The sequence below is a fragment of the Rhizobium sp. 18065 genome (assembly GCF_902706095.1).
Classification (GTDB): Bacteria; Pseudomonadota; Alphaproteobacteria; order Rhizobiales; family Rhizobiaceae; genus Allorhizobium.
The window spans coordinates 1-56,655 of record NZ_CACSJP010000011.1; the positions used below are offsets into that span (position 1 = coordinate 1).

Consider the following 56,655-nt stretch of genomic DNA (forward strand, 5'->3'; position numbering starts at 1 on the left):
CCTCCCTCCCGATCCTGAAATCGTCGGGCTTTATATTACCGCCTGCGCATCAGGGGCCGCCGAACGCGGCATGAAACCCAACTCAGTTTCCACGATCGAGCGACGATTGTCTGCGATCAGCTGGAACTGCACTCAACGCGGGATGGCGCTCGACCGCAAGAATCGCGCCATTGCCACGGTTCTGGCCGGCATCCGCAATTCGCATGCCCGGCCCCCACTGCAGAAGGAGGCAGTCCTCGCCGATGACATCATCGCCATGCTGGAAACGCTTGATCGCGGCACCCTGCGCGGCATGCGTGATCGTGCCATGCTGCTCGTAGGCTTTGCCGGTGGTCTGCGGCGCTCCGAGATCGTCGGTCTCGATCTGAAGGCAGACCAGACCGAAGACAGCCGCGGGTGGATCGAGATCCTCGACAAGGGCATGCTTGTCACTCTGCGCGGCAAAACCGGTTGGAGAGAGGTCGAGGTGGGACGCGGCTCGTCAGACGCCACTTGCCCGGTTGCCGCGGTCGAAACCTGGGTCAAGTTCGCCAGGATCGCGCACGGTCCCCTCTTCCGCCGCGTGACGGGTCAGGGCAAATCTATCGTCGCGGAGCGTCTGAACGACAAGGAGGTGGCCCGGCTTGTGAAACGAGCTGCAATGGCTGCAGGGGTTCGCGAGGATCTTAGTGAGATCGAGCGTGCCTTCAGGTTCTCCGGTCATTCCCTTCGCGCTGGCCTTGCCTCCTCTGCCGAAGTCGACGAACGTCACGTCCAGAAACAGCTTGGCCATGCTTCCTCGGAGATGACCCGCAGATATCAGCGACGACGGGATCGCTTTCGGATCAATCTGACAAAGGCTTCAGGGCTTTAGCTAGATCTCCCGTTTCAAATCAGTCATCCCCCTCGCCGCGCATGCCATTCCGCAGACCCAGACCCAGCGTGGCAAAAGCGCCAAGCCGTTACGATCACCGTGCTGGCAAGGGTCTTGGTGCATGAGCCACCAAGAATATCCGAGATCGACACGACCGGCGCGATCTTGGCGGTTGTCTTAGAAGGTCCGGGGGCCATCGCCGCCACGAGATCTTGCGATCAGCGCGAAGTTTTCTAGCCTCAAGCAAATCATCGAATGACGCGGCAAGGCATCGAAAGCTAGGAGGATATTCCACTTTCACGCTCCTCTCAGACATTTCCTGCGGACTGGGCGAATTTGAACACTACTGCGCACGGATTAGGCCGCGCGCGTTGAGGAGAGCAATTCGCTTTTCCATTTGGTCAAGGCTCGAACGACCTTTTCGGACTTTTCCTTGAACTCCCCATCGAGCAGAGCCTGCGCATCCCTGCCATTGCCCTTCAGCGCCATTTCAAGCACGCGAGCTGCGCATTCATGGAATTCCGCATGAACCCTTTTGTTGACCTTGTAAGGCATGCCCAGCTTGGTCTGCGGATCGATCTTTGATCCGTGCAGCCATTTCCCGAGGGCGCATTGATCGTCGCAGCGGACAACGCTCGGCTTGAAATCGCTGGAACTGGTCGTGATCGCCGTTTTCAGCTTCATTTTCCATGTGCCATGGGCGCCGATGCCAGCGGTGATTTCTTCGACATAATAGGACGAATTCATTTACACGATTCTCTGATCTTGTTGAGGAACCGCTCGGAAAGGAGGGGCAGTGTGAAATATACGCCACAGCGGTTAAAAATATTTCGCGTGGTTGCGTAGAATTTTCAATTTAACATCGGTGGATCGAGCCTAAACCGCGCAGATTCTGGTGTTCTTTATTGCCTCCTCGTCGTTCTCGGTATCCGCATACCGTGGCCAACTGCCGGGAAAATGAGGGGCATCTGAGAACCTGAAAGGTCATTGGCCGGCAAGCAGGCGAAGCCGCAATGGCTGACCATGGCCGAGGCGGAAGTCCATTGCAAAGCCGAGGATGGACCCCGACATCATCTGGCCTGTGCCGGCAACGTGCCGACGCTCTAAACGCTTGCCGCCGTCAATCATCTGCGCCAGATCCTGCCACATCTGCGCATTCGGTTAGTCAATGTCGTCAACCTGCTTCAGCTGCAATCCCCGCAACAGCATCCGCACGGTATTTCCGACGAATTCTTCGACACATCTTCTCCCGCGATCGGCCGGTGATCTTCGCCTATCACGGCTATCCCTATCTGATCCACCGGCTGGTTTATAAGCGCGCCAACCACCCGAACTTCAATGTTCGACAAGGCGCCGCTGTTCGTCGCCCAGTAGGCAGTCACCCGCCCGGGAGAACGCGGAACGATCATCATATATGGTGGCGAGCAAGGCCTATGGCGGCTCGGTCATCGCCCATGGCCCCGCCCGCCTACCGGTCCATACCGTCGCGGTCACTGCCGTGTTGCCGATCCTGCTCGGCGCGTTTCAACGCCTGCTGGCGCAGATCCTCCTGCACGCCCTTGGCTGCCACCGCTTGGTCTCTCGATGCCCGTGATGCTCTTCCTTGCGCAATCGCCTGCTGCTGCGCGGTAATTGCCGGATCGACATTGGCGAGCCGCGGATGGTGGTTTTCGCGCGTGCCACCCGTGGCCGAAGCGGCCGTCGACGAACCCGCAGAAGGCGATCCTGCTGAACGCATCTGATCTAGCTCTATCTGCTGGCGCTGCTCGGAAAAAAGTGCAGCGATTTCGCGACGCATTTCTTCAACCGCCTGACGCTCCGACGAACTGTCAACGATGGTTTCGAGCCTATCCATTGACTTGTTGGCGCGGGCGACACGCTCGTCGAACTGCTCGAGGGAAAGTGCCATTTTCTGCTCCTTCTGCTTCTTGAGTGAATTGATCAGGCCGGCAAACTCACCGACAGCCTCTCGTCCGCTTTTTTCCGGGACGGCTGTTTCGTTGAAACGAGCCTTCAGCCAAGGCGTAGGCTTGCCGTCTGGAGCGGACCCGGCCGCCTCGATCGTGACGGATGCTTGGAGGCCTTGAGCAGCGAGAAGTTGGCCCAACTCGCGGCTCACGCGCCGGGACTCGCCACCGGGGCCGAACTTATAGTCCTGCTTCGAAAGCTCCCGCTCGATGTTGCTGATCCCTGCCCCGGTCGGAACCAGAACCCTCGCGATGCGTCCATCGCTCGAAACCGCATCCGGCGATACCGCCAACGCTGACGCGATTGTCCCCGCCTGCATGATCTCACGGGCGGAGGTCGTTTCGATCTGGACAATGAGAAAGCCTTTGGGATCGGCGGCATTCAGCGTACTCGAAGCGAGTGTCGCAAAGCGTTGCGCCGCCTGGATGACGCCTGGTGCAGCTTGAGCTGATTGCAGGACTGATGCCGTTGCCTTCCATTTTGGCGCAAGCGCCAAGGCGCTGTTGCTCAAGGCCGCATTATCCATTCGGCCTTCCCGTTTCAGCTCCACACGTTGAATAACCGTGGCGCTCTTTAGATAGCGCGGATCAGAACGTCCTCGCGCATAGGCACCGGCCTGCGCCTGGCTGAACGGGCGCGTCGCCGCCAGATCCGACCTCAGCGTAGCGACCATCGGAATTCCATGCTGACGAGCTTTTTCCGCGAACGCCTCTCGCCATTGGTACAGTTCGGGCTTGGTCAGCCGCAAGGCTTTTCCTATGTCATCCCTTGCCGAGATCATCGCATGGACATGCACGTGCCCCGTCTCCGGATGATGAGCCGTGATCCAGCGATGACCGGCTACCTGTTCTGCGAGGAAGTCCCGAACTGTTCGGTTGAAAGCGTCCGCGTCCGTCCCGCTTCGCGCTGAAAACACCACATGAAACGCATTCCTGGGTTGGACAGTCCGGATTTGCGAACGCCAGGTGTCCCACGTTGTCGTCGCCATTGATCGAGCCTTTCCCTCTGCATCAATCCGCTGGCCGCCGGACGTCGTAAATGCCGTATGCTGACGAATGAATTTCTCGAGAAAATATTTTCCGGACTTGTCTGAAATCGCCGCGCCTTCGATGCGCACCACGGTTTCGATCCCAGCGTCTTTCATAACCTTGGCGAACGTGCGTTCCGCGGCGCCCGCCCTCCCGTCGCCGTTTGCACGCATCTTCAGTGCTGCCGCCAGTTTCCTGGCATTGATGTCCCTGACCCCGTAGATGGCGACGGAATCATCATACCTCGTGTAGACGAATGGCTTCGACCCGAACGCCATGTTGAGGGCGTTATGCAGGGCTGCATCCGAAACGTTTTCAGTGAGGGTGAGCGAGATCGTGACGATGGCATCGACCGCATATTCCTCACGGAATTCAGCGACCCACTTTGCCAGCAATTCCCGGCGATCCTCGGCGTTGCCCACCAGTCGACCCTCCTGATCGTAGACCGGAATATTGGTTTTTTCACCCTTGCCGTCCGCGCCTTTGACCTCGCGTGTGCCGAGATACGATATGAGGCTTGCCGCCGATGCCCGACTGGAAACCGTCGATGTGATTTTGATGACAACTGGCTGTGCGCCGGACGCGACCGCCGCCCGCGTCACATCTTCGGAGGTCGCACCACGGCTTAGGGCCACCGATAAAGAGGCACTTTCTCTCGCTTTGGTCCATTTGCCTCCACCACCACCCCCGCCGCCGCGACGCGGCTCTTCGTCGAGTGCAGGCTGTACGCCGAGGGTCAGGAGGTTCGAAATATGCGCCGGATCGATATTGCGCGGCGCCTGAAGAACACTGTCGATCGTCAAGCTGTGACGATCAACCTCCAACGACCTGCGCGCCGGCTTTTCGGAGGATGACCTGGAGTTTGACCCTGCATGTCCAACAGGTGGCGCGGTATGCGGATCGCGTTGCGCTCTGCGGCGACGACGTTCTTGCTCCTCGTCGTCACCGACACGTTGGGCCGCATCTGCCCCCACAAGACCTTTGGTTTGAGCGGCCAACGAACCCCAATCAAATGCCACCGCCAGCTCCTTTGCCCGAACCACCGATTTTGAGCAGCCGGTCGATATCAATGCGCAGATTGTACAGACCCGCGAGAAGATTGTGCAGCGACGCGGCGAGCTGCGGTTCATACTCAACACGGCCTTCGTTCATCGCGCGGACCGCTTGGTTGAGATTGACGCCGATCCTTCGCAGTGCCTCTGAATTGGCATTGAGCGCGACGGATACGGACGGTCCGACAGGCAGAGGCAGACCGGCGCGATCCCTCAAAAGACGCCGAACGACGTCGCTTTGGGATTGGTCATCGCTGCAGAGCGCAAGCAACGCGCCCTTTTCCTCTTCCGATAGCCTTACCCTGACAATCTCGCTTCGAGACATGAAATAGTCCCCTGGTCGCGCCACGTGCGCCTCAGAGTGCCGGAGGCGCGAACCGAGCCCTTGGCTGGCAGCCGGGCGGCGTCGAGTTTGTACCACAAACTTGACTATCCTGCCAACAATTAAATTTGTTATATCTAATTCTTTCTTACAGACACTCACGGACTTTACGAGGTGTTCTGTACCGCTCCGGGCGATCAACCAACTCATACCCACGTAATTGCCCACGTAAGCACGGGCAATTAACAGCCCTAAACCAATGCAAACGAGCGCTTTTTCGCAATTAATTATGGGTAACAGACAATCGGCAATTGTCGGTGGGCAATTGCCGATTGTCTTTTGCTAGCAGGCAACGGGAAATTACCAGTTGATTGCTCACCGCTTGATGTTAGTTATATAGAATTTCTGGCGACGACGGAGGCTAAGCATGATCGTCACTATCGCCAATCCGAAAGGCGGGACAGGAAAGACAACCTTGGTCAGAGCTCTGTCCGGAACCGCGGCCTACGCCGGCAATCCGGTTTACCTGATCGATGCTGATAGCCGGGCCAATACGATGAGGTGGGTCGATATTTCAAAACAGATGAATGTCTGGCCTGAGCGCCTTGATGCCAGCAGTTGCGTGGACGCCGACAAGATCTATGACCTTGCCTTGAGCCAGCAAAAAGCAGGCAAGATCGTTTTCATCGACATTGAGGGGACGACAAGCGAAAATCTTTTCGCCGGTCTCTATGCTGCGGACATTGTGATTATCCCGATGCAGACTACCCAGGATGACGTCGTCGCTGGTCTGCAGCTGGCTCTCAATCACCTGCCCGTAATCGAGGAGGAACAAGGACGAAAGGTTCCAGCCCTTATTGTCATCAACCAGCATGACTTCGTTTCAGGACGCGCAAAGGTACACGAGCCTTTGCGCGAAGTCCTCCGAGAAAGTGGCGTCCGTTTGGCCAGTCAACCCATCGCGCGGCGTTCGTCCTATCAGTCGATCGGAGCTGCCGGCACTCTTCAGTCGATTTCAAAAAGGGATGACAAGGCGATCGATGAGATGGAGACTTTGCTGGCTGAGATCATCGCAATCCACACTGCGAACTCGAAGGGTCAACACGCATGAGCCAGTCTGAGAGGAAAAACCTCGTCCTCGGTCTGATTTCAACGAAACGTCAGACTGTTCGTCCGACGCCGGCAAAGCCCGGTCCACAATCGACCTCCGATCCTGACGATGAAGCAGCGCCAGAAAAAACGGTATCTTCGGCGAAACTCCGGTCAATGATGATAAAAGCTGAAAGTCAGGATCCGATTGCAGGCAGACGCTACAGAGACAAGTCAAAGGTGACGACCGGTATCTACATACGCCAGGAGGTCCACCGGAAACTGAAGCTTCTCGCCGCCATCGAGCGCAAAAAGTTCAACAGCTACATTGAAGACGCGATCGACGAATATCTGGAAAAGATCGCCGATCGAATTCCGGACATATCGTGACAATCGCGACATCGCCAGTTTTCCACTTGGCTCCGGCAAACCCTACGGCGCTATGGGGAGCGCGGGTTGCCTTCGCCAGCTCCGCTCGCCCATAGAGGCTCGCTTCGGTCGCTAAGCGCCGTCCAACGGCGCGCGGCTGGAAAACCAGATTTCGATGATCATGCAGCCTCAACAACCGAATGAGGATCCGAGCTGTACCCTCTCATCAAGCCCTCCGGGCCGTTTGTAACTCCGCGTTACGCAACAAGGCCATCAACATAGGCCCAAGGGAAAATTCCCCACGGGCGGTTTTCCGCGTAAGATCTCTCAGATAGCCTCCAGGGGAATTGATATGGGGAGCCCTTTCCAGCAAGCAGGCCATGGCCACTGCCGCGTTCTCTGGTCCCATGACTTCGCAAGCCTCCTCGTAAGCCGAGGGGCTAACGGCCAGCATCGAGCGAACCACAACAGCCGCTGACATAAGGTCGCGCCATCGCGAAATTGTTCCGTCACGGCCATAATCGATGATTTGCGGACACGCCCTCAGCACCAATTCAAGCGGGAAAGTTTTTAACGGTTGCGGCTGGCGTATAGGCTCCGACTTTTCGTCCTGCTCTTTTTCTGAGGCAGGTTCAAGTTCATTGATAGATTCGGTGTTTGAATTCTGTATGTGGTCGCCACATAGGTCGGCATTGCCGTCCATTTTTTCAGAATTGAACTGCTTTTCCAACATGTTGACCACTTCATCGCGCAATACAGCCATGTCGGACGCAATATTTTCGATTTCTTCGCGACCTGCATGGCGTTTGATCGTTGCGACCAAGGCGACATAGCGTGCCTCGATGCTTTCCCAATTGCCGGCAGCACCTTCTTCGATTGCTGCCGAGAGAAGCTTCCGGACATCGCGGCGGCAAAGCGTCAAGCTCTCCTTTGCCCGCTTGAACCGTTGGTTCTCCGCTGCGACCTGCTGGGCATGATGCGCTATCTCGCCTGCGCGAGCGAGCAGCGGAGCGAGATCGAAGCCAAAAGCGTCCTGGATCACCCCTGCCCTGTCCCTGTGAGCATATCGCTTTCCATTCGGGCTGTCGCGACGGACAATAAGTCCAGCTTCAATCAAAGCCGTCAGGCTTCTTCGTAGCGTCGTTCCTGCGATCCCGTGCGCTCGCAGGGAGAGCTGTGCATTTGACGGGAAGACTATCAGATCGCGGTCTCCTGCCAGTTCGCTCTCGGGAAAAAAGCTCAATAATGCGTTGAGAACCGCCAAGGCGCGGTCATGCAGTTTGAAAATCGTTTTGGCCTCGCACGTATCGCGAAACACGCTCCATTTATTAACGCATGCTGTCTTTTCAACTTGAGCGGCATCGAGCTGGCCCTTTACCAGGGCGAGCGTCATCCCTCGCCGCCCGAAGGGCGTCGTTACATTTCCACTTTGCATTTGCCTTCACCCTTCTTCAGGTAAAAGAAATCCGCCCACCAAAAAGGTGCCAAAGACTCTTGACTAGGATTCGTGGAAATGCGATTCTTGATCTTGCTAGAAATCAGGAGAAGGCTTCCACGACTTGTTCGCTTGGGGGCCTTTTTCTTTTACGCTTCAAGCTCCTTGTTTGCTTCTAGAAATTCGTCATAAAGCCGGTCCAGCCGCGTTTCCACGAAGGCTCCAAAGCCTGGCACAGCAATCTTGTTGAAATTCAAATTCAGACGAGCGTCGGTTTCGGTGATTTTCACCGCCTTCGCATCCCCTGCCTTCCATTGTTGTGTTCGCGTTTTCGATTTTGTCGCACGCACGCCTTCCAGCACACGTTCGAAGCGTTCGTCCGACGTCTTGGCCGCGAAATCGTCTGAGCGCACCAACGCGCGGGCTTCTTGCATTTTCGCGCTTTCGGCGACCAGATCAGCCAGTTCAGCCCAGCGCGTGCGACCGTAAGACGGAGCGGGACCGATGGCTTCAATCAACTCGTCAGAAAGGCCCGCAGCCAATGCAATCATCCGTGATAACGCGGCTTTATCGACGCCGAGAGACGCCATGATAATATCTCGCGAAAATCCCTTTCTCTCTAAACGCAGAGCGAAAAACGTTTTTTCGATGTAAGAAAGATCGGTACGTTCGTTATTTTCCTGGCCCTGGCTTACGACAAGTTGCTCGTCGGTAAGCTGACGAATCACCGCTTTGATCGTTCCGCCGATTTGCTTGACTGCGGCCAAGCGACGGTGACCATAGGCGGCTTGGTACCGTCCATCTGTTTGCGGATGAGGGCGCACCAGGATCGGGACCTGCTGCCCATGTTCCCTGATCTGCGCGATGAGGCTGCTCAATCCGCCAAGATCGACTGTCAGCCTGTCGGGCACAAAGGAGCTGTCGATTAGAAGCGGATCCAACTCCACGATGGTTTGGCCGTGTGCGAGTTGTTTTTCAAGTTCGGCGGCACGCTGTGCTTTCTCGGAAATCCCTCCAAGTGATTGGGAAAACGCTCCAACTGCCCCTGATCGGCGTAGCGGCCTTTCCAAATTCGCCAGCGGGCGAATGTCATCTGACGGCCCACCATCAGAGGGAGCGCCAGATGGCGTCTCTGTTTCGGCATCGCCAAAGAGGTTCTTCCTGGCCATCGCTTACTTGCGCCCCCAGGTTTGCTTGACGAGATCCTCGATTTCCGTGTTGACAGCAGTCAGGGATTCAAGAGCTCGGTCATAGGTACCGCGCGTGAATTGGCTCCGATCGACTTCGTAAATGGTTTGCTTGGTTAGGCCAGCATCGGAAATAGCGGTCGACTTCAACATCGCGTTGGTCAGAACACGATTCCCAAATATTGATCGCATGAACCCGGACATCTGGGCCTGCGGTCCATCGTTTGGCTCAAACCGGGTAATGAGATATCTCATCCAGTCATAGTTCATTGAACCCCCGGCATCTTCAACGATTTGAAGCAGATCCCCGGTCATCTGCAGGAACTGGCTCATCGACATGACATCGAGCATTTGCGGGTGGACTGTGATCAACACCGCCGTCGCAGCACAGAGCGCCGATAAGGTGAGGAAGCCGAGTTGCGGCGGGCAGTCGATGACCACGATGTCGTAAGCGCTCTCGATCTCGGCAAGGCATTCACCGATGCGAGCGAAAAACATTGAGTTCATATCCTTACGTGCCATGAGCGCCTTTGGCGTTTCATGCTCAAACTCCATGAGTTCGAGATTGCCCGGAATGATATGGAGATTGGGGGTGTAGGTGGCACGCACGATGTCAGCAACATCACGACGAGCGTCGTCGTAACGGATAGCGCCGTAAAGCGTCTCATTCTCCCCGACGTCAAGTTCCGGCTGGTGTCCGAACAACGCAGACAACGAGGCCTGCGGGTCAAGGTCGATGGCAAGCGTCCTGTATCCCCGAAGGGCTAGGTATTGCGCGAGATGGGCGGAGGTCGTTGTCTTGCCGCTCCCCCCCTTGAAGTTCATGACAGAGATGACCTGAAGCTTTTCGCCGTCACGGCGGTGGCGAACGTATTTCCCTGGTCCCTTCCCCCCTTCATCGAGAAGTTTACGCAGCGCCTCGATATCATCGACCGAATAGGTACGACGGCCGGTGGGGCTTGGCTCAGGACCGTGCCCTTCGGCCACGATTTGACGAAGATAACCTTGATGGATGCCGATGAAATCGGCGGCCTCAGCGGAGGTGAACTGTCGGATGCTTTTGCGTGACGTTGGTGGAAAGGTGCGCTGCTGGTGCGCTTGAAGTTGGCGCATCAACTCGTCCGCGTCGGAGGAGATCAAGGAACGCAAGTTTGCGCTGTGAGCGGGCGCGGCTGGTTTCAACATCGTGGCCTCAGGTTTCGTTTCTGCGCTTTTTCAACGAATTCTTACTAATATGCGCTGATGAAGCTAATCCGATTCCGCGAGTCGGGCAAACCATTTTTAGTTAATGGAAAGTTAACACAAGTTTTTCGTTGTACATGTACAACTGGATTTCAATCTCGGGCGAGCCACAGCAAAGTCGACAGGCATCGGCTCCGCGAGCCAGCGTTTCGACAATCACACAGGTGATCCCAGTTGTACATGTACAACTAGGAAGCCCTCCCTAGCTCGCCGCCCCGGATCGGCGACGTCATCGATGCTTTGCGAGGGGATCGATGCGAGGATAGACGAGGCATTCAATTTCGCAACCGCGTTCGACCCGATCTAATCGACCAACTCGCGGCCAATCCCCGGGGTCATCGATTTCGACCCAGGCCAGATGGAGTGTGACAACGCACTGTTCTGGACCAGCGGATCGAGATCTAGCCGTCCTGGAGCGGCTAACGAAGCCCGGCGCCATCATCCGACCCCTGTCCGATCGCTCCGACACGATTGCGCGGGGCCGCGCAATACCGGCCATATCCCAGTAGATCGTTGAGTGCCGTTGTGGTCGCGCCACAACGCAACACGAAGCAGGAGAAGGACGACATCAAAGCCCGCCGCAAATCGAAAACATGGAAGCCAGGCCAGCTGAAGTCCGGCATCTGAATCGCGGCCCCCGCTGGACGGTGATGCTTTCCAAGGCAGAGACCCGGGCGAGCGGCACTCCCCGCCGCTCGCCATCGCCATCCCGGCGTTCAGTTGCCAGAACCACGTCTCGATCGAATGCAAGCGTGTGCGGATCCCAAAAAGGCTGGCGACGATGCCGCCGCCTATGAAAGAGCCCCTGTTAGGGGCTTCTCGACCAGCCCAATACGGCAGGCGCCGTGTGGGCGAACACCCGGCCCGGGCTTATGTCGGACGTGACATGTCATGCCCATAATCGGAAGTCGCAGGTCAACTCGCATGTCAATCACGTCTTTGCCGAGGAGTGGGCGGGATTGACAAGTTCATCAGGACCGTCAGTAAGAAGAGCGGGCGCCCTAGCAATCACTTCAGCATGAAGCGGGCGACGCTCCAGAAACGCCGACCGCTGGCGACAGAGATCGTCTGCCGGGGCCGAAAATAGAGCCAAGGTGAAATCATCGCACTGGCTTGAAATCCCCCTCTAACCGGCACACAACAAGCCCGCCAATCGAATTTGGTCGACAGAACCGTCCAAGGGCGTCGTCGTGCTCAGTGCGCTGACGACATTGTTCACGCCATCTCTATTGAGTTACCTCTTGCCATGTCTTCAGCTACGTCTCTCGGTTCGAATAATAGAAGGTGATTGTTGATCAACCGCGGCGGAAAGCGGCGCTGGGTTCAGTTGGATAACCGGATGTCGAACCGCCGTGATGCGGGTAGTCGATGCCGAGAGAGCAGTTGTACACGTACAACAGACCCCATTCATTCTTTCAAACAGAACCAAGAGGATGGAAAGTTGACGGCGGAACCCGTCCGATTTTCAGAAATCCCGTCGGCTTGTACTCGTCCTCGTCTGAACTATGTCATCCTGCCAATGGCCGATCCAAACTTGTCGTTTGTTGAAGAAGGCGCACAACCATTGACACGGCAAGATCGCCATATCGCATTAGGTTGTCATCCGACATCAGCGCATGAACTTGAGCGCCCAATGCGTGCCTGGACCGAGCTTTACGTCATCGATTGCAGGAGGAGCAGCCAATCATCGCAATCCAGCTGATTGTATTCATCGACCGCCAAGCCGCACAGATATGTGCACCGCAGCCTGACCTCTTCCATGGAGGCTGGACGCTTTGTCATCATTTCGCGGCATGCGTTACGCTCTTCGTGTCGGGCGCGGCTCCACATGGAAACCGTCTCGTCATGCCCGGGATCGCCAATCTCTAACGCAAGGCGACGCCTTGTAAGATAGGCGACTTCCATTTGATACTGGCGATGTCTCTCTACGGCCGTCTTCATTCCCGGGCTTTGACGTAGGATCTTGTTACCGCCTTCTGCTTTGTTCATATCCGCTCCCCCTGCGTCAGTCGACCTGGTTGACCTGGTCTGGCCTCGCTCCTTTCCGGAGAAACGGAGGACTATCTGGGGAAATGAAAAGACGATCTTCGTCTTCCAAATGAGATGACAGGCGCGGAGCCGCAATCGCCTGTAGACCTAGCTCATTGACGAGGGAGAAGCGGGCTGTCCAAACCGTTTGGGTATACAGTCCATCACTATTGAACGTTATTATTGGGTAGTGCGTCTTCCATGGTCCTAAGATCATTAACTCGCTTCCTCATGTAGCCGCCACTGTGTCGCAACGCGAAATGGCAAGTCGCTCGGCCTCTTGGGATCGACCGAGCGGAATACAACAGAATTGATAGGGACCTTGATCCCGACGGAGCAAAGGTCTTGACCGAGCCTTGATCCAGCTCAACCCCCATAGCCGCGAATTTAGGCAAATACAGCCACGACGGGAACAACCTTGAGTATTGAAATTTGTTCATCTTGGGGCAAACGCCCACAATTCTTTCTTCGTCCACGCCACCTGCCAACACCTTAGAAAGGTTCAAGAGAATGCTTGGTGGCGGAAGAGGGAAGGGCAAATCTTTTGCTTCGTAGCCGGCAAAATCCGGCCATGTTTCTGTCTGATCCAGGTGCCGATGGATCCCGGGCAGTGAGACACGAACCGAAATCGGGTGCCGCTGCCCGTTTGTGGGCTTCAACAATGACGCAATCGACAATTGCCTGGTGCTGAGGAGCACCCATCTCTTTGGAGTCCTAAATCACTAATCGCTCGACTTCTTGGAAACAAGATTAAACAACAGCGCTATCACATCCGTGCTATAAACCTGTTCGCCGTCCCGCTCGTAGCTGGTGTTGGCAACGCGCGACTCGACGTAGACCACATCCCCGGCAACGACATTATTGGAAATCCAGTCTGCTTGCGCTTTGTCCAAGACTGTAATTTGAACCCAGTCCGTAGCGGTCTTCCGCTCGCCATCGGACAGCCAGTCCCGGTTGGCGGCAACGTTGACTTTAAGGACATTCTTCAGGGGGATAATCTGGCCCACATGACCGAGGATGGTATGGCGATTGATTGCGCGCATGGATATGCACCTTTCTTTTCGTTAAAAAGCCAGCTATCTGTTCAACTCGAACCAGTGGCGTTCGCTCTGGCCGGATGTGTCATTCTTAATGTCGAAAAAGTAGGGTTCCTGGCGATGCGGTCGAGGGAGAGTGATGGTCTGTATGCATTGTCGATCGCTCTCACGGCCGAAGTGATTGAACCCGTCATTGCAAGTGTCGATTGTCTTGACGCAGAGATCCGGGTCGCGGTTGATACCGCTGTCGCCGCGATTACTGTAACCGACGCGAAAATCAGCCGGGCACTCCCCGTATTGCTCATAACCGGGAACATCCGTGCCCCCCTCCGGGCAGGTGGGCCAGGAAAATCCCGGTCGGCGCATTGCGGCTATAAGCTTTGTCATCGGTGGGTGGCAGGCAGGCACACCTCTCCAGGAGGGATTGGATGAAGCCGCGCATAGCAGGACCTCGCAGCCCCATTCGCTTGCCATTCCGTGGTGAGCGTGCATGATCAATGATATGGAGGAAACGAAGATGAACATTGGAAATCGTGGGATCTGTCGCATTGGCAACTCCGATATGAAATGCTCTGCCGTTAGTTATAAATAATTCCATGATGACAAACAAGAAGAGACGCGTCGAAACAGAGCTAGGTGTTTTGATGATCCGCAACATGGCAACCGTCATGGAGCGGCAACGCGAAGCGCGTGGCATGGGAAAGGTTGAATTCGCAAAATTTTGCGGCATTACCGCCCCCAGTTACCTGACTTTCCTCGATGGCACTGCCAATCCGACGCTCTACATGATTACCCGCATTTCTGATGCATTGAGCGTCACTGTTCACGAGCTTCTCTTCGGCCACTCCCGTGAAGGCAGCAAGAAAACCAGGGTTGCGCCTGAATCTGATTAGTTATACCTAATTCCCAATGCAAGGAGGCTGCATATGGGTAGGCGAGCCGATGATGAGCGCTCGATCAGACAGGCGCAGGCGTTGCTGAAGCAACTTGCCGAAGCTCTGGAAGAAGAGCGCATCAGAAAAGGCCTGACCAAGACAGCCTTTGCGAAATTCCTTGGGATTTCGCCACCGTCATACATGGCATGGAGAACAGGCGCGGCAAATCCAACACTTCTTACAATCGCGCGCGTCGTCGATCGCCTTGGATCGGACGATGTTTGCCTCAAGACCCTCGTGGGCAATTATAATCACGATGGGCAGCATGTTACCGCCTCCGCCTGCAGGGAGAGTACGCCATGAAGCGCGCAAGCTCATCGATCGTCTGCGCGTCTCTGTTCTTGTTCCTGAACGCACCTCAGGCACAATCTCAATCTGGCAATCCGATGTGGACATCGGGATACACATGGGAGTGCCGAGCTGTCTCGCGAATGCTTTGCGAGCGCGACGGGAAGTGTTCAGCCGCTGCCATCGAAACCGCATCCGTTCTATTGGACTACCAGAAGAGTGTCGTCTCAATAGCTGGGAAAACGATCAAGATCCGCAGACATTTCGCTCAAACCATTGCAGGCAGTCCGCTACAGGCCGAGGTCAAAATCGAACTGGAAGATAACACCGTTATCTGGCTGACTGCGGTAGATGCCAGCAGGGTGTATTCCATGGCGTGGATCGGCGCACTGATTGAACAGAAGTCGGGGGTAGTCCTGACGGAAACAGAGAGTCTTGCCTGCCTTCCGTCATGAAATGAGTGTTACGCACGGTGGCTTCCCCCAGACGTGACAGATCATCCCAAGGAACGCGGACCCGATCAGCACCCCGGAATTCTGGCTTTGGCGTTACGCCGAGGAGGCCTTAGGTCGCGATGATTCGTCGAAACGCTTCTTTCTCAGGATAATCCTTGATCATTGGCCGCGGTCGTTCATCAAGAACGCCGCTTCTCGAAGCGGAGGCTGTGACTATTGTATATGTATCATTCGTGGGGCGCAGATTTTTGAGGGGGTCCGCCGGGGGAGGGGAAGAGATCGCCTCACCTCGTTGCGACCTGGTTTTTTTAAAGACTGCCAGCCATTTGCACCAGGCGCTGGAGATGATGCGGATCGTATTCGGCAAATTTCGTTGGCCGCGCCGCCGATTTTCGACGACGGTGATCAGTCCCAACTCAGCGGCTTCCCGCAATGCATATCTGGCAATCGTGCAGCCCACGCCCGCACGCCCAGCGAGTTCCGCAAGTGACAGGTTGGATCTGCCAAACCTCAAAACAGTCTCAGCGACAATCGCCAACACCGCCAATTTGCTGACCGTAAAATCTCGGGCGATGCAAGACGGGATCGGGCATGATTTCGCAAGCATTCGCCGACGCGCCCAGCTCGCCGCCCGGCATCGGTCGGGGATGACGGGCCGTTGGCGCGGCGCAAAGCGCGTTGTCTGACGCGCAGACTGCAACGCCGCGATGTATTTGCAGGCGTTGGATGCGAGGCTACGCCTGCAATTTTCAATTACCGGCGCAAGATAGGCCATCTCCTGATCAAGAAGCAAGCCTTCACCGTGAAGCACCCAGGCGGACTTGGCGTATTCGTCTATTTGTCCCTGACTGCTGGCGTTGAGAAGGCGCGCCAATAGGTTCGGCCCCAGCGCCGCAATTTCGCTTGTAAGCATCCAATTCTCTCCGATCAAATTGAGTGGCTGGAGAGGGGCGGGGGCAAAGACATACGTCTCCCGTGGCAAGAATTGACTTGCGACTGGATCATTTTTGTGCGATGAAAAACTTGCTACGGTTTTTTCATTGCATCGAACTTCGGTTCGCCACCCGCCTCTCGAGGCGGGTTTTTGGTTTTAGGGCATATGATTCTCCTTCACTTTGAGTTGCGGAGTAAAGACCGATCGGTAATTAGATACAACTAATTTCTTCGGCGCGAACTTCCCGTTGCAAACCTGCGCTTAACGGGAATTGAGAAGCATCTGGACAGGGTGCTGGAAACGCCCCGACCACAGCCCGGCCTTACCGGAGCGGGCGGTCATCTCTGCGACGAGATAGGCTTTGCTGACGGGCTCCCCGGTCGGATAAACCGCCGCGAAAGAGCTGCCGGTCGAAATCAGCGCTGTTCCAACATCGATGTTGTTGCCATTGAGATTCGCGGCGCAGACGACGAATGTCGCTTGATCTTTGGCCTTGCCGATAGGCTGGCAAGCAACCGTTTCCGTCATCAATAATGCAGCGAGGGGCGCCATCGATCGTGCACCACAATCGGACGAGACCCCGTCAGCCGCAACGAACTCACTGCCGCGCAAACATGACTGCACGCCATACAAGCGATAGCGCTGACCCTGATAGGACCACGTATCGCCGGTCTCGATTTCGACCGAAGACGGAAAGGCAATCGTCTCTTCTGCAGCCAGATGACCAATGGGGATTATGTTGGCGAGGATGGCGACCATCCAGGGGCGAAGGTGGGTCAAGGCTGAACATCCGATCCCGACAGATTCTGAGAATGAAGGAGATCCGGCCGTCTGGATGCGCCTCCGTCTGTCTTCCCGATACTGGCCAACCCCAGAAAGACCATTGCATCATCGTCGTTGACGACCATGAGGGGGTCGGAATTTTTACCGCCGACAAGGGCGAAGCAGGACGATGGATCCGGTTCCTTTCGCAAGGAGCGAAGAACCAGTGTCTTGCAAAGAATGACCGATGCCCGGCGATTATAGATCGCGCCCATGTAGTCAGCTGCGGCTTTCTCGCAGGCCCACCTTTGCTTCCTGTTGTAGGTGACTTCCTTTTGCGGGCACTCTACAAGCCCCCGCAATGAAATTGCATATCCGCCGATAGTGCGCCGGCTGGCGCCATCGATGACGACTGGCTCGGTCAAAGCCTTCACGTCCCTGGCGACAAGCTTTCCCTCCGCGTCGTATCGCTCGAAAATGAAAACACGTTCCGATGCCCCCGCAAACTGATGCAGGTAACCGATCGACGGTTCGCTGAAGGGACTTGGCGCCTCCTGCGCGCGTGTTTCGCACCAAAAAGCGGTAGAGAGCAAGACCAATACGAGTTTGAATTTCTCCATCGAGTGTACCGTCCATTGCTGATTGACAGGATAAGCGAATAAAATTAGTTGTAATTAATTGTTGCTGTCGAAACAACCGTGGACACCGCAGATGAAAGTACCAGCACTCTTCCTCGTTTACGCGATGTGCTCGGGGACTGCGTTTGCATGCGCACCCGTGCCACCCAACGAAGTCGCCGAGATGGTGAAGGCGATCGCCGAGGAAGAAGGCCTAGACAGCAGCCTTGCGCTTGCCGTTGCGAGCGTTGAGAGCAGCATGGGATCGCATCAGATTTCCGATGCCGGTGCAGAAGGCATCATGCAGCTGATGCCATCTACGGCCGCCGATTACGGCGTGACCGATCGCTGCGACGCACGATCGAATATTCAGGCCGGGATCCGCTACCTCAAAAAGCTCTATAGCGAGTTTGATGATCCGCTCCTCATGCTGGCGGCCTATAACGCCGGACCGGCAAGGGTCTACGAAAGGGGCGGCGTCCCGGAGTTCACCGAGACTGCAAACTACATCGTCAAGGTCATGAACCGATGGAAGCTCACGGCGAAGCTCGAGGCTCACCAGCCAAGCCATAACGATGAAGATACTACGACAGCGTCGGTCGTTCCCGAACACTCGCCATGGCGCGACGCACATGTCTGGAGCGCGGAGTGAAAGCCATGGCGGCGCCGGCGCTGCCTATCCACAAGCCAATTGCCCATAGACAAGGAACGAGTTGCATCATGACAAAACCGTCCACATCAATGTTCACTCGCAACGGACACGGGATCGCTTTGACGTTATTGACCGTATCGGTCGTGGCATTGGCGCCAGATCTCGCGTTCGCGCAGTCGGCGGCTCCGGTCGAGGGCATCCTGGATTGGTTTGTCGGGGTCCTGCAGGGCAGCGTGGCTCGCTCGGTTGCGATTATTGCCGTTTGCTTTCTTGGCTTCCTCTTCTTATCCGGACGTATGGCCTGGCAGATGGCCTTCTCGATCATCATCGGTATTGCCATCATCTTCGGCGCCGCCGAACTGGTCGATGCAATGAAATCGTCGGCAGGCGTATGATGAGTGACGACGTCCCTGATGTCGAACCGCTGATCCTGCCGTTGACCCGGCCCCCCATGTATTTCGGCGTCGATATCGTCGTGTTCGTGGTCAACGGCCTGGTGGGGATCGTCCTGTTCATCGCCACCTCCAACTTCCTGGCACCGCTGGTTGTTCTCCCGGTCCATTTCGTCGGTGTCTATCTCTGCCAGCGTGACGTGCACATCGTCCGCGTTGCCCAGGTCTACCTTGCAACGCGTCGAGCGATCAGGAATCGTCGTTTCTGGCGAGCAGTGAGCTACAGCCCATGAATATCGTCAACCGGGATCTGAAATTCGGCAGGGAAAGACGCGGCGAACTAGGGATCGGAGTACATGTTCCGTATCTACGCCATGTGGACCAACAGACTGTCGCTACGAAGTCGGGGCTGCTTCTGAGTGTCATTCGCCTATCCGGCCTGCCGTATCAAACCATGGACCAGGCGGAAATCAATGCCCGTCTGGCAAATCGCAACACAACGGTCCGCTCGCTGGGTTCGTCCCGCTTTGCGCTCTACGCCACCATCATCCGGCGCCGGATCGCGCCGGAAATCGCCGGCGACTTTGAAAACGCCTTCGCCGATGAGCTCAACGCCCGCTACATGGACGGCCTCAAGAACCGGACCATGTTCATCAACGAGCTGTATATTACGGTCATCCGCCGGCCGATGACCGGTCGTGTCGGCAAGGTCGATCGCGTGCTGGAGCGTCTCAAGATGGCTGACAGCCAAGTCGAGGCACGGACGGATGCGTTGCGCGATCTCAGCGATATGGTGGCCGGCATTGCGGGAGATTTTCGCAGCTATCGCCCCGAAGTGCTTCGCTGCGTCGAGCGCCAGGGTGGGATTTATTCCGAACCTGCGGAGTTCTTTGCAAAAATCCTGGCGGGGGGAGACGAACGACGCATGCCGCTGCCGCGGATGTCACTTTCCGAATACGTCGGTACGGGCAGGATTACATTCGGTCGCAAGGCATTGGAGGTCTGGTCCGCGGACGGCACACAATCAAAGTTAGCCGCAATGGTGTCCATCAAGGAATATCCGCCGATGACGACACCGGGCCAGCTTGATGGCCTGCTACGCCTCCCGCACGAGTTCATTGTCACGCATTCCTTCGCCCCCGAGGATCGGACCACGGTGACGGAAGCGATTTCGACAATCGCCCGGCAGATAGCCAACTCCGACGACGGTGGCACGACGGCCGAAGACGACATCGAATCTGCACGCGACCGTCTGGCATCCGGAGAAGTGCTTTTCGGCAAGCATCATATGACACTCGCCGTTTTTTCCCGGGATCTTCCAAACCTGAACAGAGCGGTCGCCGACGTTACAGCGGAACTTGCGAGAATGGGCGTCGTCGCCGTTCGCGAAGATCTTAACCAGGAGGCATGCTGGTGGGCCCAGCTGCCATCGAATTTTGCCTATATCGCCAGGCAGGGCCTGATTTCCTCGGTCAACTTCGCTGGCTTGTTTTCCGCCCACAATTTCCCCTCCGGCCAAATCGACAAGCTCCATTGGCGCACGCCGGTTTCTCTTCTCGAAACGACCAGCCAAACCGCATATTATTTCAACTTTCACGAAGACGACGTGGGGAACTTTACCGTTATCGGCCCGACGGGCTCGGGGAAAACTGTTGCTCTCTCTTTCCTGCTTGCCCAGGGCATGCGGGTACAGCCACGTCCGCGATGCGTCTTTATCGACAAGGATAGGGGAGGGGAAATCTTCGTGCGCGCCATGGGCGGGAGGTACGAACGGCTGTCGCCGGGAGAGCCAACCGGCTTTGCACCGCTGCAACTGGAAGACACTCCGGCCAATCGGGTTTTTGGCAAGACGCTGGTCTCCTATCTCGTCACGCCACCGGATCGCGTTTTGACGGTGGAGGAAAATGCGATCATCTCGGATGCCGTCGATGGCATCTACAATGACTTCGAGCGCTCCGAGCGCCGCTTGGACATGCTTGAGGAAACATTGAAGGGACGGATGCGATCAGGCATAGGCGACCTTTCAGATCGTTTGAAGGAATGGACGTCCGGCGACAAGGGCTGGCTCTTCAACAATCCTTCCGATCGGCTCGATTTCACCAACGCCATCATCGGTTTCGACATGACTGAGGTCCTGTCCGACAAGCGGACTCGGACCGCGGCTCTACTTTACATGTTTCATCGCATTCAGGAGATACTCGACGGCAGGCCATCAATGATCTTCCTCGATGAAGGCTGGCGGCTGCTCGACGACGAGGTCTTCTCCGGCTTCATCAAGGATTGGCTAAAAACCATCCGCAAACTCAACGGAATTGTAGGCTTCGGCACACAGTCCGCCGCCGATGTCGTGCGCTCCGAGCTGCGCAATACCATCATCGAACAGACAATGACGAACATCTTCTTTCCGAACGCGTCGGCGGACGAGGAAAGCTATCGTCGAGCATTCGGCCTCTCCGAAAAGGAGTTCCGTTTCGTCAAACAGGCCGACAAGGCAAATCGGACTTTTCTGATCAAGCATGCGAGCGATTCAATCATCGCTCGTCTCGATCTTTCGGCAATGCCGGACCTCGTCAAGGTTCTATCCGGCAGGCCGGAAACTGTGCGGGAATGCGAGGCGCTACGCCAGACATATGGCGAAGAACCCGGAGCCTGGCTCCCGCACTTCTGCGGTTGGGGAGGAGACCTTCGACATGCTTAGGAGCCTGAAGTTTGTAACGCTTTCCGTCTTGACTATGGGCTTGTGCCAGCCTGCCTGGGCCGATGTTCCCGTCATCGATGACGATGTCAAAGGCAAACGCGCAGATGACGAAGATCATTCGGCGGCCGACAAGGAGACGCAAATCGACCAATTGGAAGAGCAAGCGGTGACGAGCTGCAATATCTCCAAGAAGGAGAAGAACCGGAGGCTTTTCCGGTCGCCGGCGCAGGCGGTTGAGGAAGACGCGGAAAACGTCGAGCTGATCAAGCATTATGCAGAAAAATACAACGTGCCTACCGGACTGGCACTTGCCGTAGCTCACGCCGAATCGGGGATTTCGACCTGCTCAGGTTCCCCCACTGGCGTGAACGGCGTCATGCAGTTGACGAAGCGAACAGGCTCCAGCATGGGTTTTGATCGCGATATCAATGAAGAGAATATCGAGGGAGGCGTCAAATATCTCGGCCTGGGTGTAGCTAAATGCGGATCGACTGACTACGCCTGCCTCGCGTCCTGGTACAATGGATCGACGGCAACGGAACAAGCCAACTGGGCGGGCAAAGTGGCTCGCAACCACAATTGGTTCAACGCATATGCCGGCGGCTCCAACATTGCCGACATTCCTTCTCCAACGTTCAAGACGTCGGTTGACTATGGATCCAACGCGACCCGCAATTCTACCAACGCAGCGGTGGATGCGGTCAACACGAGCGTCACGGGTATAGACACCAGCACTGCCAGAATACAGGAAGCCAACAATCGCGTTTCCGCTCTCACTTCCACGGTCGGAGCCTCGGAGATTTACCAGGATGCCTGGGACGACAACACACAGGCCCGGGCGGTCAATGCGGAATTGCTCAACAATCTGATCTCGGTCACAAATCTAGCAAACACGCTTATACAGGCGCGGATGCAGATGAAGCTTTCCTCAATGTCAGTGGCATCCAAATCACTAAAATCGGATTCGTCAAAAAACCCCTACTCTTGCGATCCCATAATACTGGAACGCACAAACGTGCCGCGAATGCAGTGGCCAGAATGTGCGCTTCTTGCTGCGACCAATGCTGACGGGACCGAAAGTGAGGTTGCGGCGTCGCGAAACGACTCGAGTGTCGAGAACAGCCTTGAAGCAATCCAACAGGCCGCAGAAGCGGCAGAATAAGGAGAAAGTAGATGAGAAAGCTCTTGTTCGCTGTGGGCTTTGCGGCGGCGGCCTCGACCGTCGCCCGTGCGGATGTCCCGGTCATCGACAATGCCAACCTGACCATTGCGAAGAAAAACGCCGAGAACACCGGCAACATCATGAATACCAATTCAGACATTCTGAAAAAGACGGAAGACATTTTGAAGGCCTTGTCTGGCTCGCGCGATGGCTCGATGGGCATTGCTTCCACAGGGCTCGATGGCGGAATGTCGATATCCTCTGCACCATCGTTCAGCTCCATCATGAATGGGGGTACGCTGTCGTTCGGCGGCCTTGGCGGCGATGCGCAGAATATAGCTGCGACACTGATCAACGGGCTTCAGCTGGTAAAACAGGTCAAGAGCATCATAGAGGGTGAGGATGCCGGCGCGATGAACAACGCATTTTCCGGTGCTGTGAACACTGCGGCGCTCTTGTCTGCCTTGACCCAGCAGGCATCGTCTGCTGTCACGCAGCGGCAGCAATCCCTGCAAAATGCCAGCGGTCAGATTGGTGCTGCGGAGGATGTAAAAGGGTCCGTCGACGCGAACACGCGGATGCAGCTGGAGACCGCGCGCACCATCAACGAGCTGATCGGTGTATCGAACGGCACGGTCTCTGCCCTTAATACGGATATGCAGATGCGGCTGACTCAGCAATCAGAAACAGCAAAAATGCTGCAATACAAAGATATCAATCCGTTTGACTGAGGGGATCACGATGCGGCGTCTCATCACTGCGATAATACTGGTCCTGTTGCCAATGCTGGGAGCCTGCCAGACCAAGGGTGAGAAAAAGGCACCATGCCCGCCCTTAACTGGATTTGTCGAAAGCGAGGATCTTTGTGGCCCGGTGGCACCGGTAAATACCGTTTTCGAACAGATCCTTCAGGAATGAGAAGATGGCCACATCGACGACAATCATCTCGGATATTTTTGCGAAGCTCGACAGCGTCGGCGAAACATTTATCTCCAATGCTTATGAGGGCCTCGCACTACAGGTGAATGTCGTCTTCGGTTCCATGCTGACCCTCTACGTGGTTTGGTGGGGTTACATGATCCTCGCTGGCCGCGAAGGATTCTCGGTGCCGGATGCGGCCTGGAAACTCGGCCGCGCGTTTTTCATCTATTTCATGGCGACCAACTGGTCGGCATTTTCCACGACGATTTACAAGCTGGTTCAAACTGTGCCCAATCTGATCTCGGATACGATCATCAAGGCGATTGCCGGCTCAGGGGGCATTCTGGATGGCGGCAGCGATGACTCGACCGGTGTCGTGCGTATCCTCGACGCCGTTTTCGAAACGGCCGGCAAAGTTTACGAGCAGGTGGCAACAGGCACATTCGAATTTGTGGGGGCCCTGATCGGCGCTATCGTGTTCGTGATTGCAATGCTCTTTATAGCGATCGCGGCGGCGGCCATTCTCGCCGCCAAGCTGATGCTTTTCATCACCCTCGCACTGGCGCCGGTGTTCATCATCCTCGCTCTCTATCGATGGACGTTCCGTTTCACCGATGGATGGCTAACGCTTATGGCTAATTTGATGGTTATGCAGACGCTGATGATGACGTTTCTCGCCTTCCTCTACCAGCTGATCGAGTTGGCCATCAACACTGCCACGAACACGGCCACCGAAAGTAAGCTCTCCTACGTGGCACCCTTCGTGATCGTTTGCCTACTTGGAATAGTCGTTTTTAGATTCATTCCTATGTTTTCAGCGGCGATTGTCGGCGGATCACCAATTGGGCAAGGTGATACCGCTTATTCTGGGGGACTGGAGTCGTACGGTCGAGCAAAGCGACAATACACAGGAAGAGCAAAAATTCTCTCGGATGGCTTGGGCCGGAGACGGACATCCAGCGATGTTCAATCAGCTAGAGCTCGTGCGATCCAACGTGAAACTGAGCGCAATGGACAATTTTAGATTGGCAGTTCTCCTTGGTGGAATTACATATAGTTTATGGCCAAGGAGGTTTCCTCATGCAGAACGACGAGTGTGACCGATATCAGGATGTGCGAAAGCAGCATGCGACTTGGTATCAGGCAGAACTTGTAAATAAGGAAATTCAAGAGAAATCTACCAGGAACGCCAAGGGAGGAACATTAGGATTTTCCCTGTTCATAGTCGCAGTTATCTTTTTCAAGCCGATCGCGGAGTATTGCATCGAGCTTTACAATACCGCTGCGGCTTACGTTCACGGCTTCCTGTGATTTTTCGAGATTTAGGTATGGAGGGACTATGAAAAGCCGAATTATCGTCCTGAGCCTTATTTCTGCTCTCTCTTTCGGGCCGCCTGCTGCCGCAGATATCCAAGCCAAGAGTGAAATCGTTCCAGTGCGCGTCGGCATGTATGCCCCGGCGGACGGAGGCTGCGACGCACCGGCGGCTACGCTGATTTTTGTTGAGAAAAACGGGCTTTCGGCCAATAAAACGACCGGGAAAGTTAAAAATGTGTCAAACCGAGGGACCGACTATCGTCTGAACGTGCTGTGGATCGAGGCCGGCTCGTCTGAAGCCGATGGCGAAGCAGACACCGTGAACATTGCGGTCAAAGACGATCGCAGCTTTAACTTTTCCAATGGGTTCACCGAAAAGACCTTGATGAAGTGGTGCAAATGATGCGGCTCATCATCGCGATTTTTTTGCCGTTCCTGTTATTTTCACGATCGGGCGTCCCATTGCCGGCATCATATGCCTTCTCCTTCAGGTGACGCTGATTGGCTGGCTTCCTGCGGCAATCTGGGCCGTCTACGCGCTCAGTCAGTTCAAGACGGATCGAAAGATCGACGCCGCGCTGCGCAATCGAAGCTGACGCGGTATCCAGATATCCCCAATGCATGTCCCTCTGCGTCACGTAGAAGCGGCCACGCTGCGGTTTTTGCTTGCGAAAAATATTAATTATAACTAATTTCTGCGTGCCAAATCACTGATGAGGACGATTCATGGTCGATACCGTTGAGCCCGGCCCCAAACCCGACCTTTCGCAATATTGGCAGGCCGGGGCCTCCTGGGAAGTCGAGCTTTATCGCAAGGAGCGCCGATCGAGAAAGATCGCGTGGGTCATTGCCGCCATATCGGGCGGCGTCGCGCTCGCAAGTCTTTCAGCTCTCAATCTGCTGCTGCCCTTGCACCAATTCGAGCCCTATGTCGTGTCGGTCGACAAGACCACAGGCTTTATCGAGATAGCCCGGGCGCTCAAGCCCGGCGATTTGGCACAGGACGAAGCTGTCACGACAGCCAACATTGTCCGATATCTGCGCGCCAGGGAGACATATAGTCCACGTGAGTTGAAGGACAACTATGATCTTGCGCAGCTCTATTCCACTGCCCAGGCATCTGCGGACCTTCGCCGGGAATTCGAACCCTCGAATCCGAAGTCGAAGGATAAGGTGCTGGGCCGCGACACGCGCATCAGCGTGACCGTAAAATCGCTTTCGTTTCTCAATAAGGCGACGGCGACCGTTCGTTTCTCGACCGAGACCAGGCGAGAGAACACCATCCGCCGCGAGCATTGGGTGGCAGTCGTACGCTATCGTTACACCACCGCACCGCTCAAGAACGAGTACCGTTTCGACAATCCGCTCGGCTTCCAGGTCGTCGAATATCGACGCGACCAGGAATCGCTGCCGGAAACTCTGCCTTTGGACGGGGCTGAGTGATGATGGAATTTCGAAAGTTCGTGATCGTCGCCGTTACCGCCATCGCGTTCGGTGGGACTGTCAATGCTGCCGATCCCCGCATTCGCTACATCACCTTCAACAACAATGCGGTGGTCACCGTGCCCGCCGGGCTTGGCGTATCGACGATGATCCAGCTTGGCAGCTCGGAAGTAATCGAAACGATTTCGGCCGGGGACACCGCTAGTTGGTCAATCGTACCGAAGAAGGGATCGGGCATTCTGTTTGTGAAGCCGCTTCGCGAGAATGCGGAAACGAACGTGAATATCGTGACCAACCAGCGTGTATATTCGCTCCTTCTGAAAGGATCGGGTGCGGCGGATCTCAAGGCGGCATTCCAGGTCCGCTTCAGCTATCCCGATGAGGACGTCAATGCGCGATTGATGACGGCTGCCGAAGAAAGCGCCAAGGATCCTTTGCTGAAGGGACTTGATCCGAGCAGACTGAACTACGAGTACGTTTTCCGTGGCGATAATAGTCTGAAGCCGCGCGTCGCTTTCGACGATGGCACGCACATGTATCTGGAATTTCCTGACGAAATCCCCGCGATATTTGTCGTGGAAGACAAACGCCAGGAGTCACTCGTCAATTTTCGGACCCAAGGGAAATATGTCGTTGTGGACAAGGTCGCCGCACAGTTCACCTTGCGGACAGGCGACAAATGGCTGTGCCTTTACAATCGCCAGGCCGGTCGTCGGTCTTTTGATCTTATAGAGGACTTCTACGGTCCGAAACGGGTTGGACAGGACAATGCTGTCAGCCCCCATAAGGATGGCAGGTGATGAGCCAGATTGACTTCGACCGCCTCGACAACGAGAGCTCCGTGGCGAGCCGGCATGCCGGCAAGATGGGACGCCTTGCCTTGCCGCTGCTGCTCGTCGCGGGTGCAGGGGTTCTGGCATATGTGAACTGGCCGTCCAGTTCCACGGATCTGAAAATGACCGATGGCACGGCGGAAACATTCGAGACGAGCAAGGAAACGATATCCGATTTCCCTGAAAGCCGACCGAAAGAGGCGGCAGATCCCAATCTTGTGAAGATTCCGCTGGTGGAGGAAAAGACGCCCGCCGCCGCGTCAGATGTCGATATGAAGGTCGATCCGGGCGTCGATCTCGAAAAACAGCGGGCATTGCTGGAAGCCCAGTTGCGCGCCGAAGAAGAACGGCGGCGGCAGGAAGAGGCGCGACGCTTGTCGGAAGAGGCGGCACGTCGGGCGCAGGAAGACGCCAAGCGGCGCGAAGCGGAGGAAAAGGCACGTTGGGAGCGGTTGCGCTCCGAACAAATCATCATGGATGGCACGACAAGACAGTCTTTGTCGGATTCGTCGCAGGACGTGACCGTTGCCGATGACGGCCAACTGATTCAAGTCCCCGGCGCAGAATCAGACGCCAACAAGGCATTTCTTGCTCAATCCGAAAAGATGACGGCAGGAATCGTCAAGGCGACCAAGTTCACCCGCACCGACGCCTTGGTGCCGCAAGGGACGCTCATCCGCGGCTTTCTTGAAACCGCCGTCAACACCGATCTTCCCGGCATGGTCAGAGCGGTGGTTCGCGAGGATGTCCGCTCTCTCGATGGTCAGCGGATCCTTATTCCCAAGGGCTCGCGTCTGGTCGGCGAATACAAGTCCGGCCTCGCGCGCGGTCAAAAACGCGTGTTCGTCGTGTGGTCGCGGGTCATCCGCTCCGATGGTCTTTCTGTCGAAATTGCTTCACCGGGAGCTGACCGGCTCGGCCGCGCCGGCATGGACGGTATCGTCGACACACATTTCTGGGAGCGCTTCGGCTCGGCCATCATGCTGTCGGTCATCGGCGGAGCCGCCGAATATGTGGCTTCGCTCGGTCAGGCCGATACGGCTACGAGCGCCCAGTCGGTTTCGACGACCGACCCGGTCACTGGCATCACCACAACGATAACCACCCAACCAAGTCGAAGTGCGTCCGAGGCTCGCGCCATTGCGGCGGAACGCTCATCTTCGATCCTACAGGACATCGCCAACGAAGCCTTCAAGGATAGCTCGAAGATTCCACCGACGATCTATATCGCCCAAGGCGAACCGATGATCGTTTTCCTTCGACGCGATCTGGACTTCTCCGCTTTTTACGCCGACCCGGTTCGACAGGAAATGAAACGGCTGAAGAACGGCGGCCAGGTACGACGCGAGATCGACCCGACGCCATATTATCCCGAAGCACCGGTCTACAAATGAGCAGTCGTCCATTTCCATTCCTGGAAAAGGCGCTGGAACGACTTCGACCGTTCCTGAACGACGGCAAAGTCTCCGAGATTTCCGTCAATAAGCCGGGGCACGTTTTCGTTGAACGGATCGGTTCGGGAAGCATGGAGCGTGTCGACGACGAGCGCCTCACGGCGGAGTGGATCCGCAATCTCAGTGAGCGCGTTGCCGGCGCCAGCAATCAGGTCGTCAACGACGAGAAACCCATCCTGTCGGCCTCTCTTCCGTCTGGCGAACGGTTTCAATGCGTGCTTCCGCCCGCCGCCCCCGACGGCGGTTCAATCTCCATCCGCAAACAGGTCATCCACGACGTCGACCTCGCGGCATACAAAGCGGAAGGGGCATTTTCCGAAACCCGATCGGGTCGCCGGCTAGCGCTGAACCCGGCCGAGGATGAGCTGTCGGCAATGATAGGGGAGGGGCTCGACGTCCTTTCCTTTCTCAGGCACGCGGTACAATCGCGTATTTCGATCCTCGTCTCCGGGGGTACTTCGACAGGCAAGACCACATTTTTGAATGCCTTGCTCAAGGAGATACCGGAGCAGGAGCGCATCATCACGATTGAGGATACGCGCGAACTCAAGCCGATGACGCACAATACCGTGGCGCTGCTTGCCTCCAAAGGAGATCAGGGCAGGGCCAAGGTCAGCGCGCAGGATCTGCTGGAGGCCTCGCTTCGTATGCGCCCGGACAGATTGCTTCTCGGCGAGCTTCGCGGCGCGGAAGCCTTCTCCTTTCTGCAGGCCATCAATACTGGTCACCCGGGATCGTTGACCACCGTTCACGCCAACTCGGCTCGTTCTGCCTACGAGCGGCTTGCGCTGATGGTGATGCAAAGCGGTGTGTCCTTGGGAAAGCATGAGATTATCGACTACCTCAAGGAGGTCATCCCGATCGTCGTGCAGCTCGCCCGCGCGACCGATGGTCGGCGGGTGGTTTCCGAAATTGTGTTCACGAAGGGAGACGACCTATGAAGGCGGCGTTGATGGTGTTCGGCATCGCGGTCGCGATCGCGATGGGCCTGCTGGTCGCGTCACTTGCCTATGCCGGAACTTATTATGCATTCGACGGATCATTTTTCATGTTCCAGGCGCTGCAGGGCGATCTTCTCGCTTCTTATAAGATGGCCAGGCTCGATGTGTCGGCAAAGCAGTGGCTCCGCCCAGGCATTGCCGCTGGTGCTGGTGTTATCGCCGCTTTTGGCGTTCTCCTCACGGCACTGACCGGCAAGAAGAGATCGACCGACGCCCGCTTTCTCAATCCGTTGGAGGCGAGAGCCCTGGGTCTGGCCAAGCCGGGCGGTGTCTTTGTCGGCCGGATCGGCGGTAGTCTGATGAAAGTCCCCGGAGGCTTTACCCAGCGGGGATCCGGCAAACGGAAATGGTTCAAGCCTCAGTTGTTGGGTGGAAAAAAGCTCTGGATCGATGGCGACGATGTCGGCGGGTTCGTCATCGGCCCGCCGCGTTCGGGCAAGGGCGCGTCCCTCATCGTGCCGAACTGCTTGCTTTGGCCGGATAGTATCGTCGTTCTCGACATGCGCGGTGAAACCTATGAGGCGACGGCTGGCCACAGGTCTTCCTTTTCCCGGGTTCTGCGCTTTTCTCCGGCCGATGAGGCGGGCGACACAGAATGCTATAATCCGCTGGATTTTGTGGCGATCGATGCGGATCAGCGCGATATCGACATCAACTCTATCGCCACCGCCCTGCTGCCGACTCCCAAGGGCGACAGCTACTGGATCGCCGACGCGCGGGCGCTGTTTGCAGGCGTGACATCCTGGGTCCTGGAAAATCCCGATATCGATGACGCCGACCGCAATCTTGGCACAGTTTTGAATGTCGTCGAAGGCGGAGACAAGCCGCTGCGGTCCTGGCTGACCGAGGTCGCCAATCCTGAAGTGCGGGCGGCATGGATAAGCTCCTTTACCTATACGACTATCGCGCGTTTCGCGGTCATGGCCGACAAGCAGTTTGACGGGATTTACGGCACACTCGCCGCGGCCGTTAGGCCTTTCAAGAACAATCGGATCTTGCGGGCCACCAGCAAATCGACCTTCGATATCCGCGCCATGCGTCGCGAAAACCTGAGCCTGTATCTGGATTTCCGGATCCAGCAGATCGCCTCCATCGGGCCGATCTTCAACGTGCTTATGCTGCAGTTCATGGACTACATGTCGCGTAACATGATGAAGCGCGGCGAACGACGCGTGCTCGTCCTGCTGGACGAGTTTCAGAATCTTGGAAAACTCGAGAACGCCCTCACGGTCGCCACAGTGCTTGGTGGATACGGCATTCCATGCTGGTTTTTTGTTCAATCATTGCGATCGATTGACAATGTCTATACCCGTGAGGGACGGCAGACATTGGTCAACAGCGCGCGCGCTCAGATATTCCTCGGCGCGCAGGATCCGGAGGATCAGCGTTACGTCTCGCAGTTGCTCGGCGACCGAAAGGAAATCACCGTCGACAAGGCGGTTTCGATCGGGGTCACCTTGTTTGATCGAAAAGGCGCAACCATGTCTCACCGGACGGCTATGCGGCCATTGATGCGGCCGGACGAACTCGGGTCGATGGACGAGACGCGATGCATCATCAAACTGAGGAACCAGCAGCCCATTCTGGGGGTGCGAAACTTCTACTACGCCGATAAGACACTCGCCAAGCTCGCCTGGCGGCCGATGCAATCGCGTGTGCGTCCGTCCGCGGTCGCCATGGAGCAGGAGCGTGGTGGCGAGACCATCGAACTGATCAGCACGGACACAGCGCCGATCACGCGGAATGTGCGAAGCAATACTGTCGTGCCAGGTGCACGTTTCAGGTCGGCATTGCCGGTGACGCCACAAGTGGAAAATCACGCCGAAGCGGTGGAAAGCGCCGTTCCCGCCCGTCCGACCGCAGACGATGCAGCGGGACAAGAAGGCCCAACCATGCCTTCAAAGCCGAGAAAGAAGCGTTCGCCTCCACGGGCAAAAAAAGAGACAAAAACCAAGGTTCCGGATTTCAAGGCTGCGGTCCGTCGAACCGCTGATATGCGGGCGCAAGCAGAGGCCTCGTTATCAAAGATACGGGCTGTTTTTGAAGCTGAAGCTCGCAAGAGCGAGGTCGTCGAGGAAACCGGGCGTGAGGTGTTGGCAGCGTTCGCAGAGAGTTGAACCTGCCCATACGCTTGACCTTACAGGCGAGGCTGATTCAGATCCGAATCGACAAATTCGAGGTAGCGAACACGATGAGCTCGGGCGGGCACGCCAGAATTCCTGACATGCCCGCTTCGCCAATATCGCTTTCGTTACGCGGCTCTTGCGATTGCGGGCGCATTGCGCCGGTCAGCGGCCGTGCGGCTCGCCGCGACGGAACCGGGCTCCCTCCTGGCGGCGCGCCTGTTCAGCTGAAAACGTCTGACGAGATCAGCGAGTGTGGCTGCGCCCGCAGCCAGCGCATTGCTGATAGCTGTCGTATGATTGACCATTGAGGCATTGTGTTGCGTCATCTGATCGAGATCGTTCACAGCCGATGTGATTTCCTGCAGGCCCGACGACTGCTCTGTTGATGCCGTAGCGATCGCGTCGACGTTCTCGTCGATGGATCTCACAAAGCTCTGGATTTCATTGAGGGCTCGGCCTGTCTCTCCGACAAGCCTGACACCTTCGCTGACTTCCGTGCCGGAATGGGTGATGAGCTGCTTAATCTCGCGTGCCGCCGTCGCCGAGCGCTGCGCAAGTTCGCGGACTTCCATTGCCACCACAGCAAAACCCTTGCCGGCATCTCCTGCACGCGCTGCCTCGACGCCGGCGTTGAGAGCAAGAAGGTTCGTCTGGAAGGCAATCTGGTCGATGACGCCGATGATCTGATTGATCTGGCTTGAAGCATTCTCGATCCGCTGCATCGCCGATATGGTTTCACCGACGATCCCGGCCGAAGCGCTGGCGGACGCGCGGGCGCTTTGAACGAGACGGCGCGTTTCATGCGTCCGCTCGCTGGACGACTGGACCGTTGCGGCGATTTGAACGAGGGCTGCGGATGTCTGTTCGAGGGCAGCTGCCTGCTGCTCGGTGCGCTGGGCCAAACTGTTCGAGGTCTGTTTCATTTCCTGGCTCTTCTCGTCCAGGCGTTGAGTTTCTTCCAAGACGAGTGAAAGCGTTTCCTGAAAAGTCGCGATCGAGCGGTTGAAATCCTGTCTCAAATCGTCGAGCCGTCCGTCGAATGGCTCGTCCAGCGTCATCCTGATATTGCATTGCGAAAGGCGTTCAAGCCCTGCGCCGAGGCCCTCGATTGCTCTTTGAAGGCTTCTGGCGTCAGTTTCAGCAAGCAGCTGGCGTTCGCGCGACTGGGCATCGTTGAGATCCCGTGCCTCGCCGATATCCAGCTGTAGCTGGCGGTTTTCCTTCGCCGAACTCTGGAAAACGAGCAGAGCCTTGGCCATCGCGCCAATTTCGTCCGACCGATCGCCATAGGGAATGTGTGATGAGAGATTTCCGCCTGCCATTTCCGTCATCAGATTGGTCATGCGAACCACGGGTGAAATTGCGCGGCGCTTCAACATAAAAAGGCCAGCCAGGAAAAGAAGGCATGACGCCAGGCTCCCACCCAGAGCGAATATCTTGCCGGACGAGATCTCCGACGACGCGGCACTTTCGCGTTCTCCCATGTAGATGGTCACAGAAGACACCAATTCGACAACGGCCTCACGATGAATATGAAAGTCGCGATTCAATGACGCCATCGCCAGTTCCATCGCTGCACGATCCTTCACGCGCGCCGCTGGAAGAAATTTCAGGTCGAAGTCCTCCCAGTAGGCATCTGCTTTGCCAAGCACGTCCTGTTCCAGCTTCCTGCGGATCTCGTTGGGGATGACGCGTGTTTTCCAGTAATTGCGCCGCTCGGCATAGGCGGTGCGAAGAACACTGATCTGGCTCAAATTGTCGTCGATCAATGCTGGCGCCAGCGTCGCCTCATTGGCGAGCATATAGCTTTCGACCAGGAAAAGCGGAGGCGGGAGAACATCCGCAACGATATCTTTCCCATCGACGATTTCAGTATAGAGAGGACCGTTCACAGCAACTTTGTCGAGAATAAAGGTCTGAAAGCCCACCGACGCCAAGAGACCCATGGTAACGATAGCGCCAAATACGATCATAAGTTGGGAGATCTTCAATCTCATGTGATCCTCGATATGCTTACACGAACAAATTGGTAAACACACGTTAGGTTCTTTGTATGAAAAATGGGTAAAACGTGTTTGAAATCTGAGAACATCGGCAGAGAAAAATCGCTCGGAATCGATCAATGCCGTGAATCCCAGGGTGTTCTTCGATTCATAATTGTCGTTGGACGATTGGTCGATTTTGCCCGAATCTTCGGACATGGGCACCCACAGCTATCATATCCATGTCGAACGCGTTGATCCGGAAAGAAGGATCGCCCGCTATTACGAGCTGGCAATAGAGCCATCGATACATGGAATGTCCCTGCTGGTGAGAAGATGGGGTGGGATCGGGACGATCGGACATGTCCGCGTTCATCATTTCGACACCGAAAAGCAAGCCTTGCGACTGTTCCTTGAGCTACTCAAAGAAAAACGTGGCCGCGGATATAAGCCCCGGCACGTGAACCCGCTCAGTTCCAGGGAACCATGGACTTTGAGAAGTCGATCGCTTGATGCGGCCGGGAACGGCCAACCTGTGCATGCGAATGCCGACGGCTGATCGACGACAAGCTTAAACGACATTCTCGGCACGAACTGGCTCAGTCCGAGGCGAAAATTGCGCCGCTCCTAATATAATCACAATCTAATGCTCATCTGAGGGGATCACCGAGGCTTACCCAACGACCGGAAAAATGCGAATCAGATTGAAACTTCAAGATAATCCGCAGCACCTGGCGTTGGCGGCAGATCTCGTCAGGTGTTTGGCAAATCCCTATCGCTTGCGGATTGTCGAGAAGATCTGGAGGAAAGAGGCTTCAGTCGGTGAGCTTTCCAGTTCCCTATCGCTTAGCCAGTCCGCGCTCTCCCAGCATCTGGCGATCCTGCGGGCGTCGAATATCGTCAGCACCCGTCGCCATATGCAGACGATTTACTACACTCTTTCATCGCCGGCAGCCGTTGAAGTGCTGGAGGCGCTGCAAGATATTTTCAGCGAAGAGCGAGCCGCCGAGCGCACGGATTTTTGATCCCGGTCAATTCGGAACACCGAGTATAATGTCATCGGTCGGTAAGGTTTCCTTTAATTAAGCCGTCCAATATATAGGAAGGAACCTCATCGCAGAATGAGCCTGCGAAATCGGCCGAATGACACGGCAAGAAACATTTGTCGGAGTGTCCAGAGCCAATGATAGCAGCTTTCCGTTTCCTCCGGGAATTCTTCTCTGTCCCACGTGGGCAACCTGAGCTCATGCAGGCACAGTACCGCGCATTTTCCAAGCAGATCCCGCTGATGTATTTCATCCTTCTGACGAATACCTGGATTCTGTGTGGCAGTGTTTATTCCTCTGCACCGATCGAGCTCAGTATCTATTTTCCAATGGTGCTGACTGCGGTCTGCGTATTCCGGATTGCGAGCTGGTGGCGTTCGCGAGGGAAATCGACCACGGACGATCATGTCGCCCGGGCATTGAACAGGACCAACAGGCTGGCCGCTGTGATTGCGATCGCCTTCACAACCTGGTCGATATCGCTATTTCCCTATGGCGGACCATTGCAACAGGCACATGTCGCTTTCTATATGGCCATAACGGTCGTCGGTTGCATATTTTGTCTGATGCACCTTCGGTCGGCAGCGTTCATTGTCGCCCTGATTGTTAACATTGGCTTCATCGCTTTTTTTGCCACGTCCGGGGAACCGGTTTTTATCGCGACGGCAGCAAACATCGCTTTGGTCTCGGTCACCATGCTGATCATGCTGCTGATCTATTATCGCGACTTTACGGATATGGTTCGGGCGCGGATCGAAAACCATCGCTTGGCAAATCTCGACCCGCTAACGAACCTGCCGAACCGACGCCGGTTCTTTTCCGAACTCGTGGAAGCATTCGCGACCGCGACGACGAACGGCGATGGACTCGCCGTGGCCGTTGTGGACCTCGACGGCTTCAAGCCCGTCAACGACACATATGGACATGTCGTTGGCGATGAGCTCCTGATCGCCGTCGGCGACAGGCTTGGCGCGCTGTGCAAGTCGATCTTCGTTGCCCGGCTTGGCGGTGATGAATTTGCCCTGATCCTGCGGGGGCGCGAACAGCACGAGCTCCTTGGATTCGGTAATCTCGTATGCGCGCGCCTGCGTGAGTCCTTTGCTCTCCCAAATGGTCATATGGTTCAGATCGCAGGGTCAATGGGGATCGCGACATTTCCCGAACACGACGGCGATGCGATGAAACTCTACGAGAAGGCTGACTACGCCCTCTATCACAGCAAACGAAACCGACGTGGGCAGGCCGTCGTCTTCACAAGTCGGCATGAGGAAGAACTGCGTCGGGACGCCGATATTCAACAGGCGTTGACGCGGGCTGATCTTGAGCACGAGCTGCAGGTCGTCTTTCAACCGATTTTCAGTCTTCGAAGCCGGCAGATTGTTGCCTATGAGGCTCTTGCACGGTGGCACAGCGCGGAGTTTGGTATAGTCTCACCTGCGCAGTTCATTCCGGTGGCAGAGCGCTGCGACCTCGTCCAGCAAATGACGCCCATATTGCTGCAAAAGGCCTTGGCGAATGCGGCCATATGGGACGACGACATTCGGATTTCATTCAATCTTTCCGCCAAGGACCTGACCTCTTCGGAAGGTGTTTTGCGCCTCATCGCGACCATTAACGACAGCGGCGTTTCTCCTGCCCGGATTGACTTGGAGATTACCGAGACATCCATTTTGCAGGACATCGAGCGGGTTCATCTCTATGCTCGCATGCTGAGGGACCTGGGCTGCGGTATTTCGCTCGACGATTTTGGAACCGGTTTCTCCAGCCTCAGCCAGCTTCATTCATTGCCGCTGACCAAAATCAAGATCGACCGGAGTTTCGTCAGCGATCTGCATCGCAAACCGGCGAGCTACAAGATTGTCAAATCGATGCTCGCGCTGGCACGCGATATGGGTCTCGGCTGCATTGTGGAGGGCGTTGAAAGCGCCGAAGAGACCGCCGCCCTGACGGAAATGGGCTGCGACCACGTGCAAGGCTATTATTTTGGGCGGCCAGCTGCAAAAATCGAGGCTCCCGGCCAGATAGCACGCAGGGCAACGTCCTGAGGGCGCATTCGCACCGACAAACGGATCCGTCATGCCTTGACGAGCCGTCTCCGCGGTTATCGCTTTTGAGCGACTGCCCCCACCTCTTGGCGGGGGCATTTGTGTGCTCAGTCCCGGTTCGGCCGGGACCAGATAAGCGACCGGCCATCCTCGTTTTCGACTTCGATCAGGGTAGCGTAGATCGGAGCGGGGAAGCTCGGATCGTCCAGCTTGACCGAGAGATAGTCGCGGCCTTCGTTCGAGGTCTTCTTCCAGGCGGCGCCAAACTCGACATTGCCGGCAAGGATGCGGAAGTCGGGGCCTTTGTCGGAGACGCGCTCGACGGAGCATATGCTGGCCTTGACGTTGAGGTTGAGGGTTTTGATGGTGCCGGTGAAGCCGTTGCCCGAAGCGGTGAAAGAGCCGATTGTTGCCATTGTTGTGTTCCTTATCTGTATTTCGGGCCGCGCCCATCGCGGTCTCGATGGCTGTCGACCAGACGGCAGACGATCGGCCTGCACCCGCCCCGGATCCTCGCTGCATCTTCGCGGCGCGGTGGGCTCTGGGCCGCAACGTGAGTGGAGGACGGCCAGGGAGAGGCTTTCTTGACTCGAGAGGAATGGCGGCATTGCCGGCAGGGGAAGAAAACGAGCCGGCCGTTGCGGACGCCGGGCGAGCCGGGATTTTCCCTGCGATCTGCAGTCAGACATGCCCCATCGAGACCGCGGTGGGTGTGCCAGTTCCAGATCTAAGAGGAAAACGGTGGTGGCGATAATCGGCTGCTATGCGGAAAAGGCGGCATGCAACTGGTCCGGACATGGGCGTTAAGACATCCATAAGCCGAGTGTGCTCTCGCCGAATGGCACCTTTGAATTCTATCCCAAGAGAAAGAAGATCGGCCTGGGCTTGGCAAAGGCGATGGCGGCCAATCTCGCTGGACAATCGTATATACCGGAAGAGAGACTACTTGGTCCGCAAGCACCGGGAGTTTGCAGTCGCAGTCAATATCCCTGGCATCGCTCCTTGCCGCAACATTGATGCAAAACTGGCCGCACCCGTGCGGGTGCAACCAGCAAAGCTCAACTTGTATCAATCGAGCAGGTCTGCGGGAACATTGCCGCCGTTTTCCGACAATTTCTTGATGACAGCTTTGTGCAACCACACGTTCATGGTTGCGGAATCGGACGCGTCCCCCGAATAGCCAAGCTCGGAGGCAAGCTCCTTACGGGCACCCAGGCTGCTATCGAGTTGCAACGCCTTCATCAGGTCCACGATCGAGTGCTTCCAGTCGAGCTTCTGCCCGCTCGCCTTTACCGCCTGATCAAGGACGAAACTTACGTCAACCGCCGCGCCCACAGGATTTGTGAAAGCCTCGGCAGCCGTGGTTGCTGTCGTCGTCGGATTGGTTTCGGTGGTCGTTGCGGACTTTTCTTCTGCCGGTGTAGGCAGCGTTTCGGCTTTAGCTTCGCCGAATATGGCGTTCTTGATGGAATCGAATATGCCCATTTGAGCTCTCCCTGTAAGCGAATCTACTGGATCTTCGTCGTTCAGCTTTCGGATGGTTACGGAAGTTTTAGGACCGTCCAATCCGGTTGTCGCTTGAATGAACATAGAAGACAAGGCGCGCCGGGAAAGCCCGCCTTTTTTTTCAGCCGCAGGAGATAGGAACCGAACAGGGTTAATCGTTGACCTGGAAAGAGCGCCGCATTTTGGCAGAGGCGATTGCTCGCTCAGTCCCGGTTAGGCCGGGACCAGATGTTGCGAGAGGCCATCTCGATCAGGGTGGCGTAGATCGGAGCGGAAATGCTCGGATTGTCCGCTTGACCCGAGATGTCGCGACTTTTGCTCGACGTCTTCTCCCAGGAAGGGCCGAATCCGACATTGCCTGCGAGGATGCGCAAGCGGGGCCTTTGATGCAGGCGCGCTCGACGCGGATGCTGACCTTGAGGCTCGGGAGCTCTTCGACCTCAATGAGAAAAAGCAAAAAAGAAGAGCATCGGAGAAATCAGCATAGCGCCACCCGGAGGGTGGGATTTCGGGAATTCTCGATACGGTTTATCCGGTAGAAGCGCAGACGCAGGAGCCTTAGCATAGCGCCGCGCAAGCGGAAGGCGGGACCGACTGCGCCCGGCTAAACCGTTCCGCTTTTCTTTGGCGGCCGTCATCCGCGCCGACAACATCTAAATATCAACACGAAGAAGTGGGGCTTCCTTACCCTCTCCGATAAGCCGTGTTCACGCCGCCCGACGATCGGCAGAGAAGTGGCAGCACCAGTCATTGGCTGAAACGACGGGCCACAGGCCGCGCGAATTCGCCTCCGGCAGGGATACCGCGACAGTCAGCGCGTTGAGGCGCGCGGGAGGATCGTTACCGGCAGGCCGAACCCGCTTGCGGGTTCGGTGAGCAGAGCGAATAGAGCCGATCGCCACAGGCGACCCGGCCCAACCTTCTTCCGTGTTTCTCTCAGGCCATCGATCGCAATCAAATGATTTAAATGTGTCGATTGGCACGCTACCGGATGTCGGCGCTTCCTCACATGGGCACGCATCAATCCCATCTTTTCGTCGAATGCCAGGATGGCGTGAAGAACATGGCGCGCAACTGTGCCATGACCATGGATTTAGTTCTTCGAGGTGGCCGCCTGGCGCCACGCAGGGGCCGGATTGATGCCCGAATAGATGAACGCAAATCATTCCGGGCCGAACAAATACCCGTACGTCTGTTCCTCGATCTTCTTCGCCTGCCACGATCACACGGCTCTCAACCCAGGTCGCAATCCAAGCCAGCGCTGATCGCGAGCGAAAAAAGGGGCGCCGAAGCGGCCCGTTACACCCCTCATCGCCGCCGGTTCCAGTCGGTCTCGAAGCTGACTTCGAATTCGACGAAGAACGGGACCTTGACCGCGAGCTTCACGCCGAGCTTGCCCTTGCGGAAGAAGTGACACATCACCTTGCCGAGATCGCGGAGGCGGCGGCCAGTGGCGCTGAGATATTGGGCGAGTTGTCGCATGATGGTGTCCTTTCGATAAGCTGTCATCGCGGGGTGTGACATGCAGACCGGAAAGGCGTGCCGCACCGAACGACCGCAGCGCATGCGGAGGACCTGACGGCGCCTGAATTATGCCTCGCGAGGAAGCCGAAACGCGGCGGGGAAAATTCTGGCGGCGGCAGGTTACGGCGCGACGCCGGCCTGCAACATCCCCGATGCCGATGACAGGGCGTCGAAAGGAGAATGCGGGAACACGCCAGAGCTTCGGCCAAGGTATGATGCGTAACCGGCAAGAAATCCCACGAAGCGGAGCTGCGAGCACGGGGCGCCGGTCGATCCGGAGTGTCGTGCTTGGCGACAAGGCAAAAGCCTCCCTCAAAAGGGACGCTCAGCGCTGACGCGGCCTTCGTCTTCGGCGGCGAGGATCTCGCGCTCGGCCAGCGCCTGTTCGAGTTCGGCTTCGATCTGGCGGCGTTCGTCGGGATGGGCATTGCCCAGCTCGGCCTTGAGTTCGAGGATCGTGCGGTCGAGTTCGTTGGTCATCGTCGTCTCCTTGACGTTTGTGAAAGATGACGGCCGCGGTCATGGCGAGATGGAGGGGTCAAGGATCGCGATAGCGACCGGCGGAGCTGGCGAGTGGGGGAGCCGATTTTGTCGCAGCGCAGGGAACCGGAGCGGAGACAAAATTGGGGGATGACCACTCGTCCTTCGAGGCCTCGATGCCGCCATGGCACACTCGGTCGAACTGATCAGACATTTGGGTTCGGTTTGGCAGCATAAAGCCAGGACGGGGTTCGATACCCGGTCCTGGCTTCAAAGAAAGCGTGAGAAGAGGCCCCGCCTTGGTGGCGGGGCCGGCTGTTGGGACCTCAGTCCCGGTTCGGGCGGGACCAGATCAGCTGGTAGCCGTCCTCGCCTTCGACTTCGGCGAGCGTTGCGTAGATCGGAGCCGGGAAGCTCGGATCATCCAACTTGACCGAGAGGTAGTCGCGGTCGGTTTGCTCGGAGCGCTTCTGCCAGGCGGCGCCCAGCTCGACATTGCCGGCGTAGATGCGGAAGTGCGGTCCCTTGTCGGAGGGGTTCTCGACGCGGGCGATGCGAGCCTTGACGTTGAGAGCCAGCGTGCGGATCGAGCCGGTGAAGCCGGTCTCAGAGGAGGTGAAGGTGCCGATGGTCGCCATTGTGATGTTCCTTTCGCTTGGTTTCGGGCCGCGCCCTTCGCGGCCTCGATGGCTGTCGCAAGGATCGGGGACGATCGGACCGCACCCATAGGGGCCGCAATGCAATGGAGGGCGGCCGGGAGAAGCTTTGTTGCTTCGCGAGGAATGGCAGCCCAGCTGCCAGGGGAAGAAAGTGGCGGATGGCCGTTGCGGGAAGACGATCGAGGCAAAGCCGTTCTTCGATCAGACATGCCTCATCGAGCCCGTAGAAGAGTCGGCAACAATAACGTGAAGGGAACTGACAGTGCCGATTGACATATCGTCGATGGCGGCCGCGAATTCGGCTGAGTGTTGGTCCGCCAGTCACCCTGCTGTTCAGCCCAGGCTCTACCGGACGCCGCGCCCCGCTCCATGAGGCGTCGGATGTCTTTCACATCCAATGCTCGCGGATGGTCATTGACTGTATTTCGGGCCGTGGCCACGGCCGCTTCCATCACGGTCACTCTCCCGCGTTCACGCGCAAGTTCAACGCCCGACCGTTAAGTCCGGCAAGTCGTCGAGCAAGATGCGCTCGGGCTCGATCTTGTGTTCCAGAAGTCGCGATGAGGTTGCCGGTATCCATTAAGCCATCCATTTCCACCCGATACGTGGGCCTGCGGACTAGGGTATCGGGAAAATGATGGAATTGCCTTTGGACCATTGACATCGCTTGCTGTGGAACAAATGCTTCATCGCCCTACAGAGGAGAACACTGATGGCCGATGAGACGACCACCGAGAATGCCGGTAATGACGTCGTGACTGAAACACAGATTGCGCCCGCAGCTGTTAAAAAGACCCGTGCTCCAAGACGCTCAAAGGCCGAGATCGAAGCCGCAGCCGCGGTCAAATCTGCAGGGAAAGAAAAGCCGGCGAAAGCCCCAAGGGCGAAGCAAGTCTTCAGGGGTATCGCCGCCAAATCAAAAAAATCGGTTGGCGAGCCTGCAATGATATCGCGGGCAAATCGCGCACAGGAGCCCAGCGGCTCTTCGAGCGAAATCTTGGACGATATTGCGACTCTCATTGAGCTTGAAGAAGAGAACAAGCGTCTTCGCAAACAGCTTTCTGACAAGCTGCGCGCCGAAAATGCTGACCTGCGCAAGCGCTTGGGGACAAGCTGACAGGAGCAGGCAGGTTATATCTCGCCAAGCGACCAGCCTGTCTCTGGACATGAAAGATCGACCGGGCTCCCGAAGGGCCCGGCATTGCAATCGCGACTTATCGGTCGCAGCTCGCGTGAGGCGTCGATCCGATGAAAACACCTTGGAGATTTTTGGCTGACCTGGTGTCACGTAAGCCCTCCATTGGTTCGACGGAGCCTGCAGGCTCGCAAGCGCCCGAGATGAAAACGCTTGAATATCACCCGGAGAACAAACAGGCCGTTTCCACAGAGGTCAGAGGGAAACCGTCGGTTAAGGATACCGTGTCCGCGAGTTCCGAGCCGACCGTCGAGTCCCTGTCGTCGGGACAAACGGCGGACGCCAACGAAAAGAGCAGTCCATGCACAGAGGAAGCGGTCGTAACCCCAAAGACATATGACGATCCCGAGATGGCGTTAGCCGAGATCGCTCATGCCGATAAGGCGTCGTCCGATGCAAGACCCGGCAAATCCGCCTTGAAGCCGTCCAAAGCAAAGCGGGCAAAAGCGATCAAAGACAATGCCGCGCGGAAAAGGCCTGAGCCCGCCGCGTCGGAGACAGTGGAGCTGTGGCGAACGGCTCCCAAGACATTCCATGAGGAGATGGCAGAGCTTGATCTCGATGTTGCAGGTTTGCGGCACCAGCTGGCCCGCAAGCTCACCCAACAGAATGCGCAGCTGAGGAAAATGCTGCAGCGTTTCGGGGACTGACCTTCATCGACGACCCAAGTCCTGCCGGCCATTTTCCTGGCGCAAAAACCCGACGCGGGTGCCGCGCCTGCCTCCAGCTGCGAGAAGAGGCTCCGCCTTGGTGGCGGGGCCGGCTGTTGCGACCTCAGGTCCGGTTCGAGCGGGACCAGATCAGCTGGTAGCCGTCCTCGCCTTCGACTTCGGAGAGCGTTGCGTAGATCGGAGCCGGGAAGCTCGGATCGTCCAGCTTGACAGAGAGATAATCGCGGTCGGTTTGCTCGGAGCGCTTCTGCCAGGCGGCGCCCAGCTCGACATTGCCGGCGTAGATGCGGAAGTGCGGTCCCTTGTCGGAGGGGTCCTCGACGCGGGCGATGCGAGCCTTGACGTTGAGAGCCAGCATGCGGATCGAGCCGGTGAAGCCGGCCTCCGAGGAGGTAAAGGTGCCGATGGTCGCCATTGTGATGTTCCTTTCGTTGGTTTCGGGCCGCGCCCTTCGCGGCCTCGATGGCTGCCGCAAGGATCGGGACGATCGGACCGCACCTGAAAGGCCGCAATGCAATGGAGGGCGGCTGGGAGAAGCTTCAAGGTCTGCCATAGCGGACCGTCATAACGTTCGATTGCGGGGATGGATTGTTGCCCGCAGCGCTTCGTCGCCGAGCAGGCGAGGATCAACAACCGGGAAGATGGAAACGACATCAGGCGGCCTCCCGCTCTTCCGAGATCAGCGGCTGCAGGCTGTGGAGATAGGCCACGGCGCGTTGTGCATGCGCTGCGGCCTGAAAGATGGCGCGCTTGTCGTCTGACAGCACCCTGAGCCAGGATTGAAGGTAGCTCGCATGATCGGGACGTGGCTCTAGTTCCGGGACGATGCCGAGATCGGCGCACAGGAAGCAGCTTCCGAGTTCCGCCAAAAGCTCTTCGCGGCTTCGGTCAGTCTTGTCCTTGCCGTATCGGCTGAGATCTCGGCCGACGCGATCTGGATGCGCCGTCCAGTGGCAACTCTCATGGCTTAGCGTTGCAACGTAGGAAGCGGCATCGCGGAAACTCTCGAATGCGGGCATCTGGATGTGGTCGGATACCGGCGAATAATAGGCTTGCGATCCACCGTGCCGGATCACCGCACCGGTATTGCGGAAGAACTGGTCGGCGTGGGCGATCCGTTCGACCGGATCGAGCACCGGTGCAGCATCGGTATAATACCGATCGGCAAGACCGTCGATTTGCGCGACGTTGAAGACCGTGTAGGCTTTCAGAAAGGGAATATCGCGCTCGACTTCAGCGCCCTGTCCGTCGGTCTCTGTCTTGGTAAAGCGGCTGGCATAGATGACGGTGGCGCCGGTTTCGCCCTTGCGGACGGCACCACCCAGTTCCAGCGCCTGCTTGAAGGTCATCCAGATCGGTGACGTATAGCCGCGGGTCAGACCCTCCGACCACAACAGCAACACGTTCATGCCGCTGTAGCGCTCTCCGTTGTGCCTCAACGGCCGGGTGATCCGACCTGCCATGTTGGTGGCCGACCACGGCTGCATCCAGGGGCGGACACCGCGCTCGAGCTGCGCCACGATCGTATCGGTGATGCGTGCGTAAACATCGGCGCGCTGGTTTTCCTGTTTCCTGCTCATTTCTCAAACCTCCGTTTTGGGAGGTCGCGCCGATCGCGACCCCGTCACGGCGGTCCTAAGGCCGGAGCAATGAGGGGCGTGGGCACCGACCGGGGCCTCATTGGGCGAAGCACAATGGGGTGGTCATCAGGGCCGGAACGAAGTGGAGGACGGCGAAGCCGTTGCCCATGACCCGCGCTCCGGCAGGACCGGCGACGGGACGGGTCGCGAGCTGGTGCTATTCTACCGTCTCAATCAATTATTCTTTGCAGACAGAATATGCGAGCTGGCTTCTTATTTCTCGATGTCGGAGACGGCCGCCAGCGCTTTGACCAGATTGACGACCTTCTTCTTGATCGCGGGTGAGCTGATTTGTGTGAAAGCCTGGTTCAGGTCACGGCCTTCCGAGGTTGAGAGGAACTGGGAGAGATCCTCGATCGGGCCGACGCCGTCCGCCGAATTGGTGCTGAAGCTTGGTTGTGGATCGCCAAAGAAAAATGACACGGGGACACCGAGCACTTGAGCGATATGGCTCAGACGGCTGGCGCCGACGCGGTTGGTGCCCTTCTCGTATTTCTGAACCTGCTGAAAGGTGATGCCCAGGGCATCGGCCAGCGTTGTCTGGCTCATTTCCCTGACGTTGCGCTGTAGCCTGATGCGCTGGCCCACCTCGACATCGATCTGGTTTGGATGCTTCGGTCTTTCAGTCAATATGCCTACCCCCATGGAATTGCTGCCGTGCCGGAGGCCTGGCCGAGCGCGACGCAGAGTTTACTCTTTGGCAGTATTCTCTACAGCGCGGCGATCTCGTGGCCATCAGCGTTCGAAACATATTCGCAGCCGAACTGCAGGCTGCGCGTGTAGGCCCAAATCAGTCCCAGGAGGATTGGTCTATCCCGCCGAGCTCAAAAACCTATATCAGTTGTCGTGGCGTTGTATCTACAGCCACATCATCGATGTCTATGAGCAGATCACGGAGATGTTGAAACCCGAGATTGATTGCACTTAAGCGACGGTGTCAATGTCGGTGCGCCGAAACTCGTCAGCCGTCGCATGTATGGGGACCGCGTAAAATTTGGCGCAGGCGTAATGCAGGCAATCACCAAGGTTCAAGCCGTGTCGGCCGCTGCGAAACCGGGCGGCCGCGGACAGCGCCAGACGGGTGGTTTCCTTTGCAGGAGGTAAATCGCGGAGCTCGATCTGCCGCAATTCAAGGAATTCCATCACCAGGTTTTCGACCTCTGGAATAGGGAGATCAAACTTGTCGGGCCTGGCGAGGCCGAGCACCGTCTCGAGCACCGCGACCGGCGATGTGAACGGGTTCCTGGCCGAGGCGATGGCGTTGGAAACGCGCTCCGCCTCCGGCTCATCCGACAGGAGCGCAATGATCGCGCATGCGTCGATGAACATCAGTTGGTCTCCCACATATCATCGAAAGCCTTACGCGGGAGGGGTTTGCGCATGTCGGCGTTGATCTTGACGCCATGCTTCTCGCGAAGCCGTGCTGCTGTTTCAATGGCGGATTCAACCCGGCTGCGCCTTTCAATCGCTTCGCGCATGGCGATGACGATGGCATCGGTAATGCCGACGCCGGCGATTTCGGCAAATTGGCGGGTCAGCTTGTCCGCCTCAGGATTGTTGACGTTGATCGGCATGGCGCCCTCCATGTAGATAATTATCTCGTTTAATGTAGATGATCGCGGCTTCTTTTCCAAGGGTGCTCGATCAGTGTATTTGGCGGGGCCGAAGCCCCGCCCTGCGGCTCAACCGAGAGCCGCCAGTTGCGCCTCGGCAGCCTTGCGATCGAGCGACTGACCGGGATTTTCGACCGGGCGGTCGAAGGGCTTCCAGGGCTCACCGACCACATGCTCGTAGGCGGTAACGGCACCCTCCGCGGCCATCCGGAGCGCATGCGACTGGATCCCCATGTCGGCCGCAAACTCACGCTTGCGCTGGGCGGCGCTATCGTATCCGACGGGACCGTCGAGGTCCTCGTCGCGGGCGTCGTTGGCCGCCTTCGCGGTCGCGTCGCGGGCCTCGGAGACGGCGCGGGAGTAAAATTGACCGGCGCCATGCGCGGACCCGACATAGGCCCCGACGATGCGCTGCAGGTGGATCTGCATCGCCCGTTCGCCAAGACCTTCAGAGAGGCTGTCGGCGGTCTCGACGATCAGGCGCTCGTGCAGGTCGCGGATGCCGTCGCCGTCGACCACCGCAGTGCCGAAGCTTTCGGCGATCGCCAATGCCTGGACGGCGTCCGGGCAGGTGAGCCGGACCATTTCGAGTGTGGCGCCCTTGCGGAGCGGGACGACGCGGGCGGACTGGCGGGACTGGGTTGCGGACTTTGCCATCGGTTCTTCCTTTCGAGGTTGCTGCGAAGCGGTTCCGGCCCTTGCCGGTCTGTCCTTCGGTGCGGTCAGACAGAACCGGCGGAAGACGGGCGTTTCAGGGTCCGGCGCCACTGAGCGAGCGAAGCGGGTTTGCGGACAAGCGGGGCAGAGCCCTGCGAGGGACGCGGAGCCGCTTTGCGAAGGGAGGCGGGGCCGGCCGCCACGCGGCGCGATAGCGGCCTTGAAACGAACGGCCGCCGGTTCAGACCGCAGCAAAACCGAAGGGCAGGCCGGCAAGGGTTCGGGAACTCACCAAAACCGCTGAAAGAATCCGATGCCAAGCAAGCGACACCAACATCTGATGCGACCCTGACGTTTGCTTTGCCGCCACTTCCACGATAGAGGCGCACACGCGTCCAGCCGCCGATGCAGACAGCATGACGGTAACCATGGACGGTGCGAAACATCACGGCGGGGCAGGGATGAGCAATCCGAACGACGACTATATCTACGACGAAGCGACCGGTGAATGGCGGCCGGCTTCCGAGATTGCCGCGCAGACTGCGGCGGGTTTCGAGGTCCGCGACGCCTCGGGCAATCTTCTCGCCGATGGCGACTCCGTGGTCCTGATCAAGGACCTGAAGGTGAAGGGCGCCGGCCAGACGCTCAAGCAGGGCACGGTGATGCGGTCGATCCGCCTCACCGACAATGCGGAAGAAATCGATTGCCGCCATGAGTCCATCAGGGGACTGGTCCTGCGCACAGAATTCGTGCGTAAGCGCTAATCGCGCTTTAGAGGTCCGGCGCCTCTAGATCGGGATCGACCAGGTCACCGGGCTTTGGCAATCGGTAAGCGACAAGCCATGACGGCCCATGCGAATTGCGCAGACCGCGCAGGATCCCACCGTCGTCATAGGGCGCGGCGCCCATCCACACAATGTTGAGGATGCTTTCCACCGGCGGCCGTGCTTGGCCGCATAGGCTTGCAGCGCCCGGTGCTGCTCGACGGTCAGGGGCGGCAGTCGTTCGCGTTTTGACTGCGCGGCACCGGGTGTCGAGTCTGTGTCCCCGGTGGCGTTTTCCTTCTCGGCAACAAGCCGCAGCAGCTCCGCGACACCGGCCCTCAGCCAATGCTCGCCCTTCAAATGACGGAACCGCGTCCAGAATGCGGTTCGCTCTTCGGTCGATGTGGCGATACCTGCCTTGCGTTCGAGGTCTCCGATCGTTGTCATCGCCGCAGATCCTCCGTGATCAGCGGCTGGGGAAGGGACAAGTATGCGTCGGGATCGGAGTTCGATCCCGGAATCCGTATCTCCAGGCGCGCCCGAACTGCGGCGATGGCGGCATCCTGTCGCGCGAGCTTGCGGGAGAGCGCATCGATCTCGGGCTGGCGCTCGGCCGTGAGTGCCGAAAGGTTGGCGCGGTAGCGTTCGAGGAACGCACCGGGATCGGCAGCCTTGCCCCGTCGATACCCCTGCTGGCGTCGGCCGAGTCGCGGGATCAGCGCGGTCATGCGGCGGGTGATCTGCCGATCGATCAGGTCAATCTGATGCTGGGTCTGCCGGCGCGCCTCTTCCATGTGCGACAACAATGCGCTGTGATTTGCCTGGATTGCCATCACGCAGCCCTCCCGCGCCAACTGGCAAAGCTCGACGGGCCGTCATGGGCGGAATGGCGCGCCTCATCGATGACGAAACCGAACCGGCCGGCCTTGTAGCCGTCGCTCGGGACGAGGTAACGACGCTCTTCCGCCCCGCCATCACGCGTGCCGCCGATCGTTGCGATCACCTCGGTCATGCCGGAGTGATAATCGGAACGCAGCGCCGAAATGACGATCCAGTCACCGGCATGCCCCGCATGAAACGCCCGGCGGTCCTTCTCGAAGGATTGACCGGAAGCAAGTTCCCGGCCGTGGATCGCTTCCCAGACATCGGGCCATGAATCGCGGATCGTCCGGTCAGCGGTCCTGTGCTCGTAGCCGGTGAACAGCGTCGGGAAGGTGAGCGCGACGATCGCCCATGCGGCATCCTCTTCGTACCAACCGCCATCGGCGCGGAGCAGCGGATGAACTTTTGCGTTCCGTTCAACCGACAGCTTGAAGCCGCCGTGCCCGGCCGTGGTGTGGGAAACCACGCCGTTGGCATAGATCGTGGCGCCCTGCGAAGCTCCCCACGGCGTGCTGCAATGCATGCGAACACTGTGGCGCCCGAGCGCGCGGAGTTCACGGCTGTGTTCCGCCTGTTCGAGCATCCGCGCGCGAAAGGCATCTTCATCCGCCACAGCGCCATGGTGCGAATAGAAGTCCTCGCGCTTGAGACCGATGAGTGGCCGCGAGACGCGCCAGGCGCTGGCGAGGAAATACTCGTTGTGGCGACCAGGCACCATGGCGAAGACGAGATCGCCGACGCGGGCGACAGGCAATCCGTCGGCACTGCGACCAAATTCCACCTCCGATTCGGAGGTGGAAACGTCGGAGGGGGAGAGAACCGGGGTGCTCATGCCGCGGCCCTCCCTTCGACATGGTCCGCCGCGACTTCGTCAGCGGTTACCTCGTCAAGCACGGCATGGGGATAACCATGCCGGGTCAGCCATGCCTCGGCCGCCTGTCGATCAGCAGCGAGATGCACGAGTTCGGCGTGCTCGCCGGCGCGATCGAAGATCCGGACGGAACCGGGTTTCGGGCGCTCAATCACCGTGAACGTCAGGTCGCTGTCGATCGAGAACGTCCGATGCACACGGATCGTGATCACGCCATTGGCGCCGAAATCGCCTTCATGCAGAGTGAAGTAAGCGGGCGCGGCGTAGCTGCCGCGGATTCGAGCATCCTCTTTGCGGATCAGCCGGCCCTGGCTGTTTCGGGTCTTCCATGACGCGAGCTTCTTGCGAAAACGCTCTGGCGGACGTGGCGTGGCATCCGACCATGCCACGGTGGCACCGATTGGGACGAGGTCGAAGATCAGAGATGCGGACATTGCATGTCCTCCTGGTTTGGGTTGCTGGAAACAGGACCGCCGCCGGGTGGTGGCTCGGCGGCGGTCGTTCGATCGGAAGAAAAGGGAAGGCGGCTATTCCGCCGCGATCCCGAATGCCGTGTCCTCACCTTCGGAATTCTCGGTCGCTTCGGCGTCAGCGAGCTCCGTTGGATCAGCTGCGCCGCTGTCCTCGGTCGGGCCCAGGTAATGCGGATCGGCTTCGACGCTCTCCGCCGCGTCGGCATCGTCGCCCTCGATAACTTCGCCGCGCTTGATCCAATCGGCGAGTTCCGTGTCGACCGGTGCAAACAGGGCGGACGGATGCACAAAGCGTTCTTGCCTGAACTGCTCGACCAGCGCTGCGCGGGTTTCCCGGACCTTCGGGCGCGGAACAATCGACGTGCCCTCGCACGAAGCCTCCAGCGCCGTGCGCGACAGGCACGCGAGGAAGTCTTCCGTTCCCATATTCGGCAGGAACGTGTCCGCCCCGATGGCGCTGCCGGCGATGCGGGAGACAATACCGCTGTTGGACATGTTGCGCCTGCACGAGAACACCTCGATCAGGACCGAGCGCGCGGCCACCCGCAGGCTGTCCATGTCGGCCGCAAGCCGGCCGTCTTGATCGAAGAGATGGACGGCGTGCCGCGTCAGCCGTTTGCTGCCCAGGATAGAGCCGGCCGTTCCGGAATCGACGCGCACATTGAGGCCGGCAAAGCCGATCACAAGCAACGCCATCAGCATGTCGTCCTCGATCGGCGCGCGGCCGAGCGCTTCGTGAAGCGCGTCGGTGCGGAAATCACCGATCATGTCCTGGCCCTTCTGGGTGACGTCGGCGCGCGGCTTGGCGATAATGCCGTCATCGCTTCCGTTGCCGACGTCGTCTGCCGCGCTACTCTTCGTTTTCTTGGCCTCCGGCAAGCGGAAATGGGCGGTCTGCACCTTGCCCTCGCGGTCGAGATAGAGCGCCGTGCTATCGCCCTTGCCCGGCTTGCCGTAAACGCGTTCGGCCTTTTTCGGCAATTCCGGCTGTCCCCAGTTGTTGACCTCGACGATCGCGCCCTTCTTGGGAAGATTGCTCGTCATCCACTCCTGCTGGGCGCCGAGATAGGCCTCGACATTGGTGGTGTAGCGCGAGTCCTCGTCGGCCGGGGCGAAGAGATCCTCCACCCATTCGATGCCGTAGGCCTGCGCCAGGTCGTCGCCGAAGCTCGCGTCCTTGGCATACATCCGCTTCTTGGTCAGCGCGTTGGCGACCGACCACCACGAGGCGGTATCGCCCTTCTTCGGCTTGTGCGCCTTCCAGACTTCCTTCTGCTCGTCGAGCGAGGCTGCCGCGATGGTCCTGAGCTGCGGCTCGGAGGGCATGTCGCCCTTAGCCATATGGTCAAGCATCGCCGGCAGCACGTTGGCGAGCAATCGGAGCTTGCGGATCTGGCGCACAGGCAGCGTCAGTGCCACCGCGATCGCTTCCTCGGTCCAGCCGAGGGCGACCAGACGCTCGATGCCGCGCCATTGGTCGATCGGGTTGAGCGGCTCACGGGCGATGTTTTCGACCATCGAGCGCATGGCGCCATTGTCATCGGCTGCGTCGACCACGAGAACGTCGATTTCCTCGAGCCCGGCGGCGACTGCCAAACGCCTGCGGCGATGACCGGCCTCGATGATGTAGCCGTTGCCGCCATCCGGCTCGGCGAAGACGACCGGCGGCTGGATGATACCAACGGCTTTGATGGTTGCCAGAAGCAGGGCGTCACCCTGCGGTGAGGATTTGGTCTGGCGCGTATTGTCGGGATTGTCCTTCAGCGCGCGCGGGTCGATTTTCATGTGTCGCATGGAATGAACCTTTCCAGGTTATGGACACGGCCCTTCGCCGGTCCTTCTCGTGTCTTCACTTTTCCCGAAGACACTTTCCGGACCGCAGGGCGGGCAGCCCGGCGCAATCGCGGCCGAGCATCCCTGCTGCGAAGGACAAGCGGGGCTGACAGCCCTGCGAAGGACGAGTGGCCGGGATCGCGCAGGCGGCGATTGAGCGATAGCGGCGACGGGAGGACCGGTCTGCGACCGGTTTCCTCCTTCTTTTCATTTCCCTTTTTTCTCTTAGAATCGGACAGCCGATCCGGACCATATTTGTCAGACTGCCTTGCTCTCTCGGACCTCTTCGGCCAAGGCGACCTCAACGTCCTTAAGCTTCCCACGCTTTTCAGCCAATTCCTCAGCGAATGCGAAGACGGTTCCCTCACGCGAGCGGTAGGAGGCGAGCCGCCGGCGCGCTTCCTCGAGGCGATGATGATATCGCTCGCTCTCTTCCTCGAACCCGTCGAGGGCGTGCTCGAGCCGGGAGATTGCGCCAAGGGGCGTGACCGTGACGTCGAGATCGATTTCATAGTCCGCGCCGGTTCGCTGAAGGATCGTCTGGTAGCGGTAGCCGTCGCCCTTGCCGAACCTCTCACCGTCGTAGACAAGATCGAATCCGCCGATTGAAGCAAGAACCACCTCGCCCTCTTGCTGAAACTGCACAAGCGTCAGGATCTCCTTCATCAGCGCGCGGCCGGCATCCTTGCGCTCCTCATAGGTCCGATCAGTGACGGTCATAACGAATGCGTCGCCGAAGGTCGGCACAAGACCTTCTATGTCCTTGCCGATTTCGCCGATGCGGCGCGTCGATATCTCGATATCGCGCTCGGCATCGCGGCTTTGCCGCCGGACGGCATACTGATCGTCCTCGTGCGCCGCACGCAGCCGTTCGAGGCGAGCGATATCGGCTTCGAGGCCAGCCTTAAGCATCAGACGCTCATCGCCCGATGCGATCGCTTTCGCCATGGCGAACTGGTTGGCGGCACCCTCTCCGAGATCCTCCAACCTGCGGATGGAGGTATCGCCAGACAGTGCCGCGGCGATAAAGCGCGCCTTGCGCTCGTTGTTCTGCCACATCGAAGCGTCGAGCGAGCCCTGCGTGGCATAGGCGAAGATATCGACCTCATCGTGCTGATTGCCTTGGCGAACGATGCGACCCTCGCGCTGCTCGATCTGAGAGGGAAGCCAGGGAACGTCGAGGTGATGAAGGGCTTTGAGCCTGAGCTGCGCATTGACGCCAGTGCCCATGGACTCTGAGGAGCCGATCAGGAAGCGGACCTTGCCGGCGCGTACGTCGCCGAACAGGCGCTGCTTGGCTTCGGTCTTCTTGAAATCCTGCATGTAAGCGATTTCCGACGCCGGCACGCCCAGCCTGATCAATTCGTCGCGGATCCAGCGATAGGCCGAAAAACCGCGCGTTTTCTCGACACTGATCGTTCCGAGATCGGAAAAAATCATCTGCGCAGCACCCGGTAGCTCGAACGGCTTGCCATCGGGCCGGGTGTAACGGCGCTCGCCGGTCTCGTTCCAAATGCGGAAGGCATTGTTCACGAGGATATTCAGCTTGTTGTCTGGCTCGTTGTCATTGTCCGGGTCCACGAGCCGAAGATCGATCGCCGCATGGCGACCGTCGGTAATGACGGAGAGCAGGATATCGTCACCGGGCCTTGCCGGCCCCTCTCGCTTCTCGATTGCCTTGATGCGGGCGTCGAGAATCGTCTGGTAGTTCTTGAAGGCTTGTGTCGGCCTGGCCGTCAGGATCTGACGCCGGCAGGTCGAAATATCCGGCACCTTGACGTATTGCCGCAGATCTTCCGGGATGACGACATCGGCGAACGAGCGGAACATGGCGATCAACTCCGGAACGTTGACGAAGCTCGCGAACCGGCTGACCGGCTTGTATTTGCCGGACGGCTGGATTTCCAGTTCGGTTGTCGTATCACCGAAGGTCGAGGCCCAGGCGTCGAATTCGTGCAGCCCGCGCTCGTGCAGCGCCTGGTGGCCCAGCAGCCGCTGGATCGAAAACATCTCGCCAAGCGTGTTGGTGATCGGCGTGCCGGAGGCGAGCAGCAGAGCGCGACCCGGGTTCTTTGTTTCGAGGAACCGCGACTTCACATAGAGATCCCAAGCGCGCTGCGAGCCATTCGGATCGATGCCCTTCAGCGTCGACATGTTGGTGGCGAAGGAGAGCTTGCGGAATTCCTGCGCTTCATCGACGATGATCTGGTCTACGCCGATTTCCGAGATGGTGAGCAGATCATCCTTGCGCGTCGTAAGCGACTGGAGCCGCTCCTTCAGGCCTTCCTTCAGCCGTTCGAGCCGCTTGCGGGACACGCGATCCTCGCTGTCGACCTTGGTCAGAAGTTCCTCGTAGAGCTGCAGCTCGTCCTGGATCATCTGTTGCTCGAACACCGACGGCACCGCGATGAACCGGAATGCCGAGTGGGTGATGATGATCGCGTCCCACATCGCGGTCGCCGCCCGCGACAGGAAACGGGCTCGTTTGTCTTTGGTGAAGTTGGTCTCGTCGGCCACGAGGATGCGGGCATTCGGGTAAAGCGCCAAGAACTCACGGGCGGCCTGTGCCAGGCAATGGCCGGGGACGACGAGCATGGCCTTGGCGATCAGGCCGAGACGGCGCTGTTCCATGATGGCGGCAGCCATGGTCATCGTCTTGCCGGCGCCGACGGCATGCGCAAGATAGGTCTAGCCGGAAGAGATAATCCGCCAAATGCCGCGTTTCTGGTGTCCATACAAAGTAAAGGCGCCAGAGGCGCCGGGAAGCTTGAGATGGGTGCCGTCGAACTCTCGAGGCGCGATATTGTTGAAGCGGTTGTTATAGACCCGCGCCAGCCGGTCGGTGCGATCCGGGTCGGTCCATACCCAGTTCTGGAAAGCTTGCTTGATCTTCTGCAGCTTGTCACGCGCCGCTTCTGTATCGACGACGTTGAGCACCCGGCGCTCTCCGTCGACATCCCTGAACACGTCGAAGATCTGCGGCACGCGGCTGTTGAGCGCATCGGCCAGCAGTTCGCCGGCATGCCGCCGGCTGGTGCCCCACTCCGAGGTGCCAATTGCGCTGTACCCAAGTTGTCGTGCTTCGACCGTCCAGGATCCGAGCTCCGGCATGTGGTGAATGCGGATATCAACACTCATCGTCTCGTGCACGAAGGCGACGACATCGGCGGCCGGGATCCAGGGTGCGCCGAGACGGGCGGTAATATCGGAGGGGCGAAGATCGGCGGGTTGGACCGCCTGCAGCGCGCAGACATTGCGCTCGAAAACCGGATCGAGAGCGGCCGCGGCTTCAGCTGCTTTTAGCTTGGTGCGAACCGCGCCGGAGAGGTAGGCATCCGAAGTCTGCCAAGAGCCGTCTTCTGGAGCACGGAAGATGGCATCGTCGAGCTCGTCGATGACGGCATCGGGGTCACGATGCAGGAGCTCGGCGATATGGTCGACGTCGACGCGGCCGCGTTCATTGAGGACGACGGCCAGCGCATCGGTCGCGGAGGTGATCACCGGCGGGGCAGGGGGCGAGATGACCCGCTCGGAAAAGATCGGACCGGGTTTTGCCGTGTCGGTCTCGAGATCATAGTCCTCGATCGAGGCCACCAGCCAGCAATTCGGGTCGTCCAGGAACGGCTGCAGGTTTGGGCGACGGTGTATTTCTCGGATCTCGCCGCTTTCCTCATCCTCGCTGATCGATACCGTCGTGTGATTGATCGGCCCGAAATCGCGCACGAAGCTCGACCAGGCGATGCGAAGCCGGACTTGGAGATCGCGCCAGGGGCGATCCTGCTCCTGCGCTTTCAGGACGTCGCGCACCGCGTCACGGATCGGAATGAGCTTGCTGACGATGCGCACGTGCTTTTCGGTGAGCCCGTCACCGCCGCGTCCCTTGCGAACCTTGATCGCGACCGGAACGCCATCGATCATCTGCATCAGGCCCTGCCGGATATCGATGAAGAAACTGCCCTCGCGGATCCTCGCATTGTCGGGCCTGAGATCGACGATATCGCCGAGCTCCGCTTCCAGATCGATGTCGATCGGCGTCGGCTCGCCATCGTAGCGGCCATCGGGCAGCATCCCGATCGCGGCTGCCAGCACCGCGTCCAGGTCGTCGCCGGCCCGCGGTTGGCACGTGTAGGTCTCCCCGAAAGGACCGGAGGTGAGGGCGTGGGTGCCGAGCACGAAAGCGGGGCGCCGGGCGAACCAGCGGTTCACCAGGATGGCGCCGTCGTCGGCTGTGGCGGGACGAACTTCTTCGACATCGAGCCACGACAGGTCGCCTTCGGGATCGCCAGCCTTGCGCTTGCGGAAAAACAGGAGATCCACGACGACATCCGTGCCGGCGTCACGGCGGAAGCTGCCTTCTGGCAGGCGGATCGCCGCAATCAAGTCCGCCGATTTGGCGATATGCTCGCGCGCGGTACTGTCCATCTTGTCCATCGTACCGGTGCTGGTGACGAACGCGGCAAGGGCGCCTGGCGTCAGGAGATCGATCGAGCGGGCGATAAAATAGTCGTGCAGGCGCAGCCCGAGGGTACGGTAGGCCCGGTCCGAACGCACGCTGCGATCAGAAAAAGGTGGGTTGCCGATTGCAAGATCGTAGATCGGCGCCAGATCGGTTCGCGCGAAATCTCCCGCAATGATCCGCGCCTTCGGCTGCAACAGCCTGGCAATCCGAGCCGTCACCGGATCGAGCTCGACACCGGTGACGAAACTCTTGTCGCGTAGCGCCTGCGGCATCAGCGCCGGGAACAGGCCGGTGCCAATGCCCGGTTCGAGAACCCGACCGCCACGCCATCCGAGCCGCTGTAACCCGGCCCATATTGCCTGGACGATGAATTCGGGGGTGAAATGTGCATACTGGGTGCAACGCGCCAGAAATGCGTAATCAGCTTCGCTGACGGCGCTTTCCAGCGACGCGCCGAGCTCGTCCCAGCCTTTTCGGAAATCGATCTCGCCGGGCCGCCGGAACATGCCGTTGGCCAGTTCCGAAGCCCCGAAGCCGGTAAACCGGATCAGCCTCGCCTGCTCTTCGCGGGTGGCGGGCCGGTCCTGCTTATCGATCTGGTGGGCGGCGAGGATCGCCGCGATGTTCATCCGCGCCCGTTCCTTCCAGCTCGCCGCCAGGCCGCGATTGCTGTCGTCAAGATAGAAGTTCTGATGCTGTCCCTGCTTGCGTGGCGCCGGTGGAGGTGTGGACCTGTCGGCTGGCAATGCCGGGGC

The 56,655-nt window shown here is 58.2% G+C and carries 54 protein-coding genes and 2 pseudogenes (1 of these 56 only partly in view); 27 read left to right on the top strand and 29 right to left on the bottom strand.

The window, feature by feature from the left end; translation table 11 throughout:
• Positions 1-853: site-specific integrase (locus tag GVK95_RS20810; RefSeq protein ID WP_159952613.1), on the top strand; the 853-nt coding region annotated here is incomplete at its 5' end.
• A 357-nt stretch (positions 854-1,210) separates the two neighbouring features.
• Here the strand turns inward: GVK95_RS20810 and GVK95_RS20815 are convergent.
• A complete protein-coding gene (locus tag GVK95_RS20815) occupies positions 1,211-1,600 on the bottom strand; it encodes a CZB domain-containing protein (protein ID WP_159952614.1) in 390 nt (129 codons plus the stop codon).
• A 240-nt stretch (positions 1,601-1,840) separates the two neighbouring features.
• Between GVK95_RS20815 and GVK95_RS25300 the strand changes: the two are divergent.
• Positions 1,841-2,199 (top strand): annotated as a pseudogene (locus tag GVK95_RS25300) (phosphoketolase); the annotation flags it as partial.
• Positions 2,200-2,321: 122 nt separating this feature from the next.
• Here GVK95_RS25300 and GVK95_RS25305 read toward each other — a convergent pair.
• Together GVK95_RS25305 and GVK95_RS20830 are read right to left on the bottom strand one after the other, a co-directional pair.
• Positions 2,322-4,868 (bottom strand): relaxase/mobilization nuclease domain-containing protein, encoded by a 2,547-nt coding sequence (locus GVK95_RS25305; protein WP_159952615.1) that lies wholly within the window; start codon positions 4,866-4,868, stop codon positions 2,322-2,324.
• Positions 4,858-5,433, bottom strand: a complete 576-nt coding sequence (locus tag GVK95_RS20830) for a hypothetical protein (RefSeq protein WP_159952616.1) — start codon at positions 5,431-5,433, stop codon at positions 4,858-4,860. Before GVK95_RS20830 ends, GVK95_RS25305 begins: the two co-directional genes overlap by 11 nt.
• A gap of 217 nt (positions 5,434-5,650) precedes the next feature.
• On the opposite strand from GVK95_RS20830, the gene GVK95_RS20835 reads away from it, so the two are divergent.
• Positions 5,651-6,334: a ParA family protein gene (locus GVK95_RS20835; protein ID WP_159952617.1), complete on the top strand. Its 684-nt coding sequence runs from the start codon at positions 5,651-5,653 to the stop codon at positions 6,332-6,334.
• 218 nt (positions 6,335-6,552) lie between these two features.
• On the top strand, positions 6,553-6,702 hold the full coding sequence (locus tag GVK95_RS20840; protein WP_159952618.1) for a hypothetical protein: 150 nt from the start codon (positions 6,553-6,555) through the stop codon (positions 6,700-6,702).
• A gap of 205 nt (positions 6,703-6,907) precedes the next feature.
• On the opposite strand, the gene repC is transcribed toward GVK95_RS20840, so the two are convergent.
• The 5 genes from repC to GVK95_RS20865 all read right to left on the bottom strand — a co-directional run bounded on the left by repC (position 6,908) and on the right by GVK95_RS20865 (position 13,616).
• Entirely contained in the window at positions 6,908-8,116 is a 1,209-nt protein-coding gene (gene repC, locus GVK95_RS20845) for a plasmid replication protein RepC (protein ID WP_159952619.1), read from the bottom strand.
• 149 nt (positions 8,117-8,265) lie between these two features.
• The gene (gene repB / locus GVK95_RS20850; RefSeq protein ID WP_159952620.1) at positions 8,266-9,285 is read right to left on the bottom strand and encodes a plasmid partitioning protein RepB; all 1,020 of its coding nucleotides are present in this window, start codon (positions 9,283-9,285) and stop codon (positions 8,266-8,268) included.
• Between the two features lie 3 nt (positions 9,286-9,288).
• On the bottom strand, positions 9,289-10,488 hold the full coding sequence (gene repA, locus GVK95_RS20855) for a plasmid partitioning protein RepA (protein WP_159952621.1): 1,200 nt from the start codon (positions 10,486-10,488) through the stop codon (positions 9,289-9,291).
• Positions 10,489-12,198: 1,710 nt separating this feature from the next.
• Positions 12,199-12,534 carry a hypothetical protein gene (locus GVK95_RS20860; RefSeq protein ID WP_159952622.1) on the bottom strand — a complete coding sequence of 112 codons (336 nt, stop codon included), beginning with the start codon at positions 12,532-12,534 and terminating at the stop codon, positions 12,199-12,201.
• Between the two features lie 761 nt (positions 12,535-13,295).
• Positions 13,296-13,616, bottom strand: coding sequence for a single-stranded DNA-binding protein (locus GVK95_RS20865; protein ID WP_159952623.1), 321 nt, complete (start codon positions 13,614-13,616; stop codon positions 13,296-13,298).
• Positions 13,617-14,206: 590 nt separating this feature from the next.
• On the opposite strand from GVK95_RS20865, the gene GVK95_RS20870 reads away from it, so the two are divergent.
• From GVK95_RS20870 to GVK95_RS20880, 3 genes are read left to right on the top strand one after another with little or no spacing between them, the layout of a single operon-like run.
• A complete protein-coding gene (locus GVK95_RS20870) occupies positions 14,207-14,503 on the top strand; it encodes a helix-turn-helix transcriptional regulator (protein ID WP_159952624.1) in 297 nt (98 codons plus the stop codon).
• A gap of 33 nt (positions 14,504-14,536) precedes the next feature.
• Positions 14,537-14,848, top strand: a complete 312-nt coding sequence (locus GVK95_RS20875) for a helix-turn-helix transcriptional regulator (RefSeq protein WP_159952625.1) — start codon at positions 14,537-14,539, stop codon at positions 14,846-14,848.
• The gene (locus tag GVK95_RS20880; RefSeq protein ID WP_159952626.1) at positions 14,845-15,288 is read left to right on the top strand and encodes a hypothetical protein; all 444 of its coding nucleotides are present in this window, start codon (positions 14,845-14,847) and stop codon (positions 15,286-15,288) included. The genes GVK95_RS20875 and GVK95_RS20880 overlap by 4 nt, the downstream gene beginning before the upstream one ends.
• 109 nt (positions 15,289-15,397) lie before the next feature.
• Here GVK95_RS20880 and GVK95_RS20885 read toward each other — a convergent pair whose 3' ends face one another.
• From GVK95_RS20885 to GVK95_RS20895, 3 genes are all read right to left on the bottom strand, one after another.
• Complete coding sequence (locus GVK95_RS20885; protein ID WP_159952627.1) at positions 15,398-16,201, bottom strand: hypothetical protein; 804 nt, start codon at positions 16,199-16,201, stop codon at positions 15,398-15,400.
• 282 nt (positions 16,202-16,483) lie between these two features.
• On the bottom strand, positions 16,484-16,981 hold the full coding sequence (locus tag GVK95_RS20890) for a thermonuclease family protein (protein WP_159952628.1): 498 nt from the start codon (positions 16,979-16,981) through the stop codon (positions 16,484-16,486).
• 17 nt (positions 16,982-16,998) lie between these two features.
• On the bottom strand, positions 16,999-17,604 hold the full coding sequence (locus GVK95_RS20895) for a hypothetical protein (protein ID WP_159952629.1): 606 nt from the start codon (positions 17,602-17,604) through the stop codon (positions 16,999-17,001).
• A 181-nt stretch (positions 17,605-17,785) separates the two neighbouring features.
• On the opposite strand from GVK95_RS20895, the gene GVK95_RS20900 reads away from it, so the two are divergent.
• The 14 genes from GVK95_RS20900 (at position 17,786) to GVK95_RS20970 (ending at position 31,591) form a co-directional block, all read left to right on the top strand.
• The gene (locus tag GVK95_RS20900; RefSeq protein WP_159952630.1) at positions 17,786-18,253 is read left to right on the top strand and encodes a lytic transglycosylase domain-containing protein; all 468 of its coding nucleotides are present in this window, start codon (positions 17,786-17,788) and stop codon (positions 18,251-18,253) included.
• A gap of 68 nt (positions 18,254-18,321) precedes the next feature.
• Complete coding sequence (locus tag GVK95_RS20905) at positions 18,322-18,648, top strand: TrbC/VirB2 family protein (RefSeq protein WP_159952631.1); 327 nt, start codon at positions 18,322-18,324, stop codon at positions 18,646-18,648.
• The gene (locus GVK95_RS20910; RefSeq protein ID WP_159952632.1) at positions 18,648-18,938 is read left to right on the top strand and encodes a VirB3 family type IV secretion system protein; all 291 of its coding nucleotides are present in this window, start codon (positions 18,648-18,650) and stop codon (positions 18,936-18,938) included. The genes GVK95_RS20905 and GVK95_RS20910 overlap by 1 nt, the downstream gene beginning before the upstream one ends.
• Complete coding sequence (locus GVK95_RS20915; RefSeq protein WP_159952633.1) at positions 18,935-21,343, top strand: VirB4 family type IV secretion/conjugal transfer ATPase; 2,409 nt, start codon at positions 18,935-18,937, stop codon at positions 21,341-21,343. Before GVK95_RS20910 ends, GVK95_RS20915 begins: the two co-directional genes overlap by 4 nt.
• The gene (locus tag GVK95_RS20920; RefSeq protein ID WP_159952634.1) at positions 21,336-22,505 is read left to right on the top strand and encodes a transglycosylase SLT domain-containing protein; all 1,170 of its coding nucleotides are present in this window, start codon (positions 21,336-21,338) and stop codon (positions 22,503-22,505) included. The genes GVK95_RS20915 and GVK95_RS20920 overlap by 8 nt, the downstream gene beginning before the upstream one ends.
• Before the next feature lie 11 nt (positions 22,506-22,516).
• A complete protein-coding gene (locus GVK95_RS20925) occupies positions 22,517-23,236 on the top strand; it encodes a type IV secretion system protein (protein WP_159952635.1) in 720 nt (239 codons plus the stop codon).
• A gap of 191 nt (positions 23,237-23,427) precedes the next feature.
• Entirely contained in the window at positions 23,428-24,450 is a 1,023-nt protein-coding gene (locus GVK95_RS20930; protein ID WP_159952636.1) for a type IV secretion system protein, read from the top strand.
• 56 nt (positions 24,451-24,506) lie between these two features.
• Complete coding sequence (locus GVK95_RS20935; RefSeq protein ID WP_159952637.1) at positions 24,507-24,737, top strand: hypothetical protein; 231 nt, start codon at positions 24,507-24,509, stop codon at positions 24,735-24,737.
• A 28-nt stretch (positions 24,738-24,765) separates the two neighbouring features.
• Positions 24,766-25,146, top strand: coding sequence for a hypothetical protein (locus tag GVK95_RS20940; RefSeq protein WP_159952638.1), 381 nt, complete (start codon positions 24,766-24,768; stop codon positions 25,144-25,146).
• Positions 25,147-25,469: 323 nt separating this feature from the next.
• A complete protein-coding gene (locus GVK95_RS20950) occupies positions 25,470-26,186 on the top strand; it encodes a type IV secretion system protein (protein ID WP_159952639.1) in 717 nt (238 codons plus the stop codon).
• Positions 26,186-26,986, top strand: coding sequence for a TrbG/VirB9 family P-type conjugative transfer protein (locus GVK95_RS20955; protein WP_159952640.1), 801 nt, complete (start codon positions 26,186-26,188; stop codon positions 26,984-26,986). Before GVK95_RS20950 ends, GVK95_RS20955 begins: the two co-directional genes overlap by 1 nt.
• Positions 26,986-28,413 (top strand): type IV secretion system protein VirB10, encoded by a 1,428-nt coding sequence (gene virB10 / locus GVK95_RS20960; RefSeq protein WP_159952641.1) that lies wholly within the window; start codon positions 26,986-26,988, stop codon positions 28,411-28,413. Before GVK95_RS20955 ends, virB10 begins: the two co-directional genes overlap by 1 nt.
• Positions 28,410-29,414, top strand: coding sequence for a P-type DNA transfer ATPase VirB11 (virB11, locus tag GVK95_RS20965; RefSeq protein WP_159952642.1), 1,005 nt, complete (start codon positions 28,410-28,412; stop codon positions 29,412-29,414). The genes virB10 and virB11 overlap by 4 nt, the downstream gene beginning before the upstream one ends.
• Positions 29,411-31,591 (top strand): type IV secretory system conjugative DNA transfer family protein, encoded by a 2,181-nt coding sequence (locus tag GVK95_RS20970; protein ID WP_159952643.1) that lies wholly within the window; start codon positions 29,411-29,413, stop codon positions 31,589-31,591. The genes virB11 and GVK95_RS20970 overlap by 4 nt, the downstream gene beginning before the upstream one ends.
• A 134-nt stretch (positions 31,592-31,725) precedes the next feature.
• Here GVK95_RS20970 and GVK95_RS20975 read toward each other — a convergent pair whose 3' ends face one another.
• Positions 31,726-33,801, bottom strand: coding sequence for a HAMP domain-containing methyl-accepting chemotaxis protein (locus tag GVK95_RS20975; RefSeq protein WP_244618845.1), 2,076 nt, complete (start codon positions 33,799-33,801; stop codon positions 31,726-31,728).
• Here GVK95_RS20975 and GVK95_RS20980 point away from each other — a divergent pair.
• The 3 genes from GVK95_RS20980 to GVK95_RS20990 all read left to right on the top strand — a co-directional run bounded on the left by GVK95_RS20980 (position 33,800) and on the right by GVK95_RS20990 (position 36,673).
• Positions 33,800-34,141, top strand: a complete 342-nt coding sequence (locus GVK95_RS20980) for a WGR domain-containing protein (RefSeq protein ID WP_159952644.1) — start codon at positions 33,800-33,802, stop codon at positions 34,139-34,141. The genes GVK95_RS20975 and GVK95_RS20980 overlap by 2 nt on opposite strands.
• A gap of 145 nt (positions 34,142-34,286) precedes the next feature.
• Positions 34,287-34,607, top strand: coding sequence for a metalloregulator ArsR/SmtB family transcription factor (locus GVK95_RS20985; RefSeq protein WP_244618846.1), 321 nt, complete (start codon positions 34,287-34,289; stop codon positions 34,605-34,607).
• Between the two features lie 221 nt (positions 34,608-34,828).
• Positions 34,829-36,673, top strand: a complete 1,845-nt coding sequence (locus GVK95_RS20990; protein ID WP_244618847.1) for an EAL domain-containing protein — start codon at positions 34,829-34,831, stop codon at positions 36,671-36,673.
• A 107-nt stretch (positions 36,674-36,780) separates the two neighbouring features.
• Here the strand turns inward: GVK95_RS20990 and GVK95_RS20995 are convergent, their stop codons facing one another.
• From GVK95_RS20995 to GVK95_RS21010, 5 genes are all read right to left on the bottom strand, one after another.
• A complete protein-coding gene (locus GVK95_RS20995; protein WP_159952647.1) occupies positions 36,781-37,089 on the bottom strand; it encodes a DUF736 domain-containing protein in 309 nt (102 codons plus the stop codon).
• Between the two features lie 652 nt (positions 37,090-37,741).
• A complete protein-coding gene (locus GVK95_RS21000) occupies positions 37,742-38,158 on the bottom strand; it encodes a DUF3597 domain-containing protein (RefSeq protein ID WP_159952648.1) in 417 nt (138 codons plus the stop codon).
• A 1,329-nt stretch (positions 38,159-39,487) separates the two neighbouring features.
• Entirely contained in the window at positions 39,488-39,661 is a 174-nt protein-coding gene (locus GVK95_RS25095; RefSeq protein WP_200844347.1) for a hypothetical protein, read from the bottom strand.
• A gap of 354 nt (positions 39,662-40,015) precedes the next feature.
• The gene (locus tag GVK95_RS25100; RefSeq protein WP_200844348.1) at positions 40,016-40,183 is read right to left on the bottom strand and encodes a hypothetical protein; all 168 of its coding nucleotides are present in this window, start codon (positions 40,181-40,183) and stop codon (positions 40,016-40,018) included.
• 326 nt (positions 40,184-40,509) lie between these two features.
• On the bottom strand, positions 40,510-40,821 hold the full coding sequence (locus GVK95_RS21010) for a DUF736 domain-containing protein (RefSeq protein ID WP_200844349.1): 312 nt from the start codon (positions 40,819-40,821) through the stop codon (positions 40,510-40,512).
• Between the two features lie 733 nt (positions 40,822-41,554).
• Here GVK95_RS21010 and GVK95_RS21015 point away from each other — a divergent pair.
• Positions 41,555-41,959, top strand: coding sequence for a SyrB-like regulator (locus GVK95_RS21015; RefSeq protein WP_159952650.1), 405 nt, complete (start codon positions 41,555-41,557; stop codon positions 41,957-41,959).
• 131 nt (positions 41,960-42,090) lie between these two features.
• Positions 42,091-42,687, top strand: coding sequence for a hypothetical protein (locus GVK95_RS21020; protein ID WP_159952651.1), 597 nt, complete (start codon positions 42,091-42,093; stop codon positions 42,685-42,687).
• A gap of 124 nt (positions 42,688-42,811) precedes the next feature.
• Here GVK95_RS21020 and GVK95_RS21025 read toward each other — a convergent pair whose 3' ends face one another.
• The 6 genes from GVK95_RS21025 to GVK95_RS21050 all read right to left on the bottom strand — a co-directional run bounded on the left by GVK95_RS21025 (position 42,812) and on the right by GVK95_RS21050 (position 46,618).
• Positions 42,812-43,123 carry a DUF736 domain-containing protein gene (locus GVK95_RS21025; protein ID WP_200844350.1) on the bottom strand — a complete coding sequence of 104 codons (312 nt, stop codon included), beginning with the start codon at positions 43,121-43,123 and terminating at the stop codon, positions 42,812-42,814.
• 238 nt (positions 43,124-43,361) lie between these two features.
• Positions 43,362-44,288, bottom strand: a complete 927-nt coding sequence (locus tag GVK95_RS21030; protein ID WP_159952652.1) for a zincin-like metallopeptidase domain-containing protein — start codon at positions 44,286-44,288, stop codon at positions 43,362-43,364.
• Positions 44,289-44,561: 273 nt separating this feature from the next.
• Complete coding sequence (locus tag GVK95_RS21035; protein ID WP_159952653.1) at positions 44,562-44,978, bottom strand: helix-turn-helix transcriptional regulator; 417 nt, start codon at positions 44,976-44,978, stop codon at positions 44,562-44,564.
• Between the two features lie 294 nt (positions 44,979-45,272).
• Positions 45,273-45,677 carry a type II toxin-antitoxin system VapC family toxin gene (locus GVK95_RS21040; protein WP_159952654.1) on the bottom strand — a complete coding sequence of 135 codons (405 nt, stop codon included), beginning with the start codon at positions 45,675-45,677 and terminating at the stop codon, positions 45,273-45,275.
• Positions 45,677-45,922 carry a type II toxin-antitoxin system VapB family antitoxin gene (locus tag GVK95_RS21045; RefSeq protein WP_159952737.1) on the bottom strand — a complete coding sequence of 82 codons (246 nt, stop codon included), beginning with the start codon at positions 45,920-45,922 and terminating at the stop codon, positions 45,677-45,679. The genes GVK95_RS21040 and GVK95_RS21045 overlap by 1 nt, the downstream gene beginning before the upstream one ends.
• A gap of 108 nt (positions 45,923-46,030) precedes the next feature.
• Complete coding sequence (locus tag GVK95_RS21050) at positions 46,031-46,618, bottom strand: hypothetical protein (protein WP_159952655.1); 588 nt, start codon at positions 46,616-46,618, stop codon at positions 46,031-46,033.
• A gap of 461 nt (positions 46,619-47,079) precedes the next feature.
• On the opposite strand from GVK95_RS21050, the gene GVK95_RS21055 reads away from it, so the two are divergent.
• Positions 47,080-47,382, top strand: coding sequence for an alkylphosphonate utilization protein (locus GVK95_RS21055; protein WP_159952738.1), 303 nt, complete (start codon positions 47,080-47,082; stop codon positions 47,380-47,382).
• Between the two features lie 24 nt (positions 47,383-47,406).
• Here GVK95_RS21055 and GVK95_RS25105 read toward each other — a convergent pair whose 3' ends face one another.
• From GVK95_RS25105 to GVK95_RS21085, 6 genes and pseudogenes are all read right to left on the bottom strand, one after another.
• The gene (locus GVK95_RS25105) at positions 47,407-47,829 is read right to left on the bottom strand and encodes a hypothetical protein (protein WP_244618848.1); all 423 of its coding nucleotides are present in this window, start codon (positions 47,827-47,829) and stop codon (positions 47,407-47,409) included.
• The gene (locus GVK95_RS21065; protein WP_244618849.1) at positions 47,826-48,215 is read right to left on the bottom strand and encodes a hypothetical protein; all 390 of its coding nucleotides are present in this window, start codon (positions 48,213-48,215) and stop codon (positions 47,826-47,828) included. The genes GVK95_RS25105 and GVK95_RS21065 overlap by 4 nt, the downstream gene beginning before the upstream one ends.
• Complete coding sequence (locus tag GVK95_RS21070; protein WP_159952656.1) at positions 48,215-49,096, bottom strand: hypothetical protein; 882 nt, start codon at positions 49,094-49,096, stop codon at positions 48,215-48,217. The genes GVK95_RS21065 and GVK95_RS21070 overlap by 1 nt, the downstream gene beginning before the upstream one ends.
• On the bottom strand, positions 49,093-49,569 hold the full coding sequence (locus GVK95_RS21075; protein ID WP_159952657.1) for a hypothetical protein: 477 nt from the start codon (positions 49,567-49,569) through the stop codon (positions 49,093-49,095). The genes GVK95_RS21070 and GVK95_RS21075 overlap by 4 nt, the downstream gene beginning before the upstream one ends.
• Positions 49,570-49,662: 93 nt before the next feature.
• Positions 49,663-51,402, bottom strand: a complete 1,740-nt coding sequence (locus GVK95_RS21080; protein WP_159952658.1) for a ParB/RepB/Spo0J family partition protein — start codon at positions 51,400-51,402, stop codon at positions 49,663-49,665.
• A 297-nt stretch (positions 51,403-51,699) separates the two neighbouring features.
• Positions 51,700-56,655: pseudogene (locus tag GVK95_RS21085) on the bottom strand (DEAD/DEAH box helicase family protein); it runs 141 nt beyond the window's last position.

Excerpts from the sequence above, each read along its gene's own strand:
- GVK95_RS20815 (WP_159952614.1), bottom strand. The coding sequence starts at position 1,600 with ATGAATTCGTCCTATTATGTCGAAGAAATCACCGCTGGCATCGGCGCC.
- GVK95_RS20830 (WP_159952616.1), bottom strand. The coding sequence starts at position 5,433 with ATGAGTTGGTTGATCGCCCGGAGCGGTACAGAACACCTCGTAAAGTCC.
- GVK95_RS20835 (WP_159952617.1), top strand. The coding sequence starts at position 5,651 with ATGATCGTCACTATCGCCAATCCGAAAGGCGGGACAGGAAAGACAACC.
- repC (WP_159952619.1), bottom strand. The coding sequence starts at position 8,116 with ATGCAAAGTGGAAATGTAACGACGCCCTTCGGGCGGCGAGGGATGACG.
- repB (WP_159952620.1), bottom strand. The coding sequence starts at position 9,285 with ATGGCCAGGAAGAACCTCTTTGGCGATGCCGAAACAGAGACGCCATCT.
- repA (WP_159952621.1), bottom strand. The coding sequence starts at position 10,488 with ATGTTGAAACCAGCCGCGCCCGCTCACAGCGCAAACTTGCGTTCCTTG.
- GVK95_RS20860 (WP_159952622.1), bottom strand. The coding sequence starts at position 12,534 with ATGAACAAAGCAGAAGGCGGTAACAAGATCCTACGTCAAAGCCCGGGA.
- GVK95_RS20865 (WP_159952623.1), bottom strand. The coding sequence starts at position 13,616 with ATGCGCGCAATCAATCGCCATACCATCCTCGGTCATGTGGGCCAGATT.
- GVK95_RS20870 (WP_159952624.1), top strand. The coding sequence starts at position 14,207 with ATGATGACAAACAAGAAGAGACGCGTCGAAACAGAGCTAGGTGTTTTG.
- GVK95_RS20875 (WP_159952625.1), top strand. The coding sequence starts at position 14,537 with ATGGGTAGGCGAGCCGATGATGAGCGCTCGATCAGACAGGCGCAGGCG.
- GVK95_RS20880 (WP_159952626.1), top strand. The coding sequence starts at position 14,845 with ATGAAGCGCGCAAGCTCATCGATCGTCTGCGCGTCTCTGTTCTTGTTC.
- GVK95_RS20885 (WP_159952627.1), bottom strand. The coding sequence starts at position 16,201 with ATGCTTACAAGCGAAATTGCGGCGCTGGGGCCGAACCTATTGGCGCGC.
- GVK95_RS20890 (WP_159952628.1), bottom strand. The coding sequence starts at position 16,981 with ATGGTCGCCATCCTCGCCAACATAATCCCCATTGGTCATCTGGCTGCA.
- GVK95_RS20895 (WP_159952629.1), bottom strand. The coding sequence starts at position 17,604 with ATGGAGAAATTCAAACTCGTATTGGTCTTGCTCTCTACCGCTTTTTGG.
- GVK95_RS20900 (WP_159952630.1), top strand. The coding sequence starts at position 17,786 with ATGGTGAAGGCGATCGCCGAGGAAGAAGGCCTAGACAGCAGCCTTGCG.
- GVK95_RS20905 (WP_159952631.1), top strand. The coding sequence starts at position 18,322 with ATGACAAAACCGTCCACATCAATGTTCACTCGCAACGGACACGGGATC.
- GVK95_RS20910 (WP_159952632.1), top strand. The coding sequence starts at position 18,648 with ATGAGTGACGACGTCCCTGATGTCGAACCGCTGATCCTGCCGTTGACC.
- GVK95_RS20915 (WP_159952633.1), top strand. The coding sequence starts at position 18,935 with ATGAATATCGTCAACCGGGATCTGAAATTCGGCAGGGAAAGACGCGGC.
- GVK95_RS20920 (WP_159952634.1), top strand. The coding sequence starts at position 21,336 with ATGCTTAGGAGCCTGAAGTTTGTAACGCTTTCCGTCTTGACTATGGGC.
- GVK95_RS20925 (WP_159952635.1), top strand. The coding sequence starts at position 22,517 with ATGAGAAAGCTCTTGTTCGCTGTGGGCTTTGCGGCGGCGGCCTCGACC.
- GVK95_RS20930 (WP_159952636.1), top strand. The coding sequence starts at position 23,428 with ATGGCCACATCGACGACAATCATCTCGGATATTTTTGCGAAGCTCGAC.
- GVK95_RS20935 (WP_159952637.1), top strand. The coding sequence starts at position 24,507 with ATGCAGAACGACGAGTGTGACCGATATCAGGATGTGCGAAAGCAGCAT.
- GVK95_RS20940 (WP_159952638.1), top strand. The coding sequence starts at position 24,766 with ATGAAAAGCCGAATTATCGTCCTGAGCCTTATTTCTGCTCTCTCTTTC.
- GVK95_RS20950 (WP_159952639.1), top strand. The coding sequence starts at position 25,470 with ATGGTCGATACCGTTGAGCCCGGCCCCAAACCCGACCTTTCGCAATAT.
- GVK95_RS20955 (WP_159952640.1), top strand. The coding sequence starts at position 26,186 with ATGATGGAATTTCGAAAGTTCGTGATCGTCGCCGTTACCGCCATCGCG.
- virB10 (WP_159952641.1), top strand. The coding sequence starts at position 26,986 with ATGAGCCAGATTGACTTCGACCGCCTCGACAACGAGAGCTCCGTGGCG.
- virB11 (WP_159952642.1), top strand. The coding sequence starts at position 28,410 with ATGAGCAGTCGTCCATTTCCATTCCTGGAAAAGGCGCTGGAACGACTT.
- GVK95_RS20970 (WP_159952643.1), top strand. The coding sequence starts at position 29,411 with ATGAAGGCGGCGTTGATGGTGTTCGGCATCGCGGTCGCGATCGCGATG.
- GVK95_RS20980 (WP_159952644.1), top strand. The coding sequence starts at position 33,800 with ATGGGCACCCACAGCTATCATATCCATGTCGAACGCGTTGATCCGGAA.
- GVK95_RS20975 (WP_244618845.1), bottom strand. The coding sequence starts at position 33,801 with ATGTCCGAAGATTCGGGCAAAATCGACCAATCGTCCAACGACAATTAT.
- GVK95_RS20990 (WP_244618847.1), top strand. The coding sequence starts at position 34,829 with ATGCAGGCACAGTACCGCGCATTTTCCAAGCAGATCCCGCTGATGTAT.
- GVK95_RS20995 (WP_159952647.1), bottom strand. The coding sequence starts at position 37,089 with ATGGCAACAATCGGCTCTTTCACCGCTTCGGGCAACGGCTTCACCGGC.
- GVK95_RS21000 (WP_159952648.1), bottom strand. The coding sequence starts at position 38,158 with ATGGGCATATTCGATTCCATCAAGAACGCCATATTCGGCGAAGCTAAA.
- GVK95_RS25095 (WP_200844347.1), bottom strand. The coding sequence starts at position 39,661 with ATGCGACAACTCGCCCAATATCTCAGCGCCACTGGCCGCCGCCTCCGC.
- GVK95_RS25100 (WP_200844348.1), bottom strand. The coding sequence starts at position 40,183 with ATGACCAACGAACTCGACCGCACGATCCTCGAACTCAAGGCCGAGCTG.
- GVK95_RS21010 (WP_200844349.1), bottom strand. The coding sequence starts at position 40,821 with ATGGCGACCATCGGCACCTTCACCTCCTCTGAGACCGGCTTCACCGGC.
- GVK95_RS21015 (WP_159952650.1), top strand. The coding sequence starts at position 41,555 with ATGGCCGATGAGACGACCACCGAGAATGCCGGTAATGACGTCGTGACT.
- GVK95_RS21020 (WP_159952651.1), top strand. The coding sequence starts at position 42,091 with ATGAAAACACCTTGGAGATTTTTGGCTGACCTGGTGTCACGTAAGCCC.
- GVK95_RS21025 (WP_200844350.1), bottom strand. The coding sequence starts at position 43,123 with ATGGCGACCATCGGCACCTTTACCTCCTCGGAGGCCGGCTTCACCGGC.
- GVK95_RS21030 (WP_159952652.1), bottom strand. The coding sequence starts at position 44,288 with ATGAGCAGGAAACAGGAAAACCAGCGCGCCGATGTTTACGCACGCATC.
- GVK95_RS21040 (WP_159952654.1), bottom strand. The coding sequence starts at position 45,677 with ATGTTCATCGACGCATGCGCGATCATTGCGCTCCTGTCGGATGAGCCG.
- GVK95_RS21045 (WP_159952737.1), bottom strand. The coding sequence starts at position 45,922 with ATGCCGATCAACGTCAACAATCCTGAGGCGGACAAGCTGACCCGCCAA.
- GVK95_RS21050 (WP_159952655.1), bottom strand. The coding sequence starts at position 46,618 with ATGGCAAAGTCCGCAACCCAGTCCCGCCAGTCCGCCCGCGTCGTCCCG.
- GVK95_RS21055 (WP_159952738.1), top strand. The coding sequence starts at position 47,080 with ATGAGCAATCCGAACGACGACTATATCTACGACGAAGCGACCGGTGAA.
- GVK95_RS25105 (WP_244618848.1), bottom strand. The coding sequence starts at position 47,829 with ATGACAACGATCGGAGACCTCGAACGCAAGGCAGGTATCGCCACATCG.
- GVK95_RS21065 (WP_244618849.1), bottom strand. The coding sequence starts at position 48,215 with ATGGCAATCCAGGCAAATCACAGCGCATTGTTGTCGCACATGGAAGAG.
- GVK95_RS21070 (WP_159952656.1), bottom strand. The coding sequence starts at position 49,096 with ATGAGCACCCCGGTTCTCTCCCCCTCCGACGTTTCCACCTCCGAATCG.
- GVK95_RS21075 (WP_159952657.1), bottom strand. The coding sequence starts at position 49,569 with ATGTCCGCATCTCTGATCTTCGACCTCGTCCCAATCGGTGCCACCGTG.
- GVK95_RS21080 (WP_159952658.1), bottom strand. The coding sequence starts at position 51,402 with ATGCGACACATGAAAATCGACCCGCGCGCGCTGAAGGACAATCCCGAC.